Below are 57,671 nucleotides of genomic sequence, written 5' to 3'. Positions count from 1 at the left end.
TGGAGAACAATTAGTTGAAGATCGCTATGAAAAATTTAAAAAAATTGGACAGTATACAGAAGTGTAAATCTGTTTGTAAAAAGATGAATGTTGTTTACTTTAATAGGATATAAAATTTAAAAGCTATATATTTGCTCGTTAAGAGACAAAATTTGTTTCTTAGCATATTAAAAAGCTATAAAAATGAAAGAAGATAATAGCGCATAATAAACGCCAGACTTCTTGAAAAAATGTTAGATTTAGGATGTTTTTAGGTGGAAAGAGTGTGTGAAAGCGCATTCTTTTCATTTTTTATGTAAAAGTTATGTTTTTGTATCCCCAGAACCCTTACATAGTTTGTTTTTTCATGTTAATGTGAATAATAATAGTAACTGCAGGAGGTTCGACAATGAAAAAAATTGCTGTATTAACTAGTGGTGGAGATGCGCCTGGAATGAACGCTGCTATTCGAGCGGTCGTTCGTAAGGCAGCATTTCATGGAATTGATGTTGTCGGAATTAAGCATGGTTATGAAGGCTTAGTAAAAGGATTTATGGAAGAACTTGATTTAGGTGCAGTTGGTGGTATTATCCAACGCGGTGGCACGCATTTGAATTCGGCAAGATGCCCAGAATTTAAAGAAGATGCTGTTCAGCAACGAGGTATTGAGAATTTACGAGCTGCTGGTATTGAAGGACTTGTTGTCATTGGTGGTGATGGATCTTATCGAGGTGCCATGGATTTGGTGAAAAAAGGCTTCCCTGTTGTAGGGGTACCTGGAACAATTGACAATGATATTCCTGGAACTGAATATACGATTGGCTTTGATACAGCCCTAAATACAGTAGTAGAATCCATTGATAAAATCCGAGATACTGCTACATCTCATGAAAATTCTTTCATTGTAGAGGTAATGGGACGTGATGCAGGAGATATCGCTTTATGGGCAGGTCTTGCTGCTGGTGCTGAAACAGTTTTAATTCCAGAAGAAGATTATAATTTAGATGATATTGTCGCACGCTTAGATCGTGGTGCTGCACGTGGTAAAAAGCATAGTATTATTATTGTGGCAGAGGGTGTTATGTCAGGAAGTGAGCTGGCAAAACTGTTAAAAGAAAAAACAGGAAAAGAAACACGTGTTTCAGTATTAGGTCATATCCAACGTGGTGGATCACCTACAGCAAGAGATCGCGTATTAGCGAGTCAGTTTGGCGCACATGCAGTTGAATTACTTATGGAAGGCAAGGCTGGTCGAGCAGTAGGTATTCGCAATCATCAAGTCATTGATTATGATATGCCAGAGGCTTTTGAAAAGAATCATGAGGCTGATGTAAGCCTATATACACTAATGAAAGAACTATCAATATAATTTGTTATAAAACGGAGTGGGCAAAAATGAGAAAAACAAAAATCGTATGTACAATTGGACCTGCAAGTGAGTCACCAGAAATTTTAGAAAAATTAATCGAAGCAGGTATGAATGTAGCCCGCTTGAATTTTTCACACGGATCACATGAGGAACATGCAGGGCGTATTCATTTAATTCGTGAAGTGGCACAAAAATTAAATAAACCAGTGGGAATTTTACTTGATACAAAGGGACCAGAAATTCGTACACATAACATGAAAAATGGCGAGCTTCATTTGTCAGCAGGTCAAGTAATTGATATTTCAATGACAGAAGTAGAAGGTACTGAGACGAGCTTTTCTGTCACATATGAGCGCTTAATTGAAGACGTTGAGCAAAATTCAATTATTTTACTTGATGATGGACTAATTCAACTACGTGTATTAGCAACGGATATGGAAAAAGGATTAATTCATACAATTGTTGAAAATGCTGGCGTACTAAAAAATAAAAAGGGTGTTAACGTACCAGGTGTTTCTGTACAACTACCAGGTATCACAGAAAAAGACGCACAAGATATTTTATTTGGTATCGAACAAGGTGTTGATTTTATTGCTGCTTCATTTGTTCGTCGTGCAAAAGATGTTCTTGAAATTCGTGAATTACTTGAACAAAATGGTGGTAGTCATATTCAAATCATCCCAAAAATTGAAAACCAAGAGGGTGTCGATAACATCGATGAAATCATCCTAGTATCTGACGGTTTAATGGTTGCTCGTGGAGATCTTGGTGTTGAAATTCCTGCAGAAGAAGTACCACTTGTACAAAAGAAATTAATTCTAAAATGTAATCAAGTTGGTAAACCGGTAATTACGGCAACTCAAATGTTAGATTCCATGCAGCGTAACCCACGACCAACACGTGCAGAAGCAAGTGATGTAGCCAACGCAATTATTGATGGAACAGATGCTATCATGTTATCTGGTGAAACTGCCGCAGGTCTTTATCCAGTTGAATCGGTACAAACGATGAATAAAATTGCACAACGTACTGAAAATTCATTAGATTATCGATCAATTGTTTCTACACGTAGTCGTGAGAAAGAAGCAAATATGACAGAGGCAATTTCACAAGCTGTAGCTTATACTTCTATCAATTTAGGGGTGAAAGCCGTATTGGCTCCAACTGAAAGTGGTAATACAGCGAGAATGATTGCGAAATATCGACCAGGAGTGCCAATTGTTGCCGTAACAGGCTCTACAAATACAGCTCATACATTAACACTAGTATGGGGCGTATACCCAATTGTGTGTCAACGTGTGACAACAACAGATGAAATTTTAGAACTAGCTGTGGATGAAAGCTTGAAGCATGGTTTTGTTACACATGGAGACGCAGTTGTCATTACAGCAGGTGTACCTGTAGGTGAAGCGGGTACAACAAACTTAATGAAAGTTCACATTATTGGAGATTTACTTGCACGTGGACAAGGGATCGGAAAAGCATCAGTTGTTGGTAAAACAGTGGTTGCTAAAAATGCTGCTGAGGCACTTGCCTACGATACAGACGGATGCATCCTTGTTACAGTCGGTTCAGATCGTGATATGATGCCTGCTTTAGAAAATTGTATTGGCCTAATTACTGAAGAAGGTGGACTTACTAGCCATGCAGCAGTTGTAGGGTTAAGCCTAGGTATTCCAGTAATCGTTGGTGTAAAAGAAGCAACTACATTAATCCGTCATGGTCAAGAAATTACAATGGACGCTGAAACAGGTGTGATATACAAAGGACATGCAAGCGTTCTTTAATAATTAACAAAAAGCTCTAGTGCGGTTTGTTGTACTAGAGCTTTTCCATAAAGGTTGTACACACACTTTATGGAAACTATTAATTCCTTCCTTTAACAGAAGTTGCTTTCTCATAGAATAGGTCTATTCATTTTTTTATGAAACTAAACGGGCTATAATAACGTATAAAAGGTATAGCTTTTCAAGTAGAAAGGAGAAAAATATGCGAAAAATTTTTCTTGGTTTCATTGTCTACACATTAGCCGAATTGACGTTATTAATAGTCATTGGACAAAATATTGGTGTTTTAAGTACATTATTGCTCATTATTGCTACGAGTGTGATTGGGATTTATGTCATGAAAAATAAAGGTATGAACTCTGTTCAAAATGTGAAAAATACATTGGCACGCGGAGAAGCGCCAGGAGCTGCATTAGTGGATACTTTCTTAACTTTTGGTGGTGGTTTGCTTTTAGCGTTACCTGGATTTTTAACAGATGTCCTAGGTTTATTCCTACTCATGCCATTTTCTCGAAAAATGTTCCAACCCATTGTCTATTACTGGATGCGTAAAAAAATGAAAAAAGGTCAATTCATCATCGTTCAAAGATAGAGTTTTCTTTCAGTTTTACAGCTAGAAATAAAAAGATAGGGCTCAGTAATATACCATAAAAGCCAAATAATAGAATAGAGGCAGCGCTGATAAAGAATGTATGGAATGTGCGTAGCTGAAGCGTATTGGACCAAAGCATCGAATCGGCTAGCTGCCTTGTTAATTGTACAAATAAATAGAGTAGTAAAATGGCCACACATAAAAAGGTATTGCCATTGAAATAAAAATAAATGCTCATTGGCACAAGAAAAACGCCAATTCCGAAAAACGGTAGTACATCTGCAAATGCTACAATAAATGCTTTAATAATGGCTTGTTCAAATTGAAGGATCATAAAGCCAGCACAAAGAATGAGTAGGGTAATCGTAAATAATTGAAACTCTACAAATAAGAAATAATGAAAAAGTTGCATGATTTTTGCAAAATGAGATTGCCACTCTTGACGATATTTTTTAGGCACATATTGAAAGAACCAATAGCGTGATTTACGTGTTTCTAGAAGCGCAAAGTAATAAGCGACTAAAAAGATGAAAACCTCAATGACATGCTTCATTAATAATTGGAAAAGATCTGCTGTATATACGATGATGGAATCGAAAATGGACAGTGATTTTTCTTTTAAAACTTGTACAAACATGGATTCATATTCACTGAAAAGCGGGAAATTTTGTAAAGTCTCTTGAATTTCTGGAAAAATGACGATAATACTGTTAATAGATATGACAACTAGTAGAAAAATACAGGTTAATATTAATACTTCCACAATAATTGCTGCAATCCAATACGCAATCCTACAATATTTGTGTAAAAAATTTATGATAGGATACGTCGAAAATGATAAAAAAATTGCGAGTGACACAGGTAATACAAACCAAAGTATGACTAAATAAAAAATAAATAGCAAAACGCTCGTAGTTCTTTCGTATGAAAAATACTTTAAATTCCTCATTTTTACAAATTCACCCCAAACCAATTGATAAATTAATGTCAAAATATACAAAAAAATCTCTTTAGGACAATTATATAGTCGTTCGGACGTCTTTTTCTTTATTTGGAGGATTTTCATTCACAAAGCTGTCAAAAATGATTATAATAGCAATGTAAGCGATTTACTTAATGGTTCATATGAGCAAAATTCGTAAATGCAACATAAAAAACGCATTTGCAACAAAAAAATAAGTATGAGGGAGCGATAATTTATGTCAGCAACTAAAGGTTTAGAAGGTATCGTAGCAGCGGAATCTAAAATCAGTTCAATTATCGATGACACACTTACATATGTTGGTTACAACATTGATGATTTAGCAGAAAATGCGTCATTCGAAGAGGTAATTTACCTGTTATGGCATACTCGTTTACCAAAAGAGGACGAGCTAGCTGAATTAAAACAACAATTGGCAGACAACATGTCAATTCCGCAAGCGATTGTCGACCAATTTAAAACATACCCACTTTCAACTGTACATCCAATGGCTGCATTGCGTACTGCAGTATCTTTACTTGGTGTATTCGATGAAGAAGCGGATGTTATGGATCCAGAAGCAAACTACCGTAAAGCAATTCGTCTTCAAGCTAAAATTGCTACAGTAGTAACTGCTTTTGCACGTGTTCGTAAAGGTTTAGAACCAGTTTCACCAAAACCTGAACTAGGATATGCGGCAAACTTCTTATACATGCTTAAAGGCGAAGAGCCAGCAGATATTGAAATTGAAGCATTTGACAAAGCATTAGTATTACATGCTGACCATGAGTTAAATGCATCTACATTCACTGCACGTGTATGTGTAGCTACATTATCTGACGTTTATTCAGGTGTAACTGCAGCGATCGGTGCATTAAAAGGACCACTTCACGGTGGAGCAAATGAGCAAGTTATGAAAATGTTAACTGAAATTGGCTCACTTGAAAATGTTGAATCTTATATTCAAAATAAATTAGACAACAAAGAAAAAATCATGGGCTTCGGTCACCGTGTATATCGTAAAGGCGACCCTCGTGCTCCGCATTTACGCGTAATGTCTAAAAAATTAACTGAGCTAACTGGTAAACCAGAGCTTTACGAAATGTCAGTTAAAATCCATGACATGATCGTAGAACAAAAGAAATTACCTGCAAACGTAGATTTCTTCTCTGCGTCAGTGTATGATTCTTTAGGTATTGATCATGACCTGTTCACACCAATTTTCGCAGTATCACGTACTTCAGGTTGGGTGGCACATATCCTTGAGCAATATGCTAATAACCGCCTAATCCGTCCACGTGCTGAGTATGTTGGACCAGGCATGCAAAAATATGTTCCAATCAGCGAGCGCTAATTTGGAAAATATGCTAGAATGTTTGGGACTGTGTTATCACTAACACAGTCCTATGATTATGAATTTAGGAGGCAACAGAATGTCAAACAAAATTGTAGTTGAAAATGGCGTACTTAATGTACCAAACAATCCAGTAATTCCTTTCATCGAAGGTGATGGAATTGGTCCAGATATCTGGGCAGCAGCATCACGCGTAATTGACGCAGCAGTAGAAAAAGCTTATAACGGTGAAAAGAAAATTGAATGGTTAGAAGTTTTAGCTGGTGAAAAAGCATTTAACCAAACTGGTGAATGGTTACCACAAGAAACTTTAGACAAAATTAATGAATACTTAATTGCAATCAAAGGTCCTCTTACTACACCAATCGGTGGTGGTATCCGCTCTCTTAACGTAGCATTACGTCAACAACTTGACTTATATGTATGCTTACGCCCAGTACGTCACTTTGATGGAGTGCCTTCTCCAGTTAAACGCCCAGAAGACGTTGATATGGTTATCTTCCGTGAGAACACTGAAGACATCTACGCTGGTATTGAATTCGAATCTGGTTCAGAACAAGCTCAAAAAATCATCAACTTCCTACAATCTGAATTTGGTGTAAATCAAATCCGTTTCCCAGAAACTTCTGGTATCGGTGTTAAACCTGTATCTAAAGAAGGTACTGAGCGTTTAGTACGTTCTGCTATCGAATACGCAATTAAACATAAACGCCCATCTGTTACTTTAGTTCATAAAGGTAACATCATGAAATTCACTGAAGGTGGATTCAAAAAATGGGGTTATGAATTAGCAGAAAAAGAATTTGCTGATCAAACTTTCACTTGGAACCAATACGATGCTATCAAAGCTGAACAAGGTGAAGAAGCAGCAAACAAAGCTCAATCTGATGCTTTAGCAGCTGGCAAAATCTTAGTGAAAGATTCTATCGCTGATATCTTCTTACAACAAATCTTAACTCGTCCAACTGAGTTCGATGTAGTAGCTACAATGAACTTAAATGGTGACTATATTTCTGATGCTTTAGCTGCACAAGTTGGTGGTATCGGTATCGCTCCAGGAGCTAACATTAACTATGTTACTGGCCATGCGATCTTCGAAGCTACTCACGGTACAGCTCCAAAATATGCTGGTTTAGATAAAGTAAACCCATCTTCAGTATTACTTTCAGGTGTATTAATGCTTGAACACTTAGGATGGCAAGAAGCTGCTGACATGATCACTCAATCTGTTGAGAAAACAATTTCTTCTAAAGTTGTTACTTATGACTTCGCACGTTTAATGGACGGCGCTACAGAAGTGAAATGTTCAGAATTCGCTAATGAGTTAATCAAAAACCTATAATTTTCTATTCTACAATAGAATTTATCGCTAAAGCGGATGCTTTTTTCTGCCGATATAATTAGGGTGACAGTAAATTTTAATTGAATATTTACGATAAACTTGTTTAATTGAGGGAGTGAGATGGAAGTCTCCTCCCTCTTTTAAAATATATAACCTAATTTTAAAGGAGCGTATTCAAATGTCTCTGAAACGAAAAAAAATCTCAGTTATCGGTGGCGGTTTTACAGGCGCTACTGCAGCATTTTTAGCAGCTCAGAAAGAACTTGGTGACGTCGTATTAGTGGATATTCCACAAGCAGAAAACCCAACAAAGGGTAAGGCGCTAGATATGTGGGAGGCAGCACCAATACAAGGGTTTGACTCTTATGTGCAAGGTACTTCCAATTATGCAGATACGGCGAATTCTGACGTAGTGATCATTACCGCTGGTGTTGCACGTAAACCAGGTATGAGCCGTGATGACCTTGTTCAAATCAATCAGAGTGTTATGAAAACTGTTTCAAAAGAGATTGCTACGCATTCACCAAATGCTACAATCCTTGTACTGACAAACCCAGTTGATGCCATGACATACACAGTATACAAAGAAACTGGCTTCCCTAAAAACCGTGTAATTGGTCAATCAGGTGTTCTTGATACGGCTCGTTTCTGTGCATTTGTGGCAGAAGAACTTAAGATTTCAGTGAAAGATATTACTGGTTTTGTATTAGGTGGTCACGGTGACACAATGGTACCGTTAACACGTTATTCATTTGCTGGTGGTATTCCGTTAGAATCACTTATTTCTGCTGAACGTTTAGAAGAAATTGTTGACCGAACGCGTAATGGTGGAGCAGAAATTGTCAACTTACTTGGTAACGGCTCTGCCTATTATGCGCCTGCTGCGGCACTAATAGAGATGGCTGAAGCTATTGTAAAAGACCAAAAACGTATTTTACCATCTATTGCTTATTTAGAAGGCGAGTACGGCTATCATGATTTATACTTAGGTGTTCCTACATTACTTGGCGAAAACGGTATTGAAAAGATCTTTGAGCTAGAATTAACGGACAAAGAAAAAGCAGCTTTAGATCAATCAGCAGAAGCAGTTCGTAATGTGATGAAAATTTTAGTGTAGAATATCAGTCTAAGTCTTAAAACGAGTAGGGAATGTTCCTGCTCGTTTTTTTATGTTTCCAGGGTTGAGAAAGGTAAGGTTCTTCTGCTTTTCATTGTACTTTTAGCATAAAATTGATACTATGAATGTAGTATGATAGAAAAGGGGGTTGGCGTATCTTTGCTTCAAAAAAATAGTAAACTTGGTCTCACAATTGATGAAATTACAGTTGGCGAGAAAATCCATATCACTGAAAAAATTGAAGATAGGGATCTATTGCTTTATTTAGGCCTTACAAACGATAGTAACCCGCTTTATATTCAACATGATTATGCAGCTATGACACCTTTTCAAAAGCCAATTGTGCCGACAATTATGTTAAATGGTATTATTACATCAGCTGTGTCAAAGTATATTCCAGGACCAGGTGCACGAATTATTGAGCAACATTTGAAATATTTAGGACCTCTCTATCATTATGAATTGTTCGATACGCTATTAGAGGTTACAGCAATCAATAAATATGACAATACCATCACTGTATCTGTCCACTCATATAATGAGCAGAAGCAGCTTGTAATTGAAGGTTTATTGCTTGTGACTCCACCACTTGCGCTATAGACGTCTTGAGATTTGAAATGGGGGTTTCAAATCACTAACGGAGGCATTAGACATGACAAAAACGATTTTAGTAATTGAAGATGAATTTTCGATTGCAACATTATTGAAATATAATTTAGAACAGGCAGGCTATGTAGTGGAAACGGCTGCTGATGGTCAGGAAGGGCTTGAAAAAGCAATCGACTTACAGCCAAATTTAATTCTTTTAGATTTGATGCTTCCAAAACTAGATGGCATGGAGGTCTGTAAACAAATACGACAACAACGTATGAATACGCCAATTATTATGCTAACTGCTAAAGATGACGAATTTGATAAAGTTCTTGGTCTTGAGTTGGGAGCAGATGATTACATGACAAAGCCTTTTAGTCCTCGTGAAGTTTTAGCGCGTGTCAAGGCTGTATTAAGACGTTTCACGCAAAATGTTGTCGCAGATGATAAGGATGAGGCGCAGGAAAAAATGTATGAGTTTGGACAATTGCGAGTGTACCCAGAGCGATTTGAAGTATTTTTACAGGATGAGGCACTGGAATTTACACCAAAAGAGTTTGAGCTACTCATCTATTTACTTGAAAATAAAAATCGTGTATTAACACGTGATCAGCTATTAAGTGCTGTATGGAAATATGATTTTGCTGGCGATACTCGAATTGTGGATGTACACATTAGCCACCTTCGCGATAAAATTGAAGAAAATAGCCGTAAGCCGATGTTTATAAAAACAATTAGAGGTCTTGGTTATAAATTTGAGGAGCCGAAAACGACATGAAATCGATGAGCAACCGCTTATTCTTGACATTCATGCTTTTACTTGGAACGATACTAGCTGTCCTAATGATTGTTATAGGTCAGCTTTTTCCTGTTTATATCGAGCAATATAACGAGCAAGCAACCACTGAGATACGGACATCAATGGACCAAGTAATCGATGAACGCAAAATGGATTTAACGAAGGAAGATCAGGAAGCTTTGTACGCAGCTCAGGCTATGGAACGAGACGAATCCTTATTGAACTATGTGCGTGCTCGCCTTTACGGAGTACTGGCTATTCTCTTTACCATCACGTTGATATTAATAGCAATTATAAGTCGTTATATGATACGTAACTTTACTGCACCGATTGATAATGTGACAGACACTGCCCTTGAGCTTGCAAAGGGTAACTATCGTGCACGTGCTCAAGAAAATGAGCATGAACGGATGATACCACTGAGTCATTCCATAAACATATTGGCACGGAATTTGCAAGATATTACAACGATACGTGAAGTAGAGGAAGAAAGACTGAAAACCTTAATTGAAAATATGGGGAGCTCCCTTATGATGATTGGTCGTGAGGGGAATATTTCCATTGTAAATCGAGTATTTCTGGAGCGCTTTGGAATGCAGCTTGATGATGTACAAGGAAAGGTTTTTCGTACAATAGGCTTACCTAAATCATTAGAACAATTTATCGATCATGTTTTTCTGACAGAAATGCCTTATCGACAACAAATTAAAATGGAAGTACAGCAAGAACTTTATAACAAAGAAGTTTATGGGGCACCGGTCATCGGGGACCACGGACGATGGCTAGGCGTTGTTATCGTTATGCATGATATAACGGAACTAGTTCGATTAGAACAAATTCGGAAAGACTTTGTTGCGAATGTATCACATGAATTACGCACACCTATTACATCTATTAAAGGCTTTTCAGAAACTTTATTGGATGGGGCCTATAAAGACGAAAAAATGCTGATTTCCTTTTTGGAGATTATATATAAAGAAAGTAATCGACTTCAAATGCTGATTCAAGATTTACTAGAGCTCTCAAAGATCGAGCAGCATGGTTTTACTGTCAATATTATGCCGATGGGCTTACAGGATGTTCTAATTCGTGGAGCAGAATTGACAGCTCCGCGTTTGGATGAAAAAAATATGAGCTTCCAGGTGGATATCGAACGAGATGTCCAGGTTATGGGGGATGCCAATCGTATCATTCAGATTGTGACGAATTTAATTACCAATGCGATTACATATTCACCTGAAAACACAACTGTTTCTATTCGATTAAAGGAAAATGAAACACATGGCATTATCGAAATAGAGGATCAAGGGATTGGAATTGAAAAGCATGAAATCGCCCGCGTTTTTGAAAGATTTTATCGAGTGGATCGAGCGAGAAGTCGTAATTCTGGTGGAACAGGCTTAGGGTTAGCGATTGTTAAGCATTTAGTCGAGGCGCATCATGGCCGAATTCAAGTAGAGAGTGAAGTCGGCATAGGAACTAAAATGATTGTCATGATTCCGAAAAATTAACAAATCCTTTACATGAACAACATGTTACATTCATATTTGGGCACTATACTTATTTCTAGAAACCCCCAATATGATTGTTAAGACGATGACCATAAAAATCTAATAGAAGATTTTTAAATGCTTTATATTCGCCCAGAAAGAATTTAGTGTTTTTTAAACACTAGGTTCTTTTTCTGTTTTACAGGGAAGGTAAATAGGTGTAAAGTATAGTAGCATAACGTTTAACAACCATCTTACCCGCGATTGTCTGTTAGACGAACACTTTGACAGTCAGTGAATCAACCTTCTTATCATTCGAATCGTGTTTTCCTGACTGTTGAGGCACAGAAAAAAATGAGAGAAGGATGACCATGAAAATCGTCAAAAGTATCGTGCAAATCGGCTATCTTTATATCCTATTATTAATCGGAAATACTATTGCACGCCTACTTCATTTGCCGATTCCAGGGAGTATAATAGGACTTGTCCTATTATTTTTGCTGTTACAGTTTCATATAATTAAGCTTGAATGGATTGAATTAGGAGCAGCCGTACTATTAAGTGAACTCTTATTATTCTTTATTCCATCTGCCATCGGTGTTATTGATTATCATGCCTTATTCGGTCTGCAGGGAATGAAGGTTGTGCTGGTCATTGTCGTGAGTGCCATTGTGGTAATGTTTGTTACGGGGTATACAGCACAATGGCTAGAGCAGCGAAAGAAGGGTGATGCGATATGACTTTATTAATCGCCATTGTCAGCTTACTTGGGACGGTTGCTATTTTTTATATTTGTAAAATGTTTTATAAAAAATATAAAAAAGAATGGCTGACACCTATGCTGATTACACCTTTAGTCATTATAGGTATTTTACTACTGACAGGTATATCTTATAAATCCTACAATTCTGGAGCGAGTGTCTTAACAAATTTACTAGGACCAGCAACCGTTGCGTTTGCCGTTCCTATATATAAAAATGTCAACCTATTAAAAAAACACGCATTTGAAATTTTCATTAGCATTGCTGTTGGTTCAGCGGTTGCTATTGTGTCATCCTTTATGATGGCTCTATTGGTGGGTTTAAATGATGAGTTGGTGCATAGTTTAGTGCCACGTTCTGTCACAACTCCTATTGCGATGGATATTTCTAATATGATTGGTGGTTCTCCTACGCTTACAGCTGTTTTCGTTATGACGACTGGTATTTTAGGGAGCTTGTTAGCACCAATCGTTATCAAAGTATGTCGTTTCCACAGGCCTTCATCTAGAGGCTTAATGCTTGGTATGGGTGCCCATGGAACGGGTACATCTAAAGCATTTGAATTTGGAGAGCTAGAAGGCACCTTTGCTAGTCTAGCGATGATCGTTGCTGCATTAATTAGTATTGTATTATCCACTACCGTTTTCCCAGTATTTGAACATCTGGTTATCAATATCCTGTTGCCATAAAAGGTAACAGGATTTTTTTGCAATAATAAGCTTTTGTTAAGCGTGAGATACAGAGGATTCTGTCCTTTACAATCATTATATGAAAATATTTTGAAACTTTTTATAAAGGTTCACCGTAAACAATAGTACTAAGCAAAAGGAGGAACAGACATGAGTGTGAAAAGGACACTAATGATTGTTGGACTTGGAATATTTGGAATTATTGCACTTATTACAGTTTTTACATCATGGTACACGGTAGATGAATCAGAGCAAGCTGTGGTTATTACATTTGGTCGTGCCGATGATACAGTAACAAATCCAGGTCTTCATTTTAAATTACCTTGGCCCGTCCAATCCGTAGAAATTTTGTCAAAAGAAACGTTTAGTCTGCAATTTGGTTATAAGCAAAATAAAGCAGGTGAGTTAGAGGCATACGACGCCGAAACAAAAATGATTACAGGGGATGAAAATATTGTCTTAACAGACCTTGTTGTTCAATGGAAAATTACAGAGCCTAATAAGTTTTTATTTAATTCGCAAGATCCAGAAAGAATACTACATAGCGCGACATCGAGTGCCATTCGTTCTATCATCGGAAGTTCTTCTATCGATGCAGCGTTAACAGAAGGTAAAGCTGACATCGAAGCAAATACTCGCCAATTATTAGTTTCTCTTATTGAAAAATACGATATTGGAATAAGCGTTTTAGGTGTGAAATTGCAAGATGTAGAATTGCCAAATAAAGATGTGCGTGCAGCATTCACTGCTGTAACAGATGCACGTGAAATGAAAAATACAAAAATAAACGAAGCTGAAAAATATGAAAACCAACGCATTAATGAGGCTCAGGGTGAACGTGATGCGATTATGTCCAAGGCTAAAGGTACTAAAACAGCCCGTATCGAGCAAGCTCAAGGGGATGTAGCCGTCTTTAATAAAATGTATGAGCAATACAAGGGAAATCAGCAAATTACAAGAGAGCGATTAATATTAGAGACGCTTGAAAATGTCTTGCCAAAAGCCCAAATTTACATTATGAATGATGACGGTAGTACGATGAAGTATTTACCACTTCAGCAACTACAGCCTCAACAGTCGCAACAGACACAAACAGAGAAAAAAGAGGGGAGCGGTAACTAATGGACCAAAAAAATAAGGATCTAGAAAAATTCCTCAATTTCTTATCTGGTAAAAGTAAAAAAGCTGCTCCTTCAGAAGGTGATTCGGGGGACAATGTAGTTAAAATGTCGAAGAAAGGACCGAAGAATCCTAAAAAATATATCTCTCTAGCTGTAACATTGACGATCATATTCGCTCTAGCGATTACTTTATTAACGAATATTTATATCGTTAAAGAATCAGAGTATGCAGTTGTTCGACAGTTTGGGGAAGTTGTTAAGTTTGAACGTGAACCAGGTTTAAATATGAAAATTCCTTTTATTCAAAGTGTCACGAAGTTACCAAAAAACCAAATGACATATGAGATTTCGGAAGAAGAGATTAATACAAAGGATAAAAAACGAATTATTATTGATAATTATGCTGTATGGCGTATTACGGATCCTAAGCTATTAATTTCGAATGCTGGTACGATAGAAAAAGTTGAATCACGTATGGAAGAATTCATTTATTCTGTTATTCGCTCTGAACTTGGCCGAATTAACTATACTGAGATCATAAATGATGAGGATTCTTCTCGAGGCAGCATAAACGATCAAGTAACTGAACGTGTTAATGAACTTCTTTCCAACGATAACTATGGTATTGAAGTAGTAGATGTGCGTATACGTCGCATTGATTTACCAACAGAAAATGAACAATCCGTTTTTACGAATATGATTTCAGATCGTGAATCAATTGCCCAAAAGTACTTGTCAGAAGGAGATGCACAGAAACGTCGTATTGAGGCACAAACAGATCAACAAGTACAAGAAATGCTTGCTAAAGCAAGTAAAGAAGCTGCTTTAATTCAAGCTGAAGGAGAAGCAGAGGCTGCAAAGATTTACAATAAATCTTTCTCTCAAGATCCTGAATTTTATTCTTTATACCGCACACTAGAATCGTATAAGAAAACGGTTGGGGAAGATACGGTTATTATCTTGCCAGCTACTTCACCATATGCCAACATCTTGTCTGGTTATATAAAATAAGTTTAAAGTCGTCTCTGTCTTGAAGGAGACGACTTTTTTGTTGCACTAGAATTATAACTATCCGTGAAATCAAATTATTATAGGAAGAAAATAATAGAAATTTATAAGTTTGTATTCCCCAATCAGCTATAATTTGATAGAATGATAATGTTTAAAAAAGAATGGTTGGGGGTAAGGGCTTTGAAATTACAAATTAGCAAATGGCTCCAAAATTTAGGGATTGCTTGTAGTATAGCTTCGATAGTAACACTTCTCTTCCGTCTATCCGATTTTTCGTGGGTGACGAAGAGTGTTTATCATATACCAGTATTTTTTGTTTGTATCTTTTTAGTCAGTATTATTATTGCAGATGATGTAAGAAACCTTTTTAAGAAATTATTTTGGTATGAAAAAAGAAAGGTCAAGCGTCCTATTTGGCAAGTTGGAATTGGCTTAATCTTCTTTTTGGCACAAATTAGTACAGTAATGGTATTTAATCAAGAGCTAACATATCCACAATTAGGCGGCATGCCGTTATTCCTTGTGTTTGCTTTTATGAATGCATTTATATTAACTGTCATCTATGAAGAAGTTTTTTATCGTACTTCAAATCAATAACAACTATTAGGAACTTTCATTTACAGGAGACTTGTCCTTGAATGAAAGTTTTTGCTTTTTAGTAATGGATGTAATAAGTAAATTATTAACATTTGTCAGTATTGCCCTTATTTAATCTGTAGTACAGTCAAGTTATTGAGAATAGTCAATGACTAAACTTGATAGGCGGATGCATACATACCATATTGAATTTTTTAACCTAGTTTTAACCTTTAGTATGTATGATAAGCAAAGATTCATTTTAATAGGAGGTAATAAAGATGAAAAAGGTCGTGTTTGGAAGTGCTTTAGCAGTCGGATTATTATTTAGTGGGGCAGGGCAATCCTCTGCTAATAGCCTAATTCAACCAATTGATATTCAAGGCATGGATCTAGAATCGGCATTACAGGCAGTTCAATCGCAGCGAGCACAGCTGTTCGAAAATCAGCTTAAGGATCAACTAGAGGGGATTCATCAACGAAATCAGCAGCTAGCTGATTTGAATGCACAGCAAGGTCAAATGGATGTTTTAAGTAATTCACAGCAAATGGATATGCTCCGTTTACAAAGCATGAATAGTAAACGGAATGAGGCTTTTGATGTAATGACTAATTTTGTGAAAAAAATGCAGGATAGTCGTTCATCTATTATAGGTAATATGCGTTAAGGGTGTTAAAATATTTTAAACAAGTCAACCGCCGTGCGCGCGGTTGGCTTTTTTGAATGAAAAGAAATGCTAAAGTAGTGGATAGAGACTTAAAATTGGTGGATAAACCATTAAAAATAATGGATAACCTTGAGGATGGACGCCTGCTTTTTTTACTTGAAATGTATTGTTATGATAAAGTAGAAGTAGAAGACAACGCAGGAGGATAAAATCATGACCAAGGAAAAATTACTATTATTGGACGGTAATAGTTTAGCGTATCGCGCGTTTTTTGCGTTGCCATTGCTAACGAATGATAGTGGCATTCATACGAATGCTGTATACGGCTTTACAACAATGCTACAAAGAATATTAGAGGAAGAACAGCCAACCAAAATATTGGTTGCTTTTGATGCTGGGAAAACAACCTTCCGCCATGAAACTTTTACAGAATATAAAGGAGGACGTCAAAAGACTCCACCAGAATTATCAGAGCAATTTCCTTATTTACGAAAGCTCATTGATGCGTATGGTATTAAGCAATATGAGCAGGAATTATATGAAGCGGATGATATTATCGGAACGCTTGCTAAAGAGGCTTCATCACAGGATATGGATGTCATCATCGTTTCTGGAGACCGTGATTTAACTCAGCTGGCGACAGAGCAAGTAACCGTTTATATAACGAAAAAGGGTATTACGGAAATAGAGAAAAATACACCAGCCTTTATTGCGGAAAAGTACGGATTAACGCCGCTCCAAATTATTGATATGAAAGGCTTGATGGGGGATTCCTCCGATAATATTCCTGGTGTACCAGGCGTCGGGGAAAAAACGGCTGTAAAATTATTAAAAGAGCATGGCTCCGTTGAAGCACTTTATGAAGCAATGGATACATTGAAAGCTTCTAAAATGAAGGAAAAGCTTGTAGCTAATGAAGAGCAAGCCATCATGAGTAAGAAACTGGCAACGATTTATACGGATGCTCCAATCACCATTTCACTGGCTGATCTTGCCTATAATGGGCCAAAAGAAGATGAATTAATCAATGTGTGGCGTGAGCTTGGCTTTAAATCGCTGCTTGATAAAAGTGACTTTACAGTGCAAGAAGAAGAACAGGCGCCTCTCGATTATGACCTTGTCCAGGAAGTTCGACCTGAGGATTTAAAAGACGTGATGGCTGTGCATGTAGAGCTTGAAAACGAGCACTATCATACCTGTCAGCAGCTAGGAATTGCCTTATCAGATGGCGTAAAGACGCAATATATTCCATTTGATAAAGCAGCAAAATCAGATATTCTCCGTCGTTGGCTAGAAGATGCCACAAAAATAAAATATATGTCCGATTCTAAGGCAGCTCAAGCATCATTAAAGCGAGCTGGGATTCAATTAGCTGGCGTTGACTTTGATTTGCTACTTGCCTCTTATATTAATAATCCAGCATTAAGTGGCGATGATATCGCAACACTTGCAAGGGAACTAGGCTACTATGATGTCCAAGCAGATGAAGCGGTATATGGAAAAGGTGCCAAGCGTGCAATACCTGATCTGGACCAACTTGCACAGCATGTTAGCCGTAAAGCTTTTGCAGTATGGTCATTACAGCCGAAACTGGAAGCCTTATTAAAGGAAAATGAACAATTCGATCTTTATAAAAACCTAGAGCTACCATTGGCAGGAATTTTAGGTGAAATGGAAAGCGAAGGGATTACGGTTAACCGCGCTACGTTAGAGCAAATGGGGCAAGAGCTTAATGATAAACTTGTGGTAATTGAGCAAGAAATTTATGCAGAAGCTGGAGAAACCTTTAATATTAATTCACCAAAACAATTAGGTGTGATTCTATTCGATAAGCTAGGGCTACCTGTGATTAAAAAGACTAAGACAGGCTATTCAACTGCTGCAGATGTCCTAGAAAAACTACAGTCAGAGCATGCTATCATCGAACATATTCTGTTGTATCGCCAACTTGGAAAATTACAATCCACATATATTGAAGGCTTACTAAAGGAGATTCATGAATCAGATAGTAAAGTGCATACGCGCTTCCAGCAAGCTTTAACTGCAACAGGGCGTTTAAGCTCAACAGACCCAAATTTACAAAACATCCCAATTCGTTTAGAGGAGGGCCGCAAAATTCGTCAAGCCTTTGTACCTTCAAAAGAGGATTGGATATTATTTTCTGCTGACTATTCGCAAATTGAATTACGCGTTCTTGCACATATGTCAGAAGATCAAAACCTTGTTGAGGCTTTCCGTGAAGGAATGGACGTTCATACACGTACAGCTATGGATGTATTTCATGTGTCAGAAGATAAGGTAGATAGTAATATGCGTCGCGCAGCGAAAGCTGTTAACTTTGGAATAGTCTACGGTATTAGTGATTATGGTCTATCCCAAAACTTAGATATTACGCGTAAGGAAGCAGCTAATTTTATTGAAAAGTATTTCGCAAGTTTCCCTGGTGTAAAACAGTACATGGATGACATTGTACAAAATGCGAAATTTAATGGTTATGTGACAACGATATTAAATAGACGCCGTTATTTACCGGATATTACAAGTTCAAACTTTAATTTAAGAAGCTTTGCTGAGCGTACGGCGATGAATACGCCAATTCAAGGTAGTGCAGCGGATATCATTAAAAAGGCAATGATTGATATGGATGCTCGATTGAAAAAAGAAAAGATGCAGGCAAAACTGCTGCTTCAAGTGCATGATGAACTAATCTTTGAGGCACCAAAGGAAGAGATTGCCTTGCTAGAAAAAATAGTACCAGAAGTCATGGAGAACGCTATTGAGCTTGCTGTACCGCTTAAAGTAGATTTTAACAATGGCTCAACTTGGTACGAGGCAAAATAAGGAGGGATTCAAATGCCTGAATTACCAGAGGTAGAGGGTGTCGTCCAGGCATTGAAGCCAACAGTTGAAGGACGTACCATTCAACAGGTTCAGCTTTCCGAACGAGTACATTTCTCTTTTAGTGAGGGTAAACAATGTATTGTCAAACAAGCAGAGCCTGATGCATTTGAAAGTACTTTGTCCCAGATGACCATTACCAAAATTGAACGACGAGCAAAATATATTTTCTTTCATTTGATGAAGGATGATGTTCTATATGTTCTTGTTAGTCACTTAGGGATGACAGGTGCTTGGTTTGTTGTGAATTCCCCCGAAGAAATCAATGAGGCGAAATTTCAAAAGCATATCCATGCGACATTTGAAATGGCAGATGGAGGATACTTGATTTATTCAGATATTCGTCGCTTCGGTGAACTTCGTTTTCTGACAAAAATTGAAGATCATGCGCCATTGACAAAAATGGCACCAGAGCCATTTGATGAGCATGCATGTGAATTTTTTATAACAAAATCTAAGCTACCGAAATATGAAAATAAAGCTGTAAAAGAAGTAATTATGGATGGGCAAGTCATTTCGGGCTGTGGCAATATTTATGCAACAGAGGCATTGTTTGCTCAGAAAATTCACCCTGCACGCAAAATGAGCCGCATTAGTGAAAAGCGGAAGCGAGCATTATTTGAGGAGATTGTTGCCGTCCTACGTCAAAGCATTGAAGCGGGTGGTTCAACTATTTCTGATTATCGGAATATTAATGGGGAAGCAGGGAGTATGCAGAATCGATTAAAAATGTATGGGAAAAAGGTATGTCCAGCATGTGAAACGGCAACAAGTCAAATGACAATTGGAGGGCGCACCTCTGTCTATTGCCCAAATTGTCAACATTAAAGGGGATTTAGCAATGATTATCGGACTTACAGGAAGTATTGCAAGTGGAAAAAGTACAGTAGCTAAAATGATGAGCGAACTGGGTTTACCGATTGTTGATGCAGATGTCGTAGCACGAGATGTCGTAGAACCTGGAACAGAGACATTAGCTTTGATTGCTGAAAGTTTTGGACAAGCTATCTTGCTTGAGGACGGCAATTTAAATCGAACTATGCTGGGTGATATCATATTCCATGAGCCTGCCAAACGCAAAACGTTAAATGATATCATGCATCCAGCAATCAGAAAAGAAATGTTACGTCAGCGTGATGCCTATTTAGAAGCAGGACATGAACATGTTGTGATGGACATTCCTTTGTTATTTGAGAGTAAGCTTCAACATTTTGTGGAACGTATCATTGTGGTATCGGTCAGTGAAGAAGTTCAGCTTCGACGTTTAATGGAACGAAATAATTTAACTAAAGAAGATGCATTGGCACGTATGCACTCTCAACTGCCGATGTCTGTCAAAGAAAAGGGTGCACATGCGGTCATTTATAATAACGAAAATATAGAAAGTACAGCAGAACAATTAAAAAAAATCCTGCATTATTGGGATGTTATTTAATGAGTTCTTCTATGATGCGTAGCAAGCCGATCTTGCTACGCATTTTTTTATGGGGAAACTCCATAATAAAGAATAATTTTTCAGAAAATAAGAACTTTTATATTCTCAATATATAATGTTCATCTTTTTTAAAATTGTGTTATACTAATCACCATAAAGTATATAATTAATTAATCTGAGTATGTACTCACAGGAGGATATTATAAATGACAGTATCAATTGCTATTAATGGTTTCGGGCGTATCGGACGTATGGTTTTCCGCCAGGCTATCGTACAACAAGATTTAAACATCGTTGCAATTAACGCAAGCTATCCTGCAGAAACGTTAGCACATTTGATTAAGTATGACACAAATCACGGAACATTTGAAGGTACGGTAGAACCAGCAGGCGATGCTTTAGTTGTAAATGGTAAACGTGTTCAAATTATTAGTGAACGTGATCCTTTAAAATTACCTTGGTCTACAATGGGTGTAGATATCGTTATTGAAGCTACAGGAAAATTTAATGAGCGTGATAAAGCAGCTATGCACTTAGCAGCTGGCGCGAAAAAAGTAATCTTAACAGCACCGGGTAAAAACGAAGATGTAACAATTGTTTTAGGTGTAAATGATGACAAATTGGATATTGCTAAACATGATGTTATTTCAAATGCTTCTTGTACAACAAACTGCTTAGCGCCAGTAGCAAAAGTATTGAATGACACATTTGGTATTGAGAATGGTTTAATGACAACAGTTCATGCTTATACAAATGACCAAAAGAACTTAGACAATCCGCATAAAGATTTACGTCGTGCACGTGGATGCGCCCAATCCATTATCCCAACATCTACAGGTGCAGCGAAAGCATTAAAATTAGTTTTACCTGAATTAGAAGGTAAAATTCATGGTATGGCACTTCGTGTTCCAACACCAAACGTATCTTTAGTTGATCTTGTAGTAGATTTAAATACAGATGTAACAGTTGATGCAGTCAATGCAGCATTTGTAAAAGCGGCAACAGAAGGTCCAATGAAGGGTATCCTTAATTTCTCTGTTGAGCCATTAGTATCTTCTGATTACAATACAACAACTTATTCTTCAACAGTTGATGGACTTTCTACAATGGTGTTAGGCAACCGCAAAGTAAAAGTACTTGCTTGGTATGATAACGAGTGGGGCTACTCTGCACGCGTTGTTGACCTTGTAAAAAAAGTGGCAAATGCTTTAGAAACGGTAAACGCGTAATAATTTCTATAGAGAGCACATTGAAATCGAAAAGGTTTCAATGTGCTCTTTTTTTACAGAAACTTTTCTTGTACTTCAGGTGCTTTAGATTTATCATGAGCTCACAAACGTGAATGCACTTTTCTTACATGTAGGAAATTTGTTATAATAGATATATTAAATTGTTGTAAACCAGGAGAGTAATTATATGAGATGTCCATCTTGCCAATTTAACGGAACGCGTGTTGTGGATTCGAGGCCAGTAGATGATAATAAAGAAATTCGTAGACGTCGTGAATGTGAGTCATGTGGCTTCCGTTTTACAACGTTTGAAAAAATTGAAGAGACACCATTAGTCGTTGTGAAAAAAGAAGGTTCACGAGAAGAGTTTAGCCGTGAGAAGGTGCTTCGTGGGCTTATTCGTGCTTGTGAAAAACGTCCAGTGGCACTTGATGTGCTGGAGGAACTTGTTCTGTCCATTGAAAAAGATCTTCGTCGTATTGGAAATTCGGAAGTACGCTCAGAAGATGTTGGCGAAATGGTCATGGACCGCTTAGCCAAAATTGATGAGGTTGCCTATGTGCGTTTTGCGTCGGTCTACCGTCAGTTTAAAGATATCAATGTCTTTATTGAAGAAATAAAGGACATTATTCAACGTCAAACGGAGAAGAAATCATAGCAAACAGAGAGGATGAATGCCGTTGATTCATTTATATAAGGAATTGCAGCCTGGCGATCCTTTCGACATTCGTCTACCTCATGCATTTTCTACACAAGAGCGTCAATTAGTTACATTATTTTATCAACCATTAACGGGATCAGAGCCAGTTAGCCTCTATTTAACATTATGGGCAGAAGCAGAGCAAATGCCAAAGCAGCAAATGACACATTATTATTTAATGAATGTGCTAGGGCTACCAATTGGTAAAGTGTTTGAGGCTCGTATTGCTTTAGAAGCTATTGGTTTGCTGCGTACATGGAAAAAAGAAAATGCTGGTGAGCGTAGTTTTTTATATGAGCTACAGCGCCCATTAGATGCAGATAGCTTTATGAAAGACCCGCTACTGTCGATGTTTTTGTTTAGTAAAATTGGAGAGCAGGCTTATCGCAACTTACGTCAGCGCTTTATGTCACCTGTAAAGGACACGGCGTTTAAGGATGTATCTCGTGCTTTTATTGATGTCTACAAGCCTGTTCATGCCAATATTCCATCAGATTTACAAGTGGATACGAGTCCTAAGGATAAACAAAAAGTGTATCCATTTTATTTGGAGCAATTCGATTTTGATTTATTGCAAGCCGGTTTGTCAGAGCAATTGGTACCTTCCAATTTGTTGACATTTGAAGTGCGTGAAGCTATAGCCAAGTTGGCATTTTTATATCATTTAACAGCCCTTGATATGCAAAAAGTAGTCATACTTGCTTTAGATGATGATTTAGGCATTTCTCAGGAACGTTTACGAAAGGCTGCTGCTGATTTTTATAAATTAACCGTATCCAAGGAGCCGCCAAAACTTGCCCGTGTCACCGATCCTCTACCAGTAGCAGAAGCGGGACAAAAAACCAAGGATCAGGAACTTCAACACTATTTAGAAACAACGGCGCCTGTCCAAGTTTTAAGAGATATAAATAATGGTAAAGAACCATTACAAACCTCAGTCCAACTTGCAGAAAATTTAATCGTTCAACATGGCATGCCAATTGGAGTGGTTAATGCATTGTTAGAATACGTTATGCTAACAACAGATATGAAGCTCCCTAAAAAATATGTGGAAACGATTGCTGATCATTGGGTACGAAAAAATGTCCAGACCGCTAAGGAAGCAATGGAACTTGCACGTCAAGAGCATGATAAATATACAGCTTGGAAAAACAAGCCGCAAACGTCCAATAAAACGAGTCAACAGACAAAAGGACGTTCAAGATATCAACGTGAAGAAAAAGTGCCTGAATGGTTCTATAAACGAAATGATAAATCCGATGCAGGAGAATCCCCGATTGATCATACTGATTTTGAAAAAGAAAGACAAAAAATTCTTGAAAAATTAGGGAATATACAAAATAAGGTAGGTGAATGACAATCGAACCCATTAATGGACCACTAAAACGAGCAATTAATGTACCTTCATTTCAAGCACGATATGAAGCGATGCGACGAGAAATTTTAGAACATCCGCGTGTGGAGGAATTTATAGCTCAACATGCAGAAGAACTAAACTACGAGAACATTGAGCGAAACCTACCAAAGCTTCAAGAATATATTAGTCAATCTACTGTGTGCTGTGGCTGTGACAATACTGACAATTGCACAAATTATTTAAAAGGCTTCATCCCGCAGTTAAGAGTTGTCAGAAAGTCGTTAGAGATTGATTATGTCCAGTGTGAGCAAAAGATACGTGAGGACGAGCGCCGAGATGTTGCCAACATGATCGCTAGTATGCATATGCCAAAGGATGTATTGCAAGCTACAATAAGTGATTTATTTATAGATGACCATTCACGAATCGATATTGCCAATAAAGCAACAGATTTTGTAGATAGTATAATAGAAACAGGAAAACTACCGACAAAGGGCTTTTATTTATACGGTGAGTTTGGTGTAGGGAAGTCCTTTGTACTTGGTGCTTTGGCCAATCAATTAGCTAGAATTAAAGTTAAATCTGTGGTAGTTTTCGTTCCAGAGTTTTTACGAGAAATGAAAAATGCCATTGGCGATAATACATTGAATGAGAAAATTGATTATATTAAAAAGGCTCCTGTCTTAATGCTAGATGATTTAGGCGCGGAGACAATGACTGCCTGGACACGTGATGAAATATTGGGGACTATTTTCCATTATCGGATGGCAGAGCAATTGCCAACTTTTATTACGTCTAATTTTAACTATGAAGAATTAGAGCATCACTTAGCTCAGTCACAAAAAGGTGATATTGAGGTTGTCAAAGCGGGACGTATTATGGAGCGAATTAAAGCCCTAACCGTGCCGATCGAAATGCGAGGCAAAAATCGTCGGATGTAACATTGATAGTTGCATTTTTCGACAATCGAGCGTATACTGACTCATATACTTAATATCAATATGCATTGATGAGGACATGAATTTTGTGTATCAGCTTTTAGAGAGGGAAGTCATCGGCTGAAAACTTCCTAGTATGGGCACATTATTTACTACCTACTGAGCAGCGAAAGGGATAATCTTTCGCCGGTCCCTAGCCCGTTAGCTAGCCTTGAGCTTCGTCTGACTTTATGTAAGTCGGAAGGAAGAAGGGTGGAACCACGAGCATACGCTTCGTCCCTTTTGTGAGGGACGGAGCTTTTTTTATTTTTCTCAGATTTCATTGAAATAGTGGTGGCTCCGCTCATATAGGAAGATAAGTCGCTCGCGAAAGTGGTTAACTTGCTCATAGAGAGTAAGAAAATACTCAGAAGCATGAAGATGCCGCTCCGATTGCACTGAGAAATGCTTAAAAAAGCAATGACTCCGCTCAAACCAAGCCGTAGAGTCACACAAATATTGCTCCAGCCAATCATCAAGCATGATGTATTTATCAAAAACAAAGGAGTGCAAAGATTATGTCAGAAATGATTAAATTAACTTTCCCAGATGGCGCTGTAAAGGAATTTGCAAAAGGCACATCAACGGATGACGTAGCATTATCTATTAGCCCTGGCTTACGTAAAAAAGCGTATGCAGGTAAAATTAATGGTGTGTTAGTGGATTTAAAAACACCAATTGAAGAGGATGCAACTATTGCAATCATTACACAAGATGATGAGGCAGCACTTGAAATTTTACGTCACTCAACTGCCCATTTAACAGCGCAAGCTATTAAACGTCTATTCCCAGATGTAAAGCTTGGGATTGGTCCAGTAATTGAAGGTGGTTTCTACTATGATATCGACTCACCAACACCAATCACTGCTGAAGATCTACCAGCCATTGAAAAAGAAATGAAGAAAATTATTGCTGAAAACCTTGAGGTAGAACGCAAAAATGTAAGCCGTGCAGAAGCACAAGCCCTTTATGAAGAAGTTGGCGATGAGTATAAATTAGAATTACTTGAAGCCATTCCTGCAGATGAGCAAGTATCTATTTATTATCAAGGCGAGTTTTTTGATCTTTGCCGTGGTATCCACGTACCATCTACGGGTAAACTTCGTGAATTCAAGCTTTTATCATTAGCGGGTGCTTACTGGAGAGGGAACTCTGATAACAAAATGTTACAACGTATTTATGGTACAGCGTTCTTCAAAAAAGAGGAATTAAAACACCACCTTCAAATGCTAGAAGAAGCAAAAGAACGTGATCACCGTAAAATCGGAAAAGAATTAGAACTGTTTACAACTTCCCAAAAGGTTGGCCAAGGTTTACCACTTTGGTTACCAAATGGTGCAACAATTCGTCGTGTTATTGAACGTTATATTGTCGATAAAGAATTATCACTTGGCTATAAGCACGTTTATACACCCGTATTAGGTTCTAAAGAGCTTTATCAAACTTCTGGTCACTGGGATCATTATCAAGATTCAATTTTCCCACCAATGGAAATGGATAATGAAACATTAATTATGCGTCCAATGAACTGTCCTCACCATATGATGGTGTACAAAAACAGCATGCATTCATATCGTAATCTACCATTGCGTATTGCAGAGCTTGGCACAATGCACCGTTACGAAATGTCAGGGGCGGTTTCAGGCTTACAACGTGTTCGTGGGATGACATTAAATGATGCCCATATTTTTGTTCGCCCAGATCAAATTAAAGCGGAATTCCAAAAAGTAGTACAGTTAATTTTAGAGGTTTATAAAGATTTCGATCTTAATGATTACTCATTCCGTTTATCTTATCGCGACCCAGCAGATACTGAGAAATACTTCGATGATGATGCAATGTGGGAAAAAGCACAAAGCATGCTAAAAGAAGCAATGGATGAACTTGGCTTAGACTACTTTGAAGCGGAAGGTGAGGCTGCATTCTATGGTCCTAAACTTGACGTTCAAGTAAAAACAGCGATTGGTAAAGAAGAGACTTTATCTACAGTTCAATTAGACTTCTTATTACCAGAACGCTTCGACCTAACTTATGTTGGGGAAGATGGTAAGCCTCATCGTCCAGTTGTTATCCACCGTGGTGTTGTATCAACAATGGAACGTTTTGTTGCCTTCTTAATTGAAGAATACAAAGGAGCATTCCCAACTTGGTTAGCACCAGTACAAGTTGAAGTTATTCCAGTATCGAATGAAGCTCACTTCGACTATGCAAAGCAAATTGAAGAGCAACTGACAGCAGCTGGTTTACGTGTGGAAATGGATGATCGTGAAGAGAAGTTAGGCTATAAAATCCGTGAGGCACAAATGAAAAAGATTCCTTATATGCTTGTTATCGGGGATAAAGAGGTTGAGGCAAATGGCGTGAATGTTCGACGTTATGGCTCGAAAGATTCCGAAACAATTAGCTTTGAGGATTTCCTAGCAGCTATTAAAGCAGAAATTACAAAATAAGCTTTAACTAGAGACCCTTGCTTGCCAAAGTGAGGGTTTCTGTATAAAATAAATCTTGCATTTGTATAGAAGAGCTTCATTTTGGTTATGTTAGCACTGATAAGAAAATAAATATTTGACAGCTTATCATATACATGCTAATATAATTAAGGTTAATGAATACAAAGTTTGTGGTTGAAGTAGAGGCTGCCCGCTTCTCACCTGATACAACGCTTTAAAGGCTGTGAACAGGTATGACACGTTGAATTGTTTTGCGTAGACTTGCGCATGCACATATAGCGGGCGGACATCTTCAAAAATGTCCGTCCTTTTTTTATGGACATGACGAGAGGATGTACCGTTCAACCGGGCAAGGCTTTGCCCAAACCATGTATTCGCGACAACTACTTGGAGGTGGATTACTATTAGCAAAGACATGTATGTAAACGAAGGCATTCGCGCACGTGAACTTCGATTAATCGATCACAATGGTGACCAGCTTGGTGTAAAGACACGTAATGAAGCGCTAGAAATCGCCGCTCGTGTAAACTTGGATCTTGTCCTTGTGGCCCCTCAAGCCAAGCCGCCAGTCGCTCGTATCATGGACTATGGTAAATTTAAGTTTGAACAGCAAAAGAAAGACCGTGAAATTCGTAAGAATCAAAAGGTCATCGTAATGAAAGAGGTTCGTTTGAGCCCAACAATCGATGAGCATGATTTCCAAACGAAGTTACGTAATGCGATTAAATTCCTTGAAAAAGGCGATAAAGTAAAATGTAGCCTACGTTTCAAAGGTCGTGCGATCACACACAAAGAGATTGGTCAACGTGTGTTAGATCGTTTTGCTGAAGCTTGTGCTGAAGTATCAACGGTAGAACAAAAACCGAAGATGGAAGGCCGAAGCATGTTCTTAGTTCTTCAACCAAAGAACGAGAAATAATATTAGACGAACAGTTTAGGAGGAATTCGACATGCCAAAAATGAAAACTCACCGTGGAGCTGCGAAACGTTTCAAAAAAACGGGTTCAGGTAAATTAAAATACGACCGTGCTTATGGAAGCCACTTATTCGCAAACAAATCTACGAAACAAAAACGTCACCTACGTAAAGCAAACATCGTATCATCTGGTGACTTCAAACGCATCAAATCTTTACTTGTTTACATGAAATAATTGACTACAAAAAAATACTAACATTCATTTTTAAATGAAAAGCAGGAGGTAATTCATATGCCACGCGTAAAAGGCGGAACAGTGACGCGCAAACGTCGTAAAAAAGTATTGAAATTAGCTAAAGGTTACTATGGTTCAAAACATACATTATACAAAGTTGCTAACCAAGCAGTAATGAAATCAGGTCAATATGCATACCGTGACCGTCGTCAGAAAAAACGTGATTTCCGTAAATTATGGATCACTCGTATCAACGCAGCTGCTCGTATGAACGGTCTTTCTTATAGCCGTTTAATGCACGGTTTAAAAGTTGCAGGTATTGAAGTTAACCGTAAAATGTTAGCTGACCTTGCAGTAACTGATGCTACAGCATTCACTCAATTAGCAGACGCTGCTAAAAAAGCAGTAGCTAAATAATAGCTGACAACGCTAACCGTTATTTCTGCACCGAAAGCTTAGCCACAGGTGCAAAATATCACAAGTGCAAAAAAAAGACTGATGGGTTTTTCCATCAGTCTTTTTTGTGTTAGATTAATAGTATCATGGTTTTAAAGGAGTAAGAGATGGGACAAGCATTATTAGCTTATATGAGCATTGTATCAATTGTATTGCTCATTTTAATGGGGATGGATAAATCACGAGCAAAGAATCATGAATGGCGTATAGCAGAGCGTACATTATTTACACTAGCCATAGCAGGAGGGGCAGCTGGGGGTGTATTGGGTATGTATTTATTCCGCCACAAAACACGTCATAATCGTTTTGCATTTGGTTTTCCCCTACTTGCAGCCATACAAATTTTTATCATTGTGCAGCTCTGGACATAAATGAGAATAATTAAAACACATCCTCATGACGGGGATGTGTTTCGCATAAGCTGTTCAATGGGCTGCTTCCAATTGATTTTGGCGCTTGGATAGTTCAATAATATTTCTTGCTGCAAATATTCAAAGTCGCTTTTGCTGAAGCCTTGTAATGTTGCAGCATCGCGCGCACCGACGAAAATGGTTACAACCTCAAATGCATCCTCTGTTGTGCCTAGGTATTTTTCACCTTCAAAAAGAGCACCCTTATAGGAAATAAAGAAATTTTTTCGGACATTTTTAACGTCATCATAGAAATAATACTGGCCTTTTTCATAGGCTTCATCAAGTTTGCGTTTAGGATCGGTTATATAACGAATCGCTTTGTAAAATACATAGATAATAAGCGCTATTACAGCAAGTCGAATTAGTAACGGCAACATGTTTAAATTTCCCCCTTGAAGAAAGGTTATTCTTTCCTATACGATTAGAAGGGTCAAATAGTTTCACTTTTTATAAAAAATTTTTTAGAAATTTAGGAGAAAAAAATGAATTTACAACAATTGTTTACCATGCAAAAAGAGCTTGATGATTTTATCGAGCAAACACAAAATATTCAGCAAGATGTGTTTCAGGAAAAGGGCTTAGCCTTACTAGTGGAGCTAGCTGAGCTTGCTAATGAAACACGTTGCTTTAAATTTTGGAGCACAAAGGGACCATCAGCACGTGAAGTCATTTTAGAAGAATATGTAGATTCGATTCATTTTATCTTATCTCTTGGCTTATTAAAGGGCTATACATCGATTGAAATGTGGCCTTTCGTAGAAGAAAACAAAGATTTAACAGCTACTTTTTTAGAAACACAAAGTGTTATTTTAGCATTTATTCATCAACCTACAGAGGAGCGTTATTTAGCTATTTGGCAATACTATGGGTTACTAGCGTATAATCTCGGTTTTACATTTGAGGATGTGGTGGGTGCTTATCTTGAAAAAAATCAAGAAAATTATCATCGGCAGCGTTCAGGTTATTAAAGTAAGAAATACACCAATTTTCAGACGATTAAGCTAGGAATATTTCGGTAAACGAAGTATAATAAAATAGATACAAGAAGTAGGAGGCAAAAGGATGACACAACTAGATCCAACATTACAAATGTTTAAAGATTTAACAGATGCGAATGGTATCGCAGGTAATGAACGTGCACCGCGTGAGGTCATGAAAAAATACATTGCACCATATGCAGATACTGTAGAAACAGATAACTTAGGTAGTGTCATTGCTAAAAAAGTTGGCGATGAAAACGGTCCTAAAATTGTTGTAGCAGGACATTTAGATGAAGTAGGCTTCATGGTTACACAAATTGATGACAAAGGCTTTATCAAATTCCAAACAGTAGGTGGCTGGTGGAGCCAAGTTATGCTTGCACAGCGTGTAACAATTACTACACGTAAGGGCGATGAAGTAATTGGGGTTATTGGTTCAAAGCCACCTCATATTTTACCTGCTGATGTACGTAATAAAGTAGTAGACATCAAAGATATGTTTATCGACATTGGTGCAGCTTCTAAAGATGAAGTTCTTGAGTGGGGCGTTCGTCCTGGCGATATGGTAACACCATACTTTGAGTTTAATGTAATGAAAAACGATAAGTATCTATTAGCTAAAGCTTGGGATAACCGTATCGGCTGTGCAATCGCGATTGATGTTATGAAAGCGTTACAAAATGAAAAGCACCCTAATATTCTTTATTCTGTAGGGAATGTACAAGAAGAAGTTGGACTTCGCGGTGCAAAAACTGCTACACATAAAATCCAACCAGATATTGGATTTGCAGTGGACGTAGGTGTAGCAGGAGATACGCCTGGAGTTACAGCCAAAGAATCAACGAGTAAGATGGGGGCAGGCCCTCAAATCGTTGTGTATGATGCATCTATGGTTTCACATCGTGGCTTACGTGAATTCGTATTAGATGTAGCAGATGAGCACAATATTCCATATCAATTTGAAGCGATGGCTGGCGGTGGTACAGATGCTGGCTCCATCCACGTAACAGCAAATGGTGTACCAGCACTATCAATCGGTATTGCAACACGCTATATTCATTCACATGCAGGTATCCTACATCGTGATGATTATGATAATGCCGTTAAATTAATGGTAGAAGTCATTAAAAAATTAGACCGTGATGCAGTCAATAAAATTACTTTTGACTGATACTGCTAAATAGATATAGCATGATTTTGCCTTCTAACAAAATGTTAGGAGGCTTTTTTACTCATTCCAAGGCCAATTAGGACTTGCTAATATTTTATAGAAATCAAAATATAAATTAATGGAAAATATCTGCGAGCAAACTGACAGTTGCTTTTAACTGAGCAACAGCCAAAGTATGTTAAGTTAGCTTATGATAAGAACCATTGCTAGCTTCTAGAAACGTTTAGCGGGCCAAGATTACTGAGAATGAGTGAAGGTGGATAGGTTTCAAGAGGTGTATAGGAGCTACAAGCGAGTTCTTGTGAAGAATAGGGTATTTCCTTTTATACCATCCAAGAAACACCCCGATTTCGCTATAAAGAATTTTCTAAAAGCTGTAAGATACTTTTCCCCATTTCAAGAGGATTGGTTGCAAGTATAGAGGATCGATAATTGGATATAATCACGACACCTGTTTGCTGTTTTTTATTAAACCCTAGATAACTAGAGAAGCCTTTTGTTGATCCGTTATGCCAAATAATATCGTCTTCAAGTACCCATCCTAATCCGATGCTTACATCTTTTGAAATAGTATGAGTAGCTTGGTGTGTTAATAAATAGCCTGAATTTCGATTGCCAACGTGTATTTTTAAAAATTTTAATAAATCATCAACAGTGGATCGTATAGCGCCCGCTGCCATAAATTCATTCATTTCAAGTGGGGGCTTGTTATGTCCCCGAACAGAATATCCCTTCAATACGGTATTTTCTTTAGAGGGGGGGATAGAAATAAAGGTATTCGTTAAATTTAAAGGTTCTACGATTCTACGAGTAATGGCTGTTTCAAAGTCAGTGTGAAGTTCATTTGCTAATAAATATCCTAAAAGGCCCATTCCTACATTAGAATATCTAAACTTAACTTTAGGCTCCTGGGTATGGATTTTAAAATACTGTATTGCCTCATTCAATGAGTAGGGACAAAAGGGGTCACGAGGAGTTTGGTTATCAAAAAGATTATAGATGTTCTTCAGTACACCAAATCCCGATAGACCAGATGTGTGATTTGCCAAATGCCTCAAAGTTACAGGGTGATTGTCGGGAATTTCAGAAAAGTATTTGGCGATAGAGTCTTCTATCTTCACGATTCCTTCTTGAATCATTTCCCCAAGCATGGATGTTGTGAAAACTTTAGAGATTGATCCAATTTCATAGATATAGGGTTTTTTATCATATGTGACATTTGAGCCGTTGAATATAAAAGCAGCATCTAGATTACGACAAATAACACCAATGGATAGGGTTACATTCGGACGAGTCTTTACGTAAGGATAAGCAATTTTAAAAATATCCTTTTTTAAATCATTTAAATCCACAAATATTCCTCCTTTTCCATCGCTAATTTTTTTGAGCGCTAGAGACAATAGCATGGAGCTTCGTAAATATTTCTTTTAATTGCAGTAAATCCTCTTTAGCGAGCTGTGAATAGTATTTATTGATAATGGCTAACTCAATTTTTTCCTGTTTTTGAAAATAATCAAAGCCCCGCGTATCTAACTCGATGATGATTTCTCTACGATCCTTTTTATTTACGGTTCTTTTTATAAAGCTCTCCTGTTCTAGTCTTCCTACTAATTGACTTACAGCACTAGCAGAGGTCCCCATCAACTTTGCTAATTCGAAGGTTTGCAAAGGACCATGTGTTTGAAGAAGGCTTAAAAATAGTGCTTGCTTTGTAGTTAATGTTTCGTCTAATAGGGTGGAAAATTCTTCTGTTAGCATCACATTTGTTTCATACTCTACTTGGTTCAGCTCTTTGACCAGCTGTATCAGCTCGTTTTCCATTTCTTTCACCGCCTAAATAGTTAATATACATTAATTATGAATGCATATAAACTATAATGCAATTATTTAAGAATATGTTTGTTTAATAAAAAAGGAAATATGCATAAATATTCGTTTTGACGAATTTTCGTCACATTTAATAACAAATGAATAATAATTAAAATTTATTATAAAAATTCAGTTGATTTTATATTTATGCATGTTATACTAATTTCAACAGCAACGATATAAGGAGCGAAGGCTATGAAATTACTCGAAGAAGTACAGTTAAAGTTAGTGACTAGTTTAAAAGGAAAAGATCTACTAACTTTGCTAGACTATACAAGTCAAGAGGTTCAAGATCTTATTGAATTAGCAACACAGCTTAAAATGATTACAAAAGAGGGGAAATGTCCAAGATTACTAGAAGGTAAAACGCTTGGTATGATTTTTGAGAAACATTCAACTCGTACACGTATTTCATTTGAAGTTGGTATGAATCAATTAGGTGGGAAAAGCATGTTTATGCATGCGCGTGATTTGCAAATTGGTCGTGGTGAATCAATTTACGATACAGCGCATGTATTATCGGGCTATTTAGATGGCATTATGATTCGCGCAAACTCTCACAAAATGGTCAAAGAGCTGGCAGAGCATGCAGCAATCCCAGTTATTAATGGATTAACGGATATTTATCATCCTTGCCAGGCATTAGCGGATTTAGAGACGATTGCAGAAAATAAAGGCATGTTAAAAGGGCTTAAAATTGCCTATGTAGGAGATGGCAACAATGTAGCACACTCACTCGTAGTAGCTTCAGCACACGTTGGCATGAATGTAGCCGTTGCGACGCCTGTAGGGTATGAATGTGATGGGGAAGTCATCGCTAAAGCACAGGCGATTGCGGCAGCAAATGGCAGTACGATTATGATCACGAATGATCCAGTTGAAGCAGTATTAAATGCAGATGTCGTCTATGCAGATGTTTGGACATCTATGGGGCAAGAGGAAGAGGCAGCAAAACGTTTACAAGACTTTGCTGGCTATCAAATTAATGATGAGCTAGTAGCCTATGCAAAACCAAATTATATGTTCTTGCATTGCTTACCAGCACATCGTGAGGAAGAGGTTGCGACTTCAGTTATTGACGGACCTAATTCTTACATCTTTGAGCAAGCCGAAAATAGATTGCATGCTCAAAAAGCTGTATTAGCATCGATTTTAGCTTAAATATAGACATATGCTTTCTCGAGTTGAGAAGTACGATAGATAGAGTTTACATGGACAACAGAGGGTGTTCATGTGAATAACATAAAAGTGGTAGGCAGACAGAGGGATGTTCACCACGTGCGATGTTTGTTGTCAAGATGGATGGCTACATCGCTACATAGGAAAGTAACCTGGGAGACGCTGGGTTACTTTTTTCTTTGTCAAAAATATAAAACATAGTTTTCTTATAAGTTATAGAGAAAATAAGGGATTATTTATATAATAGGTTAAATAAGTAATGAAGGGGTGAACTCCTCGTGAATATAGATCATATCGAGGCATTTTTATATGTTGTCCATTACAAAAGTATCCATAAAGCAGCCAATGCATTATTTCTTTCACAGCCAACTGTAACTGCACGTATTAAGTCATTAGAACGAGAGCTAGGTGTTGAGTTATTTTACCGAGATGGAAGAAGTGTGAGCGTATCAGAGAAAGGGAGAGATTTTTTACCATTTGCCACGCAAATTGTGCAAACATTTCAGCAAGGAAAGAAGCAATTAGAAGAAACGCAGGAGACCGATGAGGTATGTATTGGTGCAAACGGTGTAACAGCACAGTATTTTTTAGCCTATGCATTGCCTAAATGGAAAGAGCAATTTCCTTATTTGCGTTTTCAATTATTTACAGGTTCCACAACAAACATTTTAGAAAAGCTACAAAGCCACCAAATTCATCTAGGCTTTATTCAATATGTACATGGGGATGACATTGAGAACGAGCTTTTATTGAACAATACAGTGAAACTTGTCAAACACCGTGATCACCCATTACAACTAGATGAACTTATTCAAGCAAAAGAATTAGCTCAACAGAAAATGGTGTTTTTTGAATGTGGCGCGTTTGATTGGAATTATGTGCATAAAATGTTCGAGGTAGAGGGAGTAGCAGCCAATATTGAGGTACGAACAGATCATTTAGAAGTTGCCAAAGAGTTTATTCGGACAAAAGACTATCTAAGCTTTTTACCACATCTATGCATTAAAAAGGAACTGGAAAGCGGTGAATTTGTGGAGATAGACGTTAAGCATTTGCTGGATATGAATCAACATATATTTTTAACCTATAAAGAGAAAGAGACGTTGCCATCATCCTTTTGGCAGACAATTTGTGAAACAGCTAAGCATTTTGAAAGCATAGGAGACACGTATTGATAAAAAATTTTATCACCACATAAAATTTTTTCTATTACTGTACCTATTGCATATCGTCTAAAGGAACGGTAATATCATTCTCAATCCAACAAAACATACTTAACCACTATGTTTAGTAAAATAAAGATTGAGGAGGAATTGACATGGCTAGACAGGATAAAATTCGATTTGGAGCAATTATTCATGGGGTAGGAGGAAATATTTCTGGTTGGCGTCATCCAAAGGTGGCGAGCAATCAAAGTGTAAGCTTACCTTTCTATATTCAGCAGGCTCAGAAAGCAGAGCAGGGAAAATTTGATGTAGCATTTATTGCGGATGGTTTATTTATTAACGAAAAATCCATCCCTCATTTTTTAAATCGATTTGAACCTATTACAATCTTATCGGCTTTAGCAGTAGCGACGAAAAACATTGGGTTAGTTGGAACAGTCTCAACTTCCTATAGCGAACCATTTACAGTAGCACGCCAATTCGCTTCATTAGATCATATTAGTGCTGGGCGTGCTGGATGGAATGTTGTAACGACACCATTAGAAAGTACTGCTTTGAACTATAACAAAACAATCGACCAACATCCTAGCCATGCAGAACGCTATCTCATTGCGGAAGAATACTTAGAGGTTGTCAAAGGCTTATGGGACTCGTGGGATGATGATGCGTTTATTGCAGATGTCAACAAAGATCAATTTTTTGATCCAGAAAAATTACACACATTACATCATAAAGGGCGATATTTTTCAGTCCAAGGACCACTCAATATTGGTCGAACAAAGCAAGGCCAGCCCGTTATTTTCCAGGCTGGGTCGTCTGATGCAGGCATTCGATTAGCTGCAAAAGATGCAGATGCCATTTTCACACATGGGGCATCTATTGAAGAGGCACAGAAATTTTACTCGAGAGTAAAAAAAGAGGTGGCAACATTTGGACGAAATCCCGAAGAAGTAAAGATTTTTCCAGGTATATCACCAATTATTGGCGATACGGTGGAGGAAGCAGAGGCGAAATATCAAGAAATTGTTGAGTTAGTTTCCATAGACCGTGCTCTTGCTTATCTTGGACGTTACTTCGACCATCATGATTTTACCCAATACGATGTGGATGCACCGTTTCCTGATCTAGGGGATATTGGAGCCAATAGCTTTAGAAGCACAACCGATTATATTAAACGTTATGCTAAGCAGGAGGGTCTGACATTACGTCAAGTCGCTTTACGCGAGGCGACACCAAAAACAGCCTTTTTTGGGACAGCTGAGCAAGTAGCAGATCTTGTACAAGAATGGTTTGAAAAGGAAGCAGCAGATGGTTTTATTATTGGCGTGACAGTACCTGGTGCTCTTGAAGATTTTGTTGATAAAGTAGTGCCAATTTTACAAGCAAGAGGGCTATATCGTAAAGATTATGAGGCAGATACTTTGCGTGGGAATTTAGGTTTACCATTCAAGGAAAGTCGCTATGTTAAACAGTCTGTCTAAAAACCTAGTAAATTTATTTGAATAAAAGAAATTAGGAGGGGTTGTATGAGTTATACATTAGGCATATTAGATCAAAGCCCTATTATTGAAGGAGCAAGCAATGAACAAACATTACAAAAAACGGTGACTTTAGCACAACGAGCTGAGCAGTTAGGCTATTCACGTTTTTGGGTATCGGAGCATCATCATACAGAGTCATTAGCAGGTTCTTCTCCAGAAGTATTGGTTTCTTATTTACTTGCCAAAACCAAATCCATTCAAATTGGATCAGGTGGGGTTATGCTACAGCATTATAGTCCCTATAAAGTAGCAGAAAATTTCCATGTTCTAGCATCATTGGAGCCAGGACGTGTAGATTTAGGAATCGGTAAAGCCCCTGGTGGCTTGCCACTTTCCACGAAGGCTCTACAATATGGCACACTCAATCAAGGGGAAGATTTTGAAGAGAGACTAATATTTTTACAGCAATTAATTGAGCAATCCATACCAAAAGAGCACGAATTATATGGCATACAAGCAACGCCGATTCCAAAGGCAAAGCCGACATTATTTTTGCTTGGCGCTAGCCCTGAAAGTGCTGCTCTTGCAGGAAAACTAGGCATTGCATTTGTCTTTGCTCGATTTATTAATAGTGATAATGATGTTTTGGCGCAAGCGGCTAGAATCTATCGCAGTCATCATCCAAACGGCACTTTTGCGATTTCCATTGCTGCACTTGCTGCTCCAAGTAAAGAGGAAGCGAAAGAACTAATAGGAGATCAAAAAATTACAAAGGTGCATTTAGCAAGTGGCAGAAGCCTGACGCTACAATCAGTAGAGCAAGCAGAGAAATTTGGTCAGGAATCTGGAGAGGAATATACAGTGGAACAGTATGAAGCCGATATTTTATACGGTACAGCAGAAGACATTAGAGCCAATTTAGATGACTACCATGTACGATTCCAAATTGATGAATTTATTTTGCATACGCCCATCTTGAAGGAATTTGAACGTCAACGTTCGTTTGAACTTTTAAGTCCTGTCCATTTGCAGTTACAGCAAAAGGTGAAGGTAATCTAAGGGAGGTCATGATATGACAAAAAGTTTAGATATAATTATTTGGTCGAAGCAAGGTTGTAGTTATTGCGAGGAAATAAAAGCATATCTACAAGAACGACATATTTCCTACAAAACAGTTGATGTCACGTCTAATGATAATTTTAGAGACATCCTTGATATAAAGTATGGTGTTCGACATGTACCCGTTGTAGAAATTGGTTCAAGTGAAACAGGTATCTATAGAGCCGTAACGGCAATTGGTTTAGAGCATCTACAGAAGGCACTTGCTGTGAATCTACCCTCATATGCATAACAGAAGGAGAGAGGAATCTTATGAAAAAAATATCATTTTATTTGCTACTTGTGCTAGCAGCGCTATTAACTGCGTGTGCAAACTCAGAAAAAACAGTTGGTGACGCAAGTGCTCAAAAAACAGCACAGAGTGGCAAGGATGTTCAAAAAATTATAGTTGGTACGGGAACTCAGTTTCCAAACATCTGTTTTTTAGATGACAAGGGAAATTTAACTGGTTATGATGTAGAGCTTGTTCGTGCAATTGATGAGAAGCTACCAGAATATGAGTTTGAATTTAAAACATTGGAATTCTCCAATTTATTACTAAGTTTAGAAACAAGAAAAATAGATTTTATTGCCCATCAAATGGAAGTTAATAGTGAGCGTGAAGAGAAGTTTTTATTTAATAAAGAGCCGTATAATGTTTTCCCATTAAAGGTGACAGTCAACGAGAAAAATAATGCAATTCAATCCATTGAGGATTTAAAAGGGAAAAATGTGAGTGTTTCACCAACAAGTAATTCTGCTGTTTTTATTGAAAAGTATAATAAAGAGCATAATTTAGGAGCAAATATCGTTTATTCTTCTGGCTCTGTCGATGTTAATAATCAACTTGCAACGGGACGAATTGATGCCATTATTACCACACCGTTTGCTGTTCGATACTATAACGAAAGCAATGAGGCACAGCAAAAGGTTGTAGGTGATGCATTATTAAATTCAAAGGTCTACTTTTTACTCAATAAAGATGAAGTGAAGTTACAGGAGCGCTTAGATGAAGCGATCGTTGAATTAAAGAATGAGGGGGTAGTGAGTGAGCTTAGTAAAAAGTGGTTGGGTGATGATTATACAGTAGACTTCTAATGAATAGGAAAGGAAGATGGCAGTATGGAAAATAACTTTGATGTCGTGCTAATTGCGGAAGTACTTCCAACATTGCTTCAGTATTTACCCATAACTTTCGAGATTCTAGTATTCTCCATACTTTTTGGTATGATGCTTGGGATTGTGCTAGCCATACCAAAGCTACTTCACATACCAATATTGAAGCAAATTATTACAATCTATATATCCTTTATTCGTGGTACACCCATTTTAGTGCAGTTGTTCTTAGTATTTTACGGTATACCCGCATTGTTAAAGCTCATTCATATTGATGTGACACGAATGGATGCAATGTATTTTGTTATTATTACGTACACATTCAGCAATGCGGCAGCCTTTGCCGAAATATTTCGTGCAGCAATTTTAACCGTTGATCGGGGTCAAATGGAGGCGGCCTATTCAGTAGGCTTAAGTGGATCACAGGCTTTTATGCGAATTGTTTTTCCACAGGCAATACGTGTTGCTTTTCCAAATATAGCAAATACAATGATTAGTTCATTAAAAGATACATCGTTAGCATTCTCCATCGGTGTAATGGATATGGTGGGGAGGGGAGAAACCTTGATTGCTTCTACGACACGAGCGTTTGAAATCTATGTAGCTTTGTCAATTGTTTACTATGTCATCGTTATAATCCTTGAAAAAGTATTTAAATTTAATGAACGCTATTTTAATCGCTATATGCCAAAGGAGCTTGCTTCACAATAGGGGGAATATGCTATGACCATTGATATCGCTTTTATAGGAGAAGCATTACGAGAAATTAGTAAAGTAATACCGTTAACCTTATTCATGACTATTACACCTGTTTTATTAGGAATCGTTATTGGCATAATTGTAGCTTTCGTGCGCATTCAACAGATAAAAATAGTCTCATCTGTACTTAATTTTTATGTTTCATTTTTCAGAGGAACACCTATCATTATGCATATCATGCTCGTTTATTTTGGCTTGCCAATGCTAGTTGATAGTGTAGCTAATTTGCTTCATTTAAAGATACAATCAAATTCTATTCCTATTTTATTTTTTGTCATACTAGCCTTAACACTTAGTGCAGGGGCTTATGCCTCAGAAATTATTCGTTCAGGGATATTAGCTGTACCTAAAGGACAATTAGAAGCAGCATATGCGATTGGATTAACATTTCCTCAAGCGATGCGACGTTATATTTTACCACAAGCATTTGGGCAATCTATTCCCAACTTAACGAATGTTTTTATTGGTTTTTTACATGCTACATCATTAGCATTTTTCCTATCCATTAAAGAATTGACCGGTGTGGCAAATATTATTGCTTCCATGAACTTAAAGTTTTTAGAGTCATTTATTGCTGTTGGTCTTATTTATTGGGGAATTTCAATCATAGTAGAATGGGTTTCACACCGAATTGAAAAAAGAGTAACAGCCTATAGTAAAGGCGGTTTTTCATCATAGAAAGGGGAAATTAGAATGACAGTAGCAAACATTGTGATTGAACATTTACAAGAGGAAGATTATGCAAACTATCTTGAAGTTTTAGTTGAGAGCTATGCGCAATATGAAAAGGACTATGAAGACCCAGAGCGCTGGCAATCATATTTAAGTGATATCCGTGCTTCGGTTGGTAATCCGAATGCAGAAACAATTCTAATTGCAAAACGCGGAGATGACATATTAGGTGGATTACAACTATTTACGGATGCAGGGAAAGCGTATGGCTTGCCAGAGCTAAATATTCAATCGACGATTGTGCGCTTATTAGGTGTGCATCCAAAAGGCAGAGGGCAAGGGGTTGCTAAGAAATTATTAAATGAAAGTTTTGCCTTTGCTAGAAAGAGACAGGATCAGGCACTTTATTTACACTCAGGTGATATGATGCAGGCTGCCATAAATCTTTACTTATCATTAGGTTTTGTGCGAGATGAGTCGAAGGAATTTTACAAGGGAGATATATTAGTCAAGAGCTTCCGTTATGATTTATAATGATAAACCCGCTGATGCTCTAGTCAATCAGCGGGTTTTAATGTTAATTATAGTGTGAAAATCTTTCCTGGATTCATAATGTTAAGTGGATCAAGCGCTGCTTTTATGCTTTTCATGACGACTAAAGAGGTACCATGCTCAGTGGCTTGGTATTTCATTTTGCCAATGCCAACACCATGCTCGCCCGTACATGTGCCACCTCGAAGTAATGCATATTGCACAATTTGTTCATTGAAGCGATCCGCTTTTGCCTGCTCCTCGGCGTCATTTGGATTTAACATTAAAAGTGCATGGAAATTTCCATCGCCCACGTGGCCCACAAGCCCACCTGCGAGTCCAACATGATCAAGCTGTTCTCGTGCATATAAAATGGTTTCAGCAAGCACAGAGATTGGTACACAGACATCCGTTGACATGAGCTTCTTACCAGGATAAGCATGAATATATGCATAGGCTAAAGAATGTCGTGCTTCCCAAAGCTTATTACGAGCAGCATTATCTTGCTCGAATTCGACGGATAGACAGCTGTAGTCCTCAAAAATTTCTGTAGCAAATGCGATGTCCGCATGCATACCCGCTTCGTTTCCGTGGAATTCTAAAAACAATGTTGGTTTTTCGCTAAAGGATGTATCGTTATAGACATTGGCCTGCTTCATAGAGGATTCATCGACCAATTCCACTCGACCAATTGAAATACCAGCCTGTAATAAGGCGGTAACAGCACTAACAGCATCTCCAACTGTGTCAAAAACAGCTCGCCCTGCTATCACAAATTCAGGTATACCATACACTTTTAACGTTAACTCCGTAAAGCAGCCAAGTGTTCCTTCAGAGCCGACAAATAGACCATTTAAATGGTAACCAGAAGAGGATTTCGCGGCTAAATTACCTGTATGGATGACAGAGCCATCTGCAAGGACAACCTCTAAATCACGAACCTGATCACGCATAACACCGTAACGCACAGCAGTCGTACCACTAGCATTCGTCGCAGCCATGCCACCTAGTGTTGCATCTGCACCTGGATCCACTGTGAATTGTAGACCGTGTTTTTTTAACTCCTTATTCAGTTGAGAGCGCGTGACGCCAGGCTGAACTTTTACAAGAAGGTCGTCAGGTCGAACTTCTAAAATCTTATTCATTTCAGAGAAATCAATAGAAATACCATGTGCAATAGGAATCGCGTTTCCTTCTAAGCTGGAGCCAACACCGAATGGTACAACTGGTACACGTTGTGCATGTGCAATTTTTAAGATGGCACTGACATCAGCTGTGGAACGGGGAAAGACAACGATATCAGGTAATCTCATCATATGATGAGATTCATCCTTTCCATGTAGCTGTCGTACCGTTTCGTTTGTTGACACTTGTTCTTCTAATAAAACCTGTTTGAGTTGATTGACAAGTAATTCTACTGCAACAGTCATTCCAATCCCTCCAAAATTTTCTGATAAGTAAAACTTTATCACGCATTTATTGGAAATGGAATGCACAGTTCATTAAAAATCAGTTAGCAAATACTTTTTCTAGTTTTTGAACAAATTCATCTTGTTCTGATGGACTGGATTGCTTCCACCATTTTTCAAAAAACACCCCAAGCCCTGGTAGTAAATGCTCTTCTCCGCGATTAATAGCATCTTCCACAATGTCTTTGAATTCTGCGGCAGATTGACCATGTACATTCGCTGTAATTGCATCTCTTATTTGAAAATTCATCTATATCGCCTCCTTAGTAGTAATTTGTCCAACTATCGTTTAAATATGTATGAAATACCAAAGAAAATAGATAATTTTTGCAATAACTTTGGAGGAATTATGACTAAATATGCCAGGCATTTTATTCTTTCTGCGCGCTGAAATGTTGAAAATGGGCATTAGCTCTCAAGCAACATGACAGTCTAAGATTGTGTTACCTAGGAATATAAAACTGTGCACAGTTGACAGGAAGAGTGGTATGTCCATTCGCAACAATCACAAGCTTTCATTAACACAATCTTTTGAAGAAATTTTAGAGGCTGTGCAACCAATGATTACAGCCATTTTTACGCAGCTTCATATTTACAAGGATTTTGATTACTATCGTCATATTGCTTCTATTGCGGTATGGAGGGCATGGCTAAAAGCAGATCCAGCAAAGGGACAATTTTCTGCTTATCTTTATTCCTCGATAAAAGGTGAGATTCTAAATGAATTATCAAAGGAAAAAAACTATTCAGAGCGAATAACGGTTGTTGATGGTGAAACACTCAATTTTATTCTTAGTGATATGGAGGGATGGGACAATCAAAAAAATCCTAGCTTACTTGAAATTAAGTTGTCTCAGCTTAAGCAGATAGAAAGAGAAATATTACTACTTTATTATGTAGAAGGTTACAGTGATCAAGAAATAGCTAATGCATTAGGCTTATCCGCTGTTGCTATTAAAAAAAGAAGAGGTAGAATCATCCAGAGATTGAAACATCAACTTTCCAGGGTGGAATAAAGAACTAAAAATATCAAAAGTATGCTAATATTGAAATAAAATGAATATTAGCATACTTCACATAGGTGCATACAAATTCCGATAAAAGTGTTATGATTTGTAAGAAGTCAAAGAAATATACAATTCAAATTTAAATAATCGATATAGATAGATAAAATTTCCTAGTGAATGTTTATATAGTAGTATGGAGGGTTTGGAGTGGAGAGATGGTTTAATCAGATAGAGAAAAAAGAAATTTGGTATATGGTATTACCCTTATTACTTGTCATACCATTACTGAGCTTTAGCAATCAAATATATGGTGTTTTCCAAGGTAACATGTATCAAGATATAAAATTGGTGATACAAATATTAATCATTGTTTTTACAATGGCAATTGCGATCCAATCCTATTTAGTATTTTCACACTTATTATCCAATCAAACTTTATACATAGGAAACATGTTTTTCATTATTGCCTTATTAGAATTAGTTAGCTTGTTTTTTAGCCAATCTAGAGAATGGAACTTTATGAACGAGCCCCTACATATATTAATACGTTTATACTTAGCCATTGGATTTATACTTATTATTTTAAACCCTAAAAAGCGATTAACCATGAATCATCGGATACTGACATATGGTTGTTCGATGCTTTTCGTTCTAGGAAGCGTTTTTCTGGCTTATTATTCGCCCAAAGTATTGCCTAAAAATTGGTTAGATACGATTGATAATATGGTACACTTAATTGCTATTATTCTTCAAATTTTAACCATTGCTATTGTTAGTACATATGTAAAAAAATTACCAAAGCGTTCCATGTGGCTAATTAGCGCAGCTATTTCCCTTATTGTGAGTGATGTCTTCTTTATTGTTAGTCAAGATCAAAATGCGATATGGGATTTCTCAGCACTGATCTATCAGTTTTTAGCATTCTATTTTTTCCTAAAGGCGATTTATTATACATCTGTGGAAAAACCCTTTCAGCAGCTGTTGAAAATTAAAAAGGATCTTGAACAATCTCAAAAAGAGCTTCGATTTCAAGCTTATCATGATGATATTACATTGTTGCCAAATGAACATTTTTTACTTAAGACGTTAAAAGAAAATTTACATGAACATAAAGCGCAAAAGGCTATCATTGCCATAGAAATTGATCGCTTTGCGGCGATTCGTTCGTCCATTGGGATTAGTAACTCTAATAAAATGATGAAACTTGTTGCAGAGCGAATTCAATCGATTGTACCTCCACATTATTTTGCAACTAAACTGCGTGAAGGACAATTTGTTATTTATATTGACCATGTAAAGACGATTGAGGAACTACTACAATTTTGCTTAAATCTTAAAAGTGCCATGGCAGATCCTTTACAGGTCCAATTATTTTCATTGAATGGCAGTCTAAATATTGGGATTGCTCTTTATGAGGAGCAATGGACTGGTGAAGAGCTATTAATGCATGCACAGTTAGCGATGCGAGAAGCTAGACAAATACCTCAAAGATTTCTTTTTTATAAACCATACATGTCTAAAGGTATTGCAGATCGAATATTGTTAGAGCAAGACTTACATAATGCGTTAGCCAATAATGAATTTTATTTAGACTATCAACCACAGGTCAACTTAAAAACAGGCACCATTGAATCGGTCGAAGCTTTGGTTCGCTGGCGTCATCCAACTCGGGGATTTGTTCCACCTGATGTCTTTATTCCTATTGCTGAAGAATGTGGCCTTATTATCCCGCTAGGTAAATGGATTTTAGAAAACGCATGCACTCAAGCGAAAATATGGGAGAAACAAGGCTTACCTCCGATGAAAGTGGCAGTGAATTTATCACTTGGCCAGTTATTTCAACAGGATTTAGTAGAAATGGTACAAGATATTTTACATCGTACCAATTTAGATCCGTCATTTTTACAATTAGAAATTACAGAAAGTATGACGATGAATATTGATCAAATGACACAGCTATTACATGAGTTAAAGGCATTAGGCATCCAAATTGCTGTAGATGATTTTGGAACAGGTTATTCCTCTCTATCTTATTTAAAGGAATTCCCAATTGATTGTTTAAAAATTGACCGAACATTTGTGAGAAACGTGCCACATAATCCGAATGATGAAGCACTTGTTTCCATGATTATTTCGATGGCTAAACATTTACGTTTGAAGGTTGTGGCAGAGGGCATTGAAGAAGTGGAGCAATTATCTTTTCTAATAGATGGTGGCTGTGATTATATTCAGGGCTATCTATTCAGTAAGCCAATATCCCCACAGCAAATTACGGAAACCTATAAAGATTTACATCATCGTGTGGAGGAAGTATTAACACAACTTCAATATATTGAAGATTATAGTATTTAAAAAAAGAACCTGCTTATTGCTATTGAGTAAGCAGGTTCTTGCTGTTTAGTGAACGAGATATTCTTCTTTTAATTCGGATATAGCTACTTCAGATCGCTCTTCTAAAGAACGGCGTAGGTGAACTGTCGCTGTTTTTTCATCATCGTGGAGCTGATCGATCCAGATGGAAACACCATTATAGCTCACTTCAAATTCTAAAGGTGAGGCGACAATTTCTTGTGCACGTTGAAAATCCAACTGAAGCCCCCCTTATTTTTTCTGCTTATTCTTATTTTGCGTGACTGTGTTAATTAGCTCCATAAACTCTTGAGAAAATTCCTCACTCACCTTGTTTGGTGCAATCTTTTGGTTTTTTGGCGTTTGAGGTAATGAGCCTTTATTATTGCTTTGACCTTGTTTATTGTCTCTTCCCATGTGAGTTGCTCCTTTCCTGTTGATATAAATTAATATGGCTTTGAAATGAACTTTTTATCCCGTCAGCACAGATCGCACTTTACAAGGAAAAATTCGCATAGCTCTTTGTTGATTGCGAACAATAATGAGTATTAAGATTTTTTAACAGAAAAATTATCGTTTAATAAAACCCAATTTTGAGGAAACGGGAATCCTAATGCCCAATAACTAATGCCACGTAAGTTGTAATGTTTAGTCATGTCAAATTTGGCTTGTGCACTTCTCGCATCTTCAAACCATACCTCGTGTTGCCTTCCTTGCTCATCAACATATCGATAAAAAGGAGATTGTGCCGTTGGATCATATTGGATTGTTGCCCCGTACTTGATGGCCCTATTGAGCGCTTCCTGCGGGCTAAACGTTTCGGCTTCTTGGCCTTTGACATGAGGCAAGAGCCAATCACGCGCATACAACTCAAAACCCAATAAGATTTTATCAGCTGGTATTTCAGTTAAAGCATACTCCACGACTCTTCGCATTTCATTAATCGGGGAAATAGCTTGTGGAGGGCCAAGACGATAGCCCCATTCATATGTCATTAATACAACAAAATCTGCTATTCTCCCATGTGCTTCGTAATCATGCGCTTCATATAATGTCCCAGTTTGTGAAGCACTTGTTTTAGGTGCGAGCGCTGTTGAAACTAAATAGCCTTTTGGATGAAGGGTATCCACAGCCAATTGAATAAAGGTATTGAATTTTTCGCGATCAGCAGGTAAAACATTTTCAAAATCAATATTTAATACTTGATAACCTTTATCTTGCATCACCTGTAATACATTATTCATGACCTTTTTACTTAACTCTGGACTGGACAAGACGACATGTGCTAAATTAGAGCCTTCTTCTGTAGAAGTAAAATTAGTGAGCGTTAACATAGGGATAATATGTTTAGCCTTTGCTGCCGCTATCATATTTTCATCATTAATGGGTTGTAATGTCCCATCTTCCTTCATCTTATAAGCAAAAGGACTAAAATAAGTTAGTAGATGACCAATAGCATTAATGGAGTCTACAGCTTCATCTGAAGGTTGGTAGGAATAAGCATTGACTTCAATCGTTGGTAATTTTCTTGGAATCATCAATTGTGAACCAACATAAAGCATATTGGGAGTGTTTAGTTTATTTTCTATAGCAATGGCTTGAACGGTCGTACCATAGCGCTGTGCTATTTGCCATAAAGTTTCTCCTGGCTGCACGATATGAACAATGGGTGGAATAATTAATTTCGTTCCTGGTGTTAATTGATCGGGATTCGTTAGATGATTTTCTATTATGATAGATTGCAAGGGAACGCTAAATTTCTGTGCGATTGACCATAACGTATCTCCTTTTTGAACGGTATAAATTGTATAAGGAGAAGGGATAACCAGTGATTGTCCGATGGCTAATTGATCAGGAGTAGCTAATGCATTTAATTGGCTAATAGATTGAACGGGTACAGCATAACGATTAGCGATTTGCCACAGTGTTTCGCCAGCACTTACCACATGGATAAGCATAGAACACCTCCAACACGTTGTTGTTATTAGTGCATCATATGTTTCAAGTGTGGAAAAGAGTATTTTAGTGTGATTCTAGAAAAAAGCTGAAATTTCAAATTCTTTCTCAATAAGTTGCATAGGATAAGTATCATTGTGAGAAAGGGGCTTGATGTTGAAAAAGGCGAAGCTCACAGGAAGAATCGTCACGCCTGAAGATTCGGATTATGAACAAGCGAGAACGAATAATAATTTAAATAATCCCAAATATCCGAGTGTCATTGTGTTTTGTCAAAAAACGAAAGATGTGGTTAATGCATTAAAATGGGCTAGAGAAAACAATGAGCCTTTCAGAATTCGAAGCGGTCGTCATAGCTATGAAAATTTTTCTTTAGTAAATAAAGGGCTTGTCATTGATGTAAGTGATATGAATGATATTTCGGTAAATCTCTCAGAAATGACGGCTAGGATTGATGCTGGAGCTAATATGGGAAACGTATACCGTACATTATGGGAGCATGGTGTTACCATTCCTGCTGGTACAGAAAGTAGTGTTGGGGTGGTCGGTTTGACCCTTGGTGGTGGGATTGGGATGCTATCACGACCATTTGGATTAACTTGTGACAATCTTATTGAAATCGAAACGGTGGTAGCTAGTGAACATGAGGGTGCTCAGGTAATTAGAGCGAATAAGCAACAACATCATGATTTGTTTTGGGCAAGTCGTGGTGGAGGAGGAGGCAATTTTGGTATAGTCACTTCTTTGACATTCAAGCTTCATGCGATTAATGAGGTATCACTGTTCTCTATTACATGGGGATGGGATGACTTTGAAGTGGCCTTTGATGCATGGCAAAAATGGGCTCCCTATACAGATAAGCGTCTAACCTCACAGATTGAGCTAAAAACAAAGGAAGTAGGTGAGATAGTCGCACAAGGTGAGTTTATAGGAACAGCAGCTGAATTAAAGAAATTGCTTCGCCCTCTTAGAAAAACAGGCTTGCCAACAAGTATTTGGATAAAGGAAGTGCCATATAGCAAGGCAATAGAATTTTTTGATTTACCAAGCGGTAATCAGCCTGCGTATCGAAAAAGATCAGGGTCATTTTTGGAGAGACCGTTTCCATATAAGGCGATTCAGAGGATGAAAGAATTTTTAGCCCATGCACCTAATTCAAATACAACAATATGGCAACAGTCTTTAAGAGGAGCAGTAGGTGAAATTGCTCCCCAGCATACAGCCTATTACTATCGCAATGCGATAATAGCTCAAGAATATAATACTTCCTGGAAAAAACCGAAAGAGGAAGAACAAAATATTAAGTGGGTAGAAAATTTACGTCAAGCTTTATCACCTTATACGTCTGGTGATTATGTGAATTTTCCAGATCGATATATTAAGGACTGGCATACAGCCTATTACGGACGTAATTTTAGAAGGCTTCGTGAAGTGAAAACAAAATATGATCCGTATAATGTATTTCAATTTCAGCAGAGTATCCCACCTATTAGGAAGTGGTTGTAGCTGGAGAATGGAGCAGGTGAAGCGGCACTCCTGCTCCTTTTTGATTTTCACGTTTTAGCTTGATAAATACTGTTTAAGGGGTCACAATAAAACTATTACATATATTTCTAAAAGGATTGATTGGAATGGAAAATATTGTTGTTCGTAATAATGTAACAATACTCGGACAAGGGGACCAACCGCTTATTTTTGCACATGGATTTGGCTGTGATCAAAATATGTGGCGTTTCATTACGCCTGCATTTATGGACAAATATAAGATTATATTATTCGATTATGTAGGCTCAGGTAACTCAGATATAAATGCTTATTCATCAGAAAAATATCAATCGTTACAGGGCTATGTACAAGATTTATTGGACATTATTGAAACGCTATCATTACAAAATAGTATTTTTGTAGGGCACTCCATTAGCGCCATGATAGGACTGCTCGCATCTATCCAGCACCCTGACTATTTTAAGAAATTGATTATGATTGGTCCTTCTCCCTGTTATTTAAATGATGATGGTTATCGAGGGGGATTTGAGCGAAGTGATATAGCAGAGTTACTAGACATGATGGAAATGAACTTTACAGGTTGGGCTAGCTATATGGCACCTATTGCAATGAGTAATCCTGAACAGCCAGCATTAACACAGGAATTGAAGCAAACCTTTATAGCAGCAGACCCTATCATTGCAAAGGAATTTGCTGAGGTCACATTTTTATCTGATCATCGAAGTGAATTACCAAAGGTCTCTGTTCCTTCGTTAATTATCCAATGCTCGGAAGATAGTATTGTGCCAAGTAGTGTTGGAGATTATTTGCATCAGCATCTCAAAAATAGCACGTTACAATTAATGGAAGCAAAAGGTCATTATCCACATATTAGTCACCCAAATGAAACGATACAATGTATTGCAGATTTTTTGTAGGGAAAAATGAAAGGATTTTCAACAATGGAAAAACGACTCAACAATGCACCATGTGGATTTCTTTCCATCACACATGAAGGGCTTATTTCAGAAATCAATCGAACCCTGCTAGATTGGATCGGCTATGAGCAAGAGGAATTATTACATATGCATCTAGAAATTCTTCTATCTACGCCCAATAAGATGATTTTTCACTCTTATTTTTATCCTATGATTAATCTAGAGGGGCAAGTAGAGGAATTATTCATTCATCTCAAACAGAAGGACGGAATGTCGGTTCCGTTTTTAATGAATGCCAAATTGTACAAAGAGGATTTGGTAGAGCGCATTGATTGTATTTTAGTAAAGATGAAAAAGCGCATAGATTATGAACAAGAATTACGATCAGCCAAAAAACTACTTGAGGCTGCCTATCAAGAAAAGGATCGTGCATTAGCTAATTTGGAGCAAATTCATGTAGAAATAGAACATCAGCAGGCGAAATTATTGGAAATGAATGCTGCTTTAGTAGAATTATCAATGACTGATAAACTGACCGGCTTGAAAAACAGGAGATTTTTCCAGGAACAACTCGAACAACATTTTAATCATTTTCATGAGACAGCAGAAACTTTTTCGTTATGCATTTTAGATATCGATCATTTCAAAAAGGTCAATGATACATATGGTCATCAAGTTGGAGACGATGTCCTCGTACAATTGGCACAACTATTACAAATACAAGTACGTCTAGAAGATATCGTCGCTCGTTATGGTGGGGAGGAGTTTATGATCATCCTACCTGAGACCGAGATACCTGCGGCAAAAGAAATCGGCGAAAAAATTAGACACACCGTGGAGCAGGATGGTTGGCCAACAGGCAGTCTTACGATCAGTATGGGAATTGCCACAGTAACTTCAGAAGATACAGAGACGACATTGATAAAAAAAGCAGATAAAGCATTGTATGGATCGAAAGAGCACGGACGAAACAAAGTCACTCATTTTCATGAGATAAAGTTACTAGCCTTTACAATTCGGCCATTAATTTTTGAATAGAAGGAAGATCTGCTGGAGCAAATGGAAGGTCAAGCAATTGGTTGCGGGGAACCCATCTTGCTTCAGCATGTTCTAGAATTTGGGGTGTGCCTTTAATAATTGAAGCTTTGTATGTTTCTAAATGAACGAAAAATTGTTCGTATTCATGGAGTGTTACAGCCACTTGTTTACCTACTTGAATCGTACAGTTAAATTCCTCAAGAATTTCTCGAGAAAGTGCCTGTTTTGGTGTTTCACCCTGCTCTATTTTACCGCCAGGGAATTCCCAATAATTTGCTAATACCATTTGGGGGTTTCTTAAAGCACAGAAAATTTCTTGTTGCTCATTTTCAATTATAGCCCCTACTACATGTATTGTTTTTTTCATTTATATACCTCACTTTGTGTCTTCGTTAGATATGTATGATTATAGCATGTTTAAGTTGTACGCCACTTGCCACCACTGGAAAATAACAGTTTTCTTACTTAGCTATGAAATTTGCTATTTCGTAGGGTATAATAGTGGTCAATATATAGGAAAAAGGCGGTAAGAGGTAGCGATGAAGAGAATTGAATCTACGCAAAATGCGTTAGTGAAATATTGGAAAAAGTTGGCGACAACAAGAAAAGAGCGTGAACGTTCGGGTGAATTCCTAGTAGAGGGCTTTCATCTTGTTGAAGAAGCATTAAAAAATAAAAACCAAGTATTACAAATTATAGTGCGTGAAGGTATCGATTTGCCAATGTTATGGCCAATCGATGATATAGCTATTGTAGAGGTATCGACTGCGGTAGCGAAGGAATTTGCGGAGACAGAAACTTCCCAAGGTGTTTTTGCTGTATGTAAACAGCCCGTCTTAGAGGATAATGTGATGACTACTTGGCGAAAAGTGTTATTAATTGATGCTGTCCAAGATCCTGGTAACATTGGAACGATGATTCGTACAGCAGATGCTGCAGGTTTAGATGCTGTAATTTTAGGAAAAGGCTGTGCCGATCTTTATAATCCTAAAACACTACGTGCTGCTCAAGGTTCGCATTTCCATATTCCGGTAGTGCGTGGAGATTTAGCAGAATGGATAGATATATTACAGGATCAAGGTGTACCGGTATTTGGTACTGCATTAGATGAGGAAGCGGTGCCGTATAGTGATATTCAGCATACGGGTGCATTTGCGATTATTATGGGGAATGAAGGAAGTGGCATTCAGCCTCAGTTATTAGCGATGACAGATCAAAATATGATCATTCCTCTTTTTGGACAGGCTGAATCATTAAACGTCGCAGTAGCAACAGGTATTGTTTTATATGGCTTTGCCAAGTAATTAATTGCTCATTGTGGGATTGAGGCAGTTGTCTCTTGATTTGCTACAGTCCATTATTGTATAATTTATTCTAAAATGTATGTTTAAATAATAAATGCTTTGACCGGGAAGTAGTAAAGATTGTGAATGGACGACAGGGAGCGTAGGCCAGAGATTGAGAGCCAACGCCGTATCAATGCAGTTTTGAATTCAGCCTGCGAGCAGCTACCGGGACCAGTGTACTGCTGTAAAGGTAAGCCGGCTTTATCAAGTCGTTATGTCAATGAAGTGATTGTAAGGCTTTGCTTTGCAATAACTAGGGTGGTACCGCGAAAATGTCCTCGTCCCTTTTTAGGGGCGAGTTTTTTTATGCCTAAAAAGCAGGCATTTATTTTCTGAGGAGGTTTTAACATGGAAGAGCAATTAAAACAATTAGAGCAAGAAGCACTTGCTAAAATTGAAGCAGCTGCAAATTTAAAAGAATTGAATGAAGTACGTGTTGCGTATTTAGGAAAAAAAGGACCTATCACTGATTTACTAAAAGGGATGGGCAAATTATCAGCTGAAGAACGTCCGAAAATGGGTGCTTTAGTGAATAATGTTCGTGAAAATGTAACGGCAGTATTAGAAACAAAGATTACCGTGTTGGAAGAGGCAGCCATTGCTGAAAAATTAGCGAGTGAGTCGATTGATGTCACTTTACCAGGTCGTGAAATTAAAGTGGGGAACCGTCACCCTTTAACACGTGTCATTGAAGAAATTGAAGATTTATTTATTGGAATGGGCTATGAAATTGCTGAAGGTCCAGAAGTGGAGAAGGATTACTATAACTTTGAAGCACTAAATTTACCAAAAGGTCATCCAGCTCGTGATATGCAAGATTCGTTCTATATTTCCGAGGAAATATTATTACGTACCCATACTTCACCAGTACAGGCTCGTACGATGGAAGCCAAAAAAGGTGAATCGATTCGCATAATTTGTCCTGGTAAAGTATTCCGACGTGATAATGATGATGCAACACATTCACATCAGTTTATGCAAATTGAAGGTTTAGTCATTGGCGAAAATATTCGCATGAGTGACCTAAAAGGAACATTAGATACGTTAGCGAAAAAAATGTTTGGTGCAGACCGCGAAATTCGACTACGTCCGAGCTTCTTCCCATTTACTGAGCCATCAGTAGAGATGGATATCTCTTGTTTCAAATGTGGTGGAGCAGGCTGTAACGTATGTAAGGGCACTGGCTGGATTGAGATTCTAGGAGCAGGTATGGTGCATCCAAACGTATTAGAAATGGCTGGCTATGATCCAAAGAAAGTTTCTGGATTTGCATTTGGTATTGGTGCAGAACGTATTGCGATGTTGAAATATGGTGTTGACGATATTCGTCATTTCTATACAAGTGACACTCGCTTCTTATCACAATTCGAGCGAACAGAAGCGTAAGGGGGATAAAACATGTTAGTTTCATTAGAATGGTTAAAAGATTATATCAATACGCAGGACTTAGCACCTGAGCTATTAGCAGAAAAAATTACACGCTCTGGGATTGAAGTAGATGCAGTAATTGATCGTGCTAATGCTATGGATAAAGTTGTAGTTGGTTATGTAGTTTCTAAGGAGAAACATCCAGAGGCTGATAAGTTAAATATTTGCCAAGTTGACGTTGGCGAAGCAGAGCCCCAACAAATAATTTGTGGTGCACCGAATGTTGATGCTGGTCAGAAAGTCATTGTTGCTCGTCCAGGTGCACATTTACCAGGTGGCATTAAAATCAAAAAAGCAAAACTTCGCGGTCATGAATCGAACGGAATGATTTGTTCCTTACAAGAGCTTGGAATCGAAGGAAAGCTTGTTCCTAAGGCGTATTCAGAAGGTATCTTTGTCCTACCAGCAGATGCAGAAGTAGGGGCAGATGCACTGGCTATATTGGGCCTACGTGATACAGTGCTGGAGTTAGGACTAACACCAAACCGCTCAGATGCTCTTTCAATGCTAGGTGTAGCGTATGAAGTAGGTGCTATTCTTTCAGAGGAAATTAAATATCCAGAAATTTCCTATCAAACTGCTAGTGAAAAAGCACAGGATTACCTGAAGCTTCATGTAGAAGATTTACAAGCAAATCCTATGTATGTAGCAAAAGTTGTGAAAAACGTAAAAATCGGTGAATCACCAATGTGGCTACAAAATCGTCTAATGGCTGCGGGAGTACGTCCACACAATAATGTCGTAGATGTAACGAACTATGTATTAATGGAATATGGTCAACCTCTACATGCTTTTGACTATGATAGCCTAGCAACGGGTGAAATCGTTGTTCGTAAAGCAACAGAAGGTGAAAAAATTACAACATTAGATGACCAAGAACGTACATTAAAAGCTTCAGATTTAGTCATTACAAATGGCAAAGAGCCAGTAGCCATTGCTGGTGTAATGGGTGGTGCTAATTCAGAGGTAACAGATTCAACAACGACTGTTGTCATTGAATCAGCCTATTTTGATGGTTTAACAGTGCGTCAAACGTCTCGTCATCTTGGCCTACGTTCAGATGCATCGGCTCGTTTCGAAAAAGGGGTAGACCCAAATCGTGTCTTACCAGCTGCTGAACGTGCTGCTGCTCTACTTGCTGAATTAGCAGGAGGCGAAGTATTAGAAGGTACATGTTTAGTAGATGAGTTAGATAAAGCACCAGCGCGAGTAGTCGTTTCCCCAGATTTTATTAATGAACGTTTAGGTATGAAGATTGCATTAGAAGATATGCTTTCTATTTTAGAGCGTTTAAAATTTGGTGTAGAGGCAGCAAATGGTTTATTAATTATTGATGCACCAACACGTCGCCAAGATATTAAAATTGAAGAGGATATCGTGGAGGAAATTGCTCGTCTTTATGGTTATGATGAAATTCCAATGACATTACCAGAGGGTGCAACACAAGTAGGTAATTTATCACCTTACCAAGCAAATCGACGTGTTGTTCGTCATTACATGGAAGGGGCTGGCCTGTATCAAGCGGTAACTTATTCGTTAACGTCGGATGCATTGTCACAACGTTTTGCTTTGAAAGCAGAGCCGGTAACTCGCTTGCTTATGCCAATGAGTGAGGAGCGTTCTACATTACGTCAAAGCCTTATTCCACATTTAATCGAAGCGGCGGCTTATAATGTTGCACGTCAAGCTGAAGGCGTGGCTTTATATGAAATTGGTTCCGTGTTCCTTGGTCAATCAGATGAGGGGCAACCATATGAGGAAGAGCATGTGGCAGCAGTACTAACTGGCAAATGGCTAGACCATGCTTGGCAAGGTGAGAAAAAAGCTGTAGATTTCTATGTGTTAAAAGGTATCATCGAAGGTGTTATTGGCAAACTTGGCTTAGCAAATCGCCTGACATTTGTGAAATCACAAGTGGATGGCTTACATCCAGGTCGTACAGCTAGCATTTTATTAGATGGCAAGCATGTCGGCATCATTGGTGGACTTCACCCAGCAGAGCAAAAAGCATGGGGTGTAAAAGACACGTATGTAATGGAAATGAATTTAGTGGCCCTATTAAATGCAACGGCACAAGAAGCACCACTTGCCTACACACCAGTGCCTCGTTTCCCAGCTATGTCTCGTGATATCGCTCTTATAATGGACCGTACAACAACAGCGGGCGAAGTAATGGAAGCCATTGATGCAGCGGGTGTGAAACTATTAAAAGATATCCGCGTATTCGATGTTTACGAAGGGGAGAAAATGGAACCAGGTAAAAAATCGGTTGCCTTCTCTCTCACATATTTTGATCCAGAACGTACTTTAACAGACGAAGAAGTAGTGGCCGCACATAACAAAGTATTAAAAGCCATTGCTACGATTGCAGGCATAGAAGTACGCTAATATAATGAAAAAAGACTGTCTTACGAGGCAGTCTTTTTTTGTTTGAGAATGGTGAAGATGATGATCCAAAAGGTGAAGAAAGAGTGATCCAAAAAAGAGGAAAGCGCTCAAAAAGGTTCCTAATGCGTCTCACGCTCATCAGGAACCCCAAAAAAGCTTTTTTAAGCAACCAATAGTATGATTTACTTCATCTTCCGTGCTTTATCAGTGTTGGCGAAATGCCATTTTGTGATGGAGCGTAGAAATTCTTCGCCCTGATTACACCAGATTCGGGCTGCTTGCACATCTACCTTGTTAGAGGCGCCCTTCATTAATGTAAGCCCTGTAATGTCACTCAAACGGTCCATTTCCTTTAAAAAGGCAGCACGAGCTAAAATAGATGCTGTAGCCACAGCTACATGTAATTGTTCTGCTTTAGTAGAAAAGTAGACATTCTCTTGCACAAGGTCACGTTCATTTTTTAAATAATTGTAATAGACACCACGTTCAGCAAACTGGTCGATTAGAATAAATTCAGGTTTTTCAGGAGCCATTTTTGATAGCGTGTTTTGTAGTGCCTTGTTATGCATCATGGCTTTCATTTTACCTTGGGAATAGCCTTTCGCTTGTAAGTTGTTATATTTCTCGTTGCGTAAGACGAGAACACTATGGACACAGGCTGCACGCAAATCAGGTGCAATTTTCCTCATATAGTCATCTGTTAGCATTTTTGAATCTTTTACGCCAAGCTCATTCATGAGTTCGATTTTGGAAGTAGGCACATATACTGCTGCTACAGTGATTGGACCAAAATAATCACCTGTGCCTGTTTCGTCTGAGCCTAAAACAGACATGGTTGCGAAATTGTTAGGCAGTACATCCCCTTTTGCCCCGATAGTGGAGAGTGGCGTAGCAGTTTTTTCAACAGTTCCCCAACGTGCTGCCTCACGTTCAGCACCGCCCCCCTGAAACATTAATTTGCCTGATTTATAC

General features: G+C 37.9%; 59 protein-coding genes (2 of these 59 only partly in view). 48 read left to right on the top strand and 11 right to left on the bottom strand.

Annotated elements, in window-relative coordinates:
• From NY607_RS07715 to NY607_RS07700, 4 genes are all read left to right on the top strand, one after another.
• Nucleotides 1–67 carry the end of an acetyl-CoA carboxylase carboxyltransferase subunit alpha gene (locus tag NY607_RS07715; RefSeq protein WP_004226227.1) on the top strand. Its footprint begins 890 nt before the window's first position, so only the last 67 of its 957 coding nucleotides appear in the window; its start codon lies beyond the left edge, outside the window; its stop codon occupies nucleotides 65–67.
• Between the two features lie 321 nt (nucleotides 68–388).
• Complete coding sequence (gene pfkA, locus NY607_RS07710) at nucleotides 389–1,348, top strand: 6-phosphofructokinase (RefSeq protein WP_048393573.1); 960 nt, start codon at nucleotides 389–391, stop codon at nucleotides 1,346–1,348.
• A 26-nt stretch (nucleotides 1,349–1,374) separates the two neighbouring features.
• Nucleotides 1,375–3,135, top strand: coding sequence for a pyruvate kinase (gene pyk, locus NY607_RS07705; protein WP_048393575.1), 1,761 nt, complete (start codon nucleotides 1,375–1,377; stop codon nucleotides 3,133–3,135).
• A 202-nt stretch (nucleotides 3,136–3,337) separates the two neighbouring features.
• Nucleotides 3,338–3,727 (top strand): FxsA family protein, encoded by a 390-nt coding sequence (locus tag NY607_RS07700; RefSeq protein WP_054549955.1) that lies wholly within the window; start codon nucleotides 3,338–3,340, stop codon nucleotides 3,725–3,727.
• Here the strand turns inward: NY607_RS07700 and NY607_RS07695 are convergent.
• Nucleotides 3,711–4,676 carry an AI-2E family transporter gene (locus NY607_RS07695; protein ID WP_259419412.1) on the bottom strand — a complete coding sequence of 322 codons (966 nt, stop codon included), beginning with the start codon at nucleotides 4,674–4,676 and terminating at the stop codon, nucleotides 3,711–3,713. The two genes, NY607_RS07700 and NY607_RS07695, sit on opposite strands and share 17 nt — an antisense overlap.
• Nucleotides 4,677–4,926: 250 nt before the next feature.
• Between NY607_RS07695 and citZ the strand changes: the two genes are divergently transcribed.
• From citZ to NY607_RS07570, 25 genes are all read left to right on the top strand, one after another.
• The gene (gene citZ / locus NY607_RS07690) at nucleotides 4,927–6,042 is read left to right on the top strand and encodes a citrate synthase (RefSeq protein WP_048393579.1); all 1,116 of its coding nucleotides are present in this window, start codon (nucleotides 4,927–4,929) and stop codon (nucleotides 6,040–6,042) included.
• A 79-nt stretch (nucleotides 6,043–6,121) separates the two neighbouring features.
• Entirely contained in the window at nucleotides 6,122–7,384 is a 1,263-nt protein-coding gene (gene icd, locus NY607_RS07685; RefSeq protein WP_048393581.1) for an NADP-dependent isocitrate dehydrogenase, read from the top strand.
• Between the two features lie 178 nt (nucleotides 7,385–7,562).
• Nucleotides 7,563–8,501 carry a malate dehydrogenase gene (gene mdh, locus NY607_RS07680; RefSeq protein ID WP_048393582.1) on the top strand — a complete coding sequence of 313 codons (939 nt, stop codon included), beginning with the start codon at nucleotides 7,563–7,565 and terminating at the stop codon, nucleotides 8,499–8,501.
• A gap of 159 nt (nucleotides 8,502–8,660) precedes the next feature.
• On the top strand, nucleotides 8,661–9,101 hold the full coding sequence (locus tag NY607_RS07675) for a MaoC/PaaZ C-terminal domain-containing protein (protein ID WP_004226245.1): 441 nt from the start codon (nucleotides 8,661–8,663) through the stop codon (nucleotides 9,099–9,101).
• Nucleotides 9,102–9,153: 52 nt separating this feature from the next.
• Nucleotides 9,154–9,870: a response regulator transcription factor gene (locus NY607_RS07670; RefSeq protein ID WP_016993215.1), complete on the top strand. Its 717-nt coding sequence runs from the start codon at nucleotides 9,154–9,156 to the stop codon at nucleotides 9,868–9,870.
• The gene (pnpS, locus tag NY607_RS07665) at nucleotides 9,867–11,402 is read left to right on the top strand and encodes a two-component system histidine kinase PnpS (protein WP_048393584.1); all 1,536 of its coding nucleotides are present in this window, start codon (nucleotides 9,867–9,869) and stop codon (nucleotides 11,400–11,402) included. The genes NY607_RS07670 and pnpS overlap by 4 nt, the downstream gene beginning before the upstream one ends.
• Before the next feature lie 350 nt (nucleotides 11,403–11,752).
• A complete protein-coding gene (locus NY607_RS07660) occupies nucleotides 11,753–12,121 on the top strand; it encodes a CidA/LrgA family holin-like protein (RefSeq protein ID WP_131521348.1) in 369 nt (122 codons plus the stop codon).
• Nucleotides 12,118–12,831, top strand: coding sequence for an LrgB family protein (locus NY607_RS07655; RefSeq protein ID WP_131521349.1), 714 nt, complete (start codon nucleotides 12,118–12,120; stop codon nucleotides 12,829–12,831). The genes NY607_RS07660 and NY607_RS07655 overlap by 4 nt, the downstream gene beginning before the upstream one ends.
• Nucleotides 12,832–12,981: 150 nt before the next feature.
• Entirely contained in the window at nucleotides 12,982–13,953 is a 972-nt protein-coding gene (hflK, locus tag NY607_RS07650; RefSeq protein WP_131521350.1) for an FtsH protease activity modulator HflK, read from the top strand.
• Nucleotides 13,953–14,963 carry a protease modulator HflC gene (gene hflC / locus NY607_RS07645; RefSeq protein WP_259419411.1) on the top strand — a complete coding sequence of 337 codons (1,011 nt, stop codon included), beginning with the start codon at nucleotides 13,953–13,955 and terminating at the stop codon, nucleotides 14,961–14,963. The genes hflK and hflC overlap by 1 nt, the downstream gene beginning before the upstream one ends.
• A gap of 147 nt (nucleotides 14,964–15,110) precedes the next feature.
• On the top strand, nucleotides 15,111–15,560 hold the full coding sequence (locus tag NY607_RS07640) for a DNA polymerase I (protein ID WP_193767386.1): 450 nt from the start codon (nucleotides 15,111–15,113) through the stop codon (nucleotides 15,558–15,560).
• A gap of 260 nt (nucleotides 15,561–15,820) precedes the next feature.
• Nucleotides 15,821–16,207: a hypothetical protein gene (locus tag NY607_RS07635; protein ID WP_131521353.1), complete on the top strand. Its 387-nt coding sequence runs from the start codon at nucleotides 15,821–15,823 to the stop codon at nucleotides 16,205–16,207.
• A 56-nt stretch (nucleotides 16,208–16,263) separates the two neighbouring features.
• Entirely contained in the window at nucleotides 16,264–16,416 is a 153-nt protein-coding gene (locus NY607_RS07630) for a hypothetical protein (protein ID WP_193767387.1), read from the top strand.
• Nucleotides 16,417–16,420: 4 nt separating this feature from the next.
• Nucleotides 16,421–19,048 (top strand): DNA polymerase I, encoded by a 2,628-nt coding sequence (gene polA, locus NY607_RS07625; protein ID WP_259419410.1) that lies wholly within the window; start codon nucleotides 16,421–16,423, stop codon nucleotides 19,046–19,048.
• A gap of 12 nt (nucleotides 19,049–19,060) precedes the next feature.
• Nucleotides 19,061–19,933 (top strand): bifunctional DNA-formamidopyrimidine glycosylase/DNA-(apurinic or apyrimidinic site) lyase, encoded by an 873-nt coding sequence (gene mutM / locus NY607_RS07620; RefSeq protein ID WP_259419409.1) that lies wholly within the window; start codon nucleotides 19,061–19,063, stop codon nucleotides 19,931–19,933.
• A gap of 13 nt (nucleotides 19,934–19,946) precedes the next feature.
• Nucleotides 19,947–20,540: a dephospho-CoA kinase gene (gene coaE / locus NY607_RS07615; protein WP_131521356.1), complete on the top strand. Its 594-nt coding sequence runs from the start codon at nucleotides 19,947–19,949 to the stop codon at nucleotides 20,538–20,540.
• Nucleotides 20,541–20,746: 206 nt separating this feature from the next.
• A complete protein-coding gene (locus NY607_RS07610; RefSeq protein WP_004226274.1) occupies nucleotides 20,747–21,769 on the top strand; it encodes a glyceraldehyde-3-phosphate dehydrogenase in 1,023 nt (340 codons plus the stop codon).
• 187 nt (nucleotides 21,770–21,956) lie between these two features.
• Entirely contained in the window at nucleotides 21,957–22,427 is a 471-nt protein-coding gene (gene nrdR, locus NY607_RS07605) for a transcriptional regulator NrdR (RefSeq protein WP_004226277.1), read from the top strand.
• 16 nt (nucleotides 22,428–22,443) lie between these two features.
• The gene (locus tag NY607_RS07600) at nucleotides 22,444–23,826 is read left to right on the top strand and encodes a replication initiation and membrane attachment family protein (protein ID WP_227744956.1); all 1,383 of its coding nucleotides are present in this window, start codon (nucleotides 22,444–22,446) and stop codon (nucleotides 23,824–23,826) included.
• A 2-nt stretch (nucleotides 23,827–23,828) separates the two neighbouring features.
• Nucleotides 23,829–24,767, top strand: coding sequence for a primosomal protein DnaI (gene dnaI, locus NY607_RS07595; RefSeq protein ID WP_227744960.1), 939 nt, complete (start codon nucleotides 23,829–23,831; stop codon nucleotides 24,765–24,767).
• 554 nt (nucleotides 24,768–25,321) lie between these two features.
• Nucleotides 25,322–27,253, top strand: coding sequence for a threonine--tRNA ligase (gene thrS / locus NY607_RS07590; RefSeq protein ID WP_259419408.1), 1,932 nt, complete (start codon nucleotides 25,322–25,324; stop codon nucleotides 27,251–27,253).
• A gap of 415 nt (nucleotides 27,254–27,668) precedes the next feature.
• A complete protein-coding gene (infC, locus tag NY607_RS07585; RefSeq protein ID WP_016994853.1) occupies nucleotides 27,669–28,172 on the top strand; it encodes a translation initiation factor IF-3 in 504 nt (167 codons plus the stop codon).
• A 31-nt stretch (nucleotides 28,173–28,203) separates the two neighbouring features.
• A complete protein-coding gene (rpmI, locus tag NY607_RS07580) occupies nucleotides 28,204–28,404 on the top strand; it encodes a 50S ribosomal protein L35 (protein ID WP_004226312.1) in 201 nt (66 codons plus the stop codon).
• 57 nt (nucleotides 28,405–28,461) lie between these two features.
• Nucleotides 28,462–28,821, top strand: coding sequence for a 50S ribosomal protein L20 (gene rplT, locus NY607_RS07575; protein ID WP_025114500.1), 360 nt, complete (start codon nucleotides 28,462–28,464; stop codon nucleotides 28,819–28,821).
• Nucleotides 28,822–28,967: 146 nt separating this feature from the next.
• Complete coding sequence (locus tag NY607_RS07570) at nucleotides 28,968–29,231, top strand: DUF1294 domain-containing protein (protein ID WP_048393614.1); 264 nt, start codon at nucleotides 28,968–28,970, stop codon at nucleotides 29,229–29,231.
• A gap of 23 nt (nucleotides 29,232–29,254) precedes the next feature.
• Here NY607_RS07570 and NY607_RS07565 read toward each other — a convergent pair whose 3' ends face one another.
• Complete coding sequence (locus NY607_RS07565; protein WP_004226335.1) at nucleotides 29,255–29,650, bottom strand: hypothetical protein; 396 nt, start codon at nucleotides 29,648–29,650, stop codon at nucleotides 29,255–29,257.
• A gap of 105 nt (nucleotides 29,651–29,755) precedes the next feature.
• Between NY607_RS07565 and NY607_RS07560 the strand changes: the two genes are divergently transcribed.
• Together NY607_RS07560 and NY607_RS07555 are read left to right on the top strand one after the other, a co-directional pair.
• Nucleotides 29,756–30,241 (top strand): dUTP diphosphatase, encoded by a 486-nt coding sequence (locus NY607_RS07560; protein WP_054549960.1) that lies wholly within the window; start codon nucleotides 29,756–29,758, stop codon nucleotides 30,239–30,241.
• A gap of 94 nt (nucleotides 30,242–30,335) precedes the next feature.
• Nucleotides 30,336–31,424 (top strand): M42 family metallopeptidase, encoded by a 1,089-nt coding sequence (locus NY607_RS07555; protein ID WP_016994857.1) that lies wholly within the window; start codon nucleotides 30,336–30,338, stop codon nucleotides 31,422–31,424.
• A gap of 353 nt (nucleotides 31,425–31,777) precedes the next feature.
• Here the strand turns inward: NY607_RS07555 and NY607_RS07550 are convergent, their stop codons facing one another.
• Together NY607_RS07550 and NY607_RS07545 are read right to left on the bottom strand one after the other, a co-directional pair.
• The gene (locus NY607_RS07550) at nucleotides 31,778–32,776 is read right to left on the bottom strand and encodes a serine hydrolase domain-containing protein (RefSeq protein WP_259419407.1); all 999 of its coding nucleotides are present in this window, start codon (nucleotides 32,774–32,776) and stop codon (nucleotides 31,778–31,780) included.
• A 22-nt stretch (nucleotides 32,777–32,798) separates the two neighbouring features.
• Nucleotides 32,799–33,245, bottom strand: a complete 447-nt coding sequence (locus tag NY607_RS07545; protein WP_131521360.1) for a MarR family winged helix-turn-helix transcriptional regulator — start codon at nucleotides 33,243–33,245, stop codon at nucleotides 32,799–32,801.
• A gap of 243 nt (nucleotides 33,246–33,488) precedes the next feature.
• On the opposite strand from NY607_RS07545, the gene argF reads away from it, so the two are divergent.
• The 9 genes from argF to NY607_RS07500 all read left to right on the top strand — a co-directional run bounded on the left by argF (nucleotide 33,489) and on the right by NY607_RS07500 (nucleotide 41,298).
• Nucleotides 33,489–34,454 carry an ornithine carbamoyltransferase gene (argF, locus tag NY607_RS07540; protein ID WP_259419406.1) on the top strand — a complete coding sequence of 322 codons (966 nt, stop codon included), beginning with the start codon at nucleotides 33,489–33,491 and terminating at the stop codon, nucleotides 34,452–34,454.
• Nucleotides 34,455–34,750: 296 nt separating this feature from the next.
• On the top strand, nucleotides 34,751–35,647 hold the full coding sequence (locus NY607_RS07535) for a LysR family transcriptional regulator (protein WP_259419405.1): 897 nt from the start codon (nucleotides 34,751–34,753) through the stop codon (nucleotides 35,645–35,647).
• A gap of 143 nt (nucleotides 35,648–35,790) precedes the next feature.
• A complete protein-coding gene (locus NY607_RS07530; RefSeq protein ID WP_054549964.1) occupies nucleotides 35,791–37,119 on the top strand; it encodes an LLM class flavin-dependent oxidoreductase in 1,329 nt (442 codons plus the stop codon).
• A 45-nt stretch (nucleotides 37,120–37,164) separates the two neighbouring features.
• Nucleotides 37,165–38,178, top strand: coding sequence for an LLM class flavin-dependent oxidoreductase (locus NY607_RS07525; RefSeq protein ID WP_259419404.1), 1,014 nt, complete (start codon nucleotides 37,165–37,167; stop codon nucleotides 38,176–38,178).
• A 13-nt stretch (nucleotides 38,179–38,191) separates the two neighbouring features.
• Nucleotides 38,192–38,470: a glutaredoxin family protein gene (locus NY607_RS07520; RefSeq protein WP_004226351.1), complete on the top strand. Its 279-nt coding sequence runs from the start codon at nucleotides 38,192–38,194 to the stop codon at nucleotides 38,468–38,470.
• A gap of 20 nt (nucleotides 38,471–38,490) precedes the next feature.
• Nucleotides 38,491–39,315 carry a transporter substrate-binding domain-containing protein gene (locus NY607_RS07515; RefSeq protein ID WP_054549966.1) on the top strand — a complete coding sequence of 275 codons (825 nt, stop codon included), beginning with the start codon at nucleotides 38,491–38,493 and terminating at the stop codon, nucleotides 39,313–39,315.
• 24 nt (nucleotides 39,316–39,339) lie between these two features.
• The gene (locus NY607_RS07510; protein WP_054549967.1) at nucleotides 39,340–40,044 is read left to right on the top strand and encodes an amino acid ABC transporter permease; all 705 of its coding nucleotides are present in this window, start codon (nucleotides 39,340–39,342) and stop codon (nucleotides 40,042–40,044) included.
• A 12-nt stretch (nucleotides 40,045–40,056) separates the two neighbouring features.
• Complete coding sequence (locus NY607_RS07505) at nucleotides 40,057–40,770, top strand: amino acid ABC transporter permease (RefSeq protein WP_054549968.1); 714 nt, start codon at nucleotides 40,057–40,059, stop codon at nucleotides 40,768–40,770.
• Nucleotides 40,771–40,785: 15 nt separating this feature from the next.
• Complete coding sequence (locus NY607_RS07500; RefSeq protein WP_054549969.1) at nucleotides 40,786–41,298, top strand: GNAT family N-acetyltransferase; 513 nt, start codon at nucleotides 40,786–40,788, stop codon at nucleotides 41,296–41,298.
• 47 nt (nucleotides 41,299–41,345) lie between these two features.
• Here the strand turns inward: NY607_RS07500 and NY607_RS07495 are convergent, their stop codons facing one another.
• Nucleotides 41,346–42,725 (bottom strand): FAD-binding oxidoreductase, encoded by a 1,380-nt coding sequence (locus NY607_RS07495; protein ID WP_259419403.1) that lies wholly within the window; start codon nucleotides 42,723–42,725, stop codon nucleotides 41,346–41,348.
• A 79-nt stretch (nucleotides 42,726–42,804) separates the two neighbouring features.
• The gene (gene sspI / locus NY607_RS07490; RefSeq protein WP_004226361.1) at nucleotides 42,805–43,014 is read right to left on the bottom strand and encodes a small acid-soluble spore protein SspI; all 210 of its coding nucleotides are present in this window, start codon (nucleotides 43,012–43,014) and stop codon (nucleotides 42,805–42,807) included.
• Nucleotides 43,015–43,252: 238 nt separating this feature from the next.
• Between sspI and NY607_RS07485 the strand changes: the two genes are divergently transcribed.
• Nucleotides 43,253–43,780: an RNA polymerase sigma factor gene (locus NY607_RS07485; protein ID WP_054549971.1), complete on the top strand. Its 528-nt coding sequence runs from the start codon at nucleotides 43,253–43,255 to the stop codon at nucleotides 43,778–43,780.
• 198 nt (nucleotides 43,781–43,978) lie between these two features.
• Complete coding sequence (locus NY607_RS07480) at nucleotides 43,979–46,123, top strand: bifunctional diguanylate cyclase/phosphodiesterase (protein WP_241489998.1); 2,145 nt, start codon at nucleotides 43,979–43,981, stop codon at nucleotides 46,121–46,123.
• A 45-nt stretch (nucleotides 46,124–46,168) separates the two neighbouring features.
• On the opposite strand, the gene NY607_RS07475 is transcribed toward NY607_RS07480, so the two are convergent.
• The 3 genes from NY607_RS07475 to NY607_RS07465 all read right to left on the bottom strand — a co-directional run bounded on the left by NY607_RS07475 (nucleotide 46,169) and on the right by NY607_RS07465 (nucleotide 48,078).
• Nucleotides 46,169–46,360, bottom strand: a complete 192-nt coding sequence (locus tag NY607_RS07475) for an H-type small acid-soluble spore protein (protein WP_004226369.1) — start codon at nucleotides 46,358–46,360, stop codon at nucleotides 46,169–46,171.
• A 12-nt stretch (nucleotides 46,361–46,372) separates the two neighbouring features.
• Nucleotides 46,373–46,537, bottom strand: coding sequence for a YfhD family protein (locus NY607_RS07470; RefSeq protein ID WP_004226371.1), 165 nt, complete (start codon nucleotides 46,535–46,537; stop codon nucleotides 46,373–46,375).
• A 131-nt stretch (nucleotides 46,538–46,668) separates the two neighbouring features.
• Nucleotides 46,669–48,078, bottom strand: coding sequence for a LysM peptidoglycan-binding domain-containing protein (locus tag NY607_RS07465; RefSeq protein WP_259419402.1), 1,410 nt, complete (start codon nucleotides 48,076–48,078; stop codon nucleotides 46,669–46,671).
• Between the two features lie 154 nt (nucleotides 48,079–48,232).
• On the opposite strand from NY607_RS07465, the gene NY607_RS07460 reads away from it, so the two are divergent.
• The 3 genes from NY607_RS07460 to NY607_RS07450 all read left to right on the top strand — a co-directional run bounded on the left by NY607_RS07460 (nucleotide 48,233) and on the right by NY607_RS07450 (nucleotide 51,537).
• Nucleotides 48,233–49,582, top strand: a complete 1,350-nt coding sequence (locus NY607_RS07460) for an FAD-binding oxidoreductase (RefSeq protein WP_054549973.1) — start codon at nucleotides 48,233–48,235, stop codon at nucleotides 49,580–49,582.
• Between the two features lie 125 nt (nucleotides 49,583–49,707).
• The gene (locus tag NY607_RS07455; protein WP_048393651.1) at nucleotides 49,708–50,499 is read left to right on the top strand and encodes an alpha/beta fold hydrolase; all 792 of its coding nucleotides are present in this window, start codon (nucleotides 49,708–49,710) and stop codon (nucleotides 50,497–50,499) included.
• Nucleotides 50,500–50,523: 24 nt separating this feature from the next.
• A complete protein-coding gene (locus tag NY607_RS07450; RefSeq protein WP_259419401.1) occupies nucleotides 50,524–51,537 on the top strand; it encodes a sensor domain-containing diguanylate cyclase in 1,014 nt (337 codons plus the stop codon).
• Here NY607_RS07450 and NY607_RS07445 read toward each other — a convergent pair.
• Entirely contained in the window at nucleotides 51,509–51,904 is a 396-nt protein-coding gene (locus tag NY607_RS07445) for a (deoxy)nucleoside triphosphate pyrophosphohydrolase (protein WP_048393654.1), read from the bottom strand. The two genes, NY607_RS07450 and NY607_RS07445, sit on opposite strands and share 29 nt — an antisense overlap.
• Before the next feature lie 172 nt (nucleotides 51,905–52,076).
• Between NY607_RS07445 and NY607_RS07440 the strand changes: the two genes are divergently transcribed.
• From NY607_RS07440 to pheT, 3 genes are all read left to right on the top strand, one after another.
• Entirely contained in the window at nucleotides 52,077–52,841 is a 765-nt protein-coding gene (locus NY607_RS07440; RefSeq protein WP_048393656.1) for a TrmH family RNA methyltransferase, read from the top strand.
• A gap of 390 nt (nucleotides 52,842–53,231) precedes the next feature.
• The gene (pheS, locus tag NY607_RS07435) at nucleotides 53,232–54,269 is read left to right on the top strand and encodes a phenylalanine--tRNA ligase subunit alpha (RefSeq protein WP_004226385.1); all 1,038 of its coding nucleotides are present in this window, start codon (nucleotides 53,232–53,234) and stop codon (nucleotides 54,267–54,269) included.
• Nucleotides 54,270–54,281: 12 nt separating this feature from the next.
• Nucleotides 54,282–56,699 carry a phenylalanine--tRNA ligase subunit beta gene (pheT, locus tag NY607_RS07430; protein ID WP_259419400.1) on the top strand — a complete coding sequence of 806 codons (2,418 nt, stop codon included), beginning with the start codon at nucleotides 54,282–54,284 and terminating at the stop codon, nucleotides 56,697–56,699.
• A 182-nt stretch (nucleotides 56,700–56,881) separates the two neighbouring features.
• On the opposite strand, the gene rnhC is transcribed toward pheT, so the two are convergent.
• On the bottom strand, nucleotides 56,882–57,671 hold the 3' portion of the coding sequence (gene rnhC, locus NY607_RS07425; RefSeq protein ID WP_131521379.1) for a ribonuclease HIII. Its footprint extends 134 nt past the window's final position; only the last 790 of its 924 coding nucleotides appear in the window; its start codon lies off the right edge, out of view; its stop codon occupies nucleotides 56,882–56,884.

This window comes from Lysinibacillus sp. A4, assembly GCF_024919535.1.
GTDB classification, from domain to species: domain Bacteria; phylum Bacillota; class Bacilli; order Bacillales_A; family Planococcaceae; genus Lysinibacillus; species Lysinibacillus capsici.
This window is presented reverse-complemented; position numbering and strand designations above follow the sequence as displayed.

What these genes read in the sequence shown, in the direction of transcription:
- hflK (WP_131521350.1), top strand. Translation starts at nt 12,982, where the DNA reads ATGAGTGTGAAAAGGACACTAATGATTGTTGGACTTGGAATATTTGGA.
- NY607_RS07660 (WP_131521348.1), top strand. Translation starts at nt 11,753, where the DNA reads ATGAAAATCGTCAAAAGTATCGTGCAAATCGGCTATCTTTATATCCTA.
- NY607_RS07630 (WP_193767387.1), top strand. Translation starts at nt 16,264, where the DNA reads ATGAAAAGAAATGCTAAAGTAGTGGATAGAGACTTAAAATTGGTGGAT.
- NY607_RS07610 (WP_004226274.1), top strand. Translation starts at nt 20,747, where the DNA reads ATGACAGTATCAATTGCTATTAATGGTTTCGGGCGTATCGGACGTATG.
- NY607_RS07560 (WP_054549960.1), top strand. Translation starts at nt 29,756, where the DNA reads ATGAATTTACAACAATTGTTTACCATGCAAAAAGAGCTTGATGATTTT.
- NY607_RS07445 (WP_048393654.1), bottom strand. Translation starts at nt 51,904, where the DNA reads ATGAAAAAAACAATACATGTAGTAGGGGCTATAATTGAAAATGAGCAA.
- NY607_RS07440 (WP_048393656.1), top strand. Translation starts at nt 52,077, where the DNA reads ATGAAGAGAATTGAATCTACGCAAAATGCGTTAGTGAAATATTGGAAA.
- mutM (WP_259419409.1), top strand. Translation starts at nt 19,061, where the DNA reads ATGCCTGAATTACCAGAGGTAGAGGGTGTCGTCCAGGCATTGAAGCCA.
- citZ (WP_048393579.1), top strand. Translation starts at nt 4,927, where the DNA reads ATGTCAGCAACTAAAGGTTTAGAAGGTATCGTAGCAGCGGAATCTAAA.
- NY607_RS07670 (WP_016993215.1), top strand. Translation starts at nt 9,154, where the DNA reads ATGACAAAAACGATTTTAGTAATTGAAGATGAATTTTCGATTGCAACA.
- NY607_RS07485 (WP_054549971.1), top strand. Translation starts at nt 43,253, where the DNA reads ATGTCCATTCGCAACAATCACAAGCTTTCATTAACACAATCTTTTGAA.
- icd (WP_048393581.1), top strand. Translation starts at nt 6,122, where the DNA reads ATGTCAAACAAAATTGTAGTTGAAAATGGCGTACTTAATGTACCAAAC.
- sspI (WP_004226361.1), bottom strand. Translation starts at nt 43,014, where the DNA reads ATGAATTTTCAAATAAGAGATGCAATTACAGCGAATGTACATGGTCAA.
- NY607_RS07655 (WP_131521349.1), top strand. Translation starts at nt 12,118, where the DNA reads ATGACTTTATTAATCGCCATTGTCAGCTTACTTGGGACGGTTGCTATT.
- thrS (WP_259419408.1), top strand. Translation starts at nt 25,322, where the DNA reads ATGTCAGAAATGATTAAATTAACTTTCCCAGATGGCGCTGTAAAGGAA.
- NY607_RS07525 (WP_259419404.1), top strand. Translation starts at nt 37,165, where the DNA reads ATGAGTTATACATTAGGCATATTAGATCAAAGCCCTATTATTGAAGGA.
- pheS (WP_004226385.1), top strand. Translation starts at nt 53,232, where the DNA reads ATGGAAGAGCAATTAAAACAATTAGAGCAAGAAGCACTTGCTAAAATT.
- pfkA (WP_048393573.1), top strand. Translation starts at nt 389, where the DNA reads ATGAAAAAAATTGCTGTATTAACTAGTGGTGGAGATGCGCCTGGAATG.
- NY607_RS07520 (WP_004226351.1), top strand. Translation starts at nt 38,192, where the DNA reads ATGACAAAAAGTTTAGATATAATTATTTGGTCGAAGCAAGGTTGTAGT.
- NY607_RS07515 (WP_054549966.1), top strand. Translation starts at nt 38,491, where the DNA reads ATGAAAAAAATATCATTTTATTTGCTACTTGTGCTAGCAGCGCTATTA.
- nrdR (WP_004226277.1), top strand. Translation starts at nt 21,957, where the DNA reads ATGAGATGTCCATCTTGCCAATTTAACGGAACGCGTGTTGTGGATTCG.
- NY607_RS07530 (WP_054549964.1), top strand. Translation starts at nt 35,791, where the DNA reads ATGGCTAGACAGGATAAAATTCGATTTGGAGCAATTATTCATGGGGTA.
- rplT (WP_025114500.1), top strand. Translation starts at nt 28,462, where the DNA reads ATGCCACGCGTAAAAGGCGGAACAGTGACGCGCAAACGTCGTAAAAAA.
- NY607_RS07640 (WP_193767386.1), top strand. Translation starts at nt 15,111, where the DNA reads ATGTTTAAAAAAGAATGGTTGGGGGTAAGGGCTTTGAAATTACAAATT.
- coaE (WP_131521356.1), top strand. Translation starts at nt 19,947, where the DNA reads ATGATTATCGGACTTACAGGAAGTATTGCAAGTGGAAAAAGTACAGTA.
- polA (WP_259419410.1), top strand. Translation starts at nt 16,421, where the DNA reads ATGACCAAGGAAAAATTACTATTATTGGACGGTAATAGTTTAGCGTAT.
- rpmI (WP_004226312.1), top strand. Translation starts at nt 28,204, where the DNA reads ATGCCAAAAATGAAAACTCACCGTGGAGCTGCGAAACGTTTCAAAAAA.
- NY607_RS07500 (WP_054549969.1), top strand. Translation starts at nt 40,786, where the DNA reads ATGACAGTAGCAAACATTGTGATTGAACATTTACAAGAGGAAGATTAT.
- NY607_RS07695 (WP_259419412.1), bottom strand. Translation starts at nt 4,676, where the DNA reads ATGAGGAATTTAAAGTATTTTTCATACGAAAGAACTACGAGCGTTTTG.
- pnpS (WP_048393584.1), top strand. Translation starts at nt 9,867, where the DNA reads ATGAAATCGATGAGCAACCGCTTATTCTTGACATTCATGCTTTTACTT.
- mdh (WP_048393582.1), top strand. Translation starts at nt 7,563, where the DNA reads ATGTCTCTGAAACGAAAAAAAATCTCAGTTATCGGTGGCGGTTTTACA.
- infC (WP_016994853.1), top strand. Translation starts at nt 27,669, where the DNA reads ATGTATGTAAACGAAGGCATTCGCGCACGTGAACTTCGATTAATCGAT.
- NY607_RS07545 (WP_131521360.1), bottom strand. Translation starts at nt 33,245, where the DNA reads ATGGAAAACGAGCTGATACAGCTGGTCAAAGAGCTGAACCAAGTAGAG.
- NY607_RS07505 (WP_054549968.1), top strand. Translation starts at nt 40,057, where the DNA reads ATGACCATTGATATCGCTTTTATAGGAGAAGCATTACGAGAAATTAGT.
- hflC (WP_259419411.1), top strand. Translation starts at nt 13,953, where the DNA reads ATGGACCAAAAAAATAAGGATCTAGAAAAATTCCTCAATTTCTTATCT.
- pheT (WP_259419400.1), top strand. Translation starts at nt 54,282, where the DNA reads ATGTTAGTTTCATTAGAATGGTTAAAAGATTATATCAATACGCAGGAC.
- argF (WP_259419406.1), top strand. Translation starts at nt 33,489, where the DNA reads ATGAAATTACTCGAAGAAGTACAGTTAAAGTTAGTGACTAGTTTAAAA.
- NY607_RS07600 (WP_227744956.1), top strand. Translation starts at nt 22,444, where the DNA reads ATGCCGTTGATTCATTTATATAAGGAATTGCAGCCTGGCGATCCTTTC.
- pyk (WP_048393575.1), top strand. Translation starts at nt 1,375, where the DNA reads ATGAGAAAAACAAAAATCGTATGTACAATTGGACCTGCAAGTGAGTCA.
- NY607_RS07470 (WP_004226371.1), bottom strand. Translation starts at nt 46,537, where the DNA reads ATGGGAAGAGACAATAAACAAGGTCAAAGCAATAATAAAGGCTCATTA.
- NY607_RS07495 (WP_259419403.1), bottom strand. Translation starts at nt 42,725, where the DNA reads ATGACTGTTGCAGTAGAATTACTTGTCAATCAACTCAAACAGGTTTTA.
- NY607_RS07510 (WP_054549967.1), top strand. Translation starts at nt 39,340, where the DNA reads ATGGAAAATAACTTTGATGTCGTGCTAATTGCGGAAGTACTTCCAACA.
- NY607_RS07565 (WP_004226335.1), bottom strand. Translation starts at nt 29,650, where the DNA reads ATGTTGCCGTTACTAATTCGACTTGCTGTAATAGCGCTTATTATCTAT.
- NY607_RS07635 (WP_131521353.1), top strand. Translation starts at nt 15,821, where the DNA reads ATGAAAAAGGTCGTGTTTGGAAGTGCTTTAGCAGTCGGATTATTATTT.
- NY607_RS07570 (WP_048393614.1), top strand. Translation starts at nt 28,968, where the DNA reads ATGGGACAAGCATTATTAGCTTATATGAGCATTGTATCAATTGTATTG.
- NY607_RS07450 (WP_259419401.1), top strand. Translation starts at nt 50,524, where the DNA reads ATGGAAAAACGACTCAACAATGCACCATGTGGATTTCTTTCCATCACA.
- NY607_RS07465 (WP_259419402.1), bottom strand. Translation starts at nt 48,078, where the DNA reads ATGCTTATCCATGTGGTAAGTGCTGGCGAAACACTGTGGCAAATCGCT.
- NY607_RS07455 (WP_048393651.1), top strand. Translation starts at nt 49,708, where the DNA reads ATGGAAAATATTGTTGTTCGTAATAATGTAACAATACTCGGACAAGGG.
- NY607_RS07700 (WP_054549955.1), top strand. Translation starts at nt 3,338, where the DNA reads ATGCGAAAAATTTTTCTTGGTTTCATTGTCTACACATTAGCCGAATTG.
- NY607_RS07555 (WP_016994857.1), top strand. Translation starts at nt 30,336, where the DNA reads ATGACACAACTAGATCCAACATTACAAATGTTTAAAGATTTAACAGAT.